The 55771-nt window shown below is 71.9% G+C and carries 53 protein-coding genes (1 of these 53 cut by a window edge); 30 read left to right on the forward strand and 23 right to left on the reverse strand.

The features are described from left to right. Positions 1 to 221: 221 nt before the first annotated feature. Both ABZ128_RS23725 and ABZ128_RS23730 read right to left on the reverse strand, forming a co-directional pair. The gene (locus ABZ128_RS23725) at positions 222 to 668 is read right to left on the reverse strand and encodes an SRPBCC domain-containing protein (RefSeq protein ID WP_356850797.1); all 447 of its coding nucleotides are present in this window, start codon (positions 666 to 668) and stop codon (positions 222 to 224) included. 43 nt (positions 669 to 711) lie between these two features. After that, entirely contained in the window at positions 712 to 1158 is a 447-nt protein-coding gene (locus tag ABZ128_RS23730) for a VOC family protein (protein WP_356850798.1), read from the reverse strand. Positions 1159 to 1237: 79 nt separating this feature from the next. On the opposite strand from ABZ128_RS23730, the gene ABZ128_RS23735 reads away from it, so the two are divergent. Continuing rightward, the gene (locus tag ABZ128_RS23735) at positions 1238 to 1681 is read left to right on the forward strand and encodes a MarR family transcriptional regulator (RefSeq protein WP_356850799.1); all 444 of its coding nucleotides are present in this window, start codon (positions 1238 to 1240) and stop codon (positions 1679 to 1681) included. A gap of 51 nt (positions 1682 to 1732) precedes the next feature. Here ABZ128_RS23735 and ABZ128_RS23740 read toward each other — a convergent pair whose 3' ends face one another. Further along, on the reverse strand, positions 1733 to 2143 hold the full coding sequence (locus ABZ128_RS23740) for a hypothetical protein (RefSeq protein ID WP_356850800.1): 411 nt from the start codon (positions 2141 to 2143) through the stop codon (positions 1733 to 1735). A 279-nt stretch (positions 2144 to 2422) separates the two neighbouring features. On the opposite strand from ABZ128_RS23740, the gene ABZ128_RS23745 reads away from it, so the two are divergent. Then, positions 2423 to 4087 carry a lytic transglycosylase domain-containing protein gene (locus ABZ128_RS23745; RefSeq protein ID WP_356850801.1) on the forward strand — a complete coding sequence of 555 codons (1665 nt, stop codon included), beginning with the start codon at positions 2423 to 2425 and terminating at the stop codon, positions 4085 to 4087. A 208-nt stretch (positions 4088 to 4295) separates the two neighbouring features. Here ABZ128_RS23745 and ABZ128_RS23750 read toward each other — a convergent pair whose 3' ends face one another. Further along, complete coding sequence (locus ABZ128_RS23750; protein ID WP_030012116.1) at positions 4296 to 4499, reverse strand: cold-shock protein; 204 nt, start codon at positions 4497 to 4499, stop codon at positions 4296 to 4298. Between the two features lie 237 nt (positions 4500 to 4736). Between ABZ128_RS23750 and ABZ128_RS23755 the strand changes: the two genes are divergently transcribed. The 6 genes from ABZ128_RS23755 (at position 4737) to ABZ128_RS23780 (ending at position 11155) form a co-directional block, all read left to right on the forward strand. Further along, positions 4737 to 5606, forward strand: a complete 870-nt coding sequence (locus ABZ128_RS23755) for a menaquinone biosynthesis protein (protein ID WP_356850802.1) — start codon at positions 4737 to 4739, stop codon at positions 5604 to 5606. Between the two features lie 188 nt (positions 5607 to 5794). Next, entirely contained in the window at positions 5795 to 7489 is a 1695-nt protein-coding gene (locus ABZ128_RS23760) for a serine/threonine-protein kinase (RefSeq protein ID WP_356850803.1), read from the forward strand. Positions 7490 to 7574: 85 nt separating this feature from the next. After that, the gene (gene mqnC / locus ABZ128_RS23765) at positions 7575 to 8774 is read left to right on the forward strand and encodes a cyclic dehypoxanthinyl futalosine synthase (RefSeq protein ID WP_356850804.1); all 1200 of its coding nucleotides are present in this window, start codon (positions 7575 to 7577) and stop codon (positions 8772 to 8774) included. A gap of 7 nt (positions 8775 to 8781) precedes the next feature. Further along, the gene (locus ABZ128_RS23770; protein ID WP_356850805.1) at positions 8782 to 9432 is read left to right on the forward strand and encodes a hypothetical protein; all 651 of its coding nucleotides are present in this window, start codon (positions 8782 to 8784) and stop codon (positions 9430 to 9432) included. A 108-nt stretch (positions 9433 to 9540) separates the two neighbouring features. Next, on the forward strand, positions 9541 to 10230 hold the full coding sequence (locus ABZ128_RS23775; RefSeq protein ID WP_356850806.1) for a demethylmenaquinone methyltransferase: 690 nt from the start codon (positions 9541 to 9543) through the stop codon (positions 10228 to 10230). A 13-nt stretch (positions 10231 to 10243) separates the two neighbouring features. Further along, on the forward strand, positions 10244 to 11155 hold the full coding sequence (locus ABZ128_RS23780; RefSeq protein WP_356850807.1) for a glutaminase: 912 nt from the start codon (positions 10244 to 10246) through the stop codon (positions 11153 to 11155). A 21-nt stretch (positions 11156 to 11176) separates the two neighbouring features. Here ABZ128_RS23780 and ABZ128_RS23785 read toward each other — a convergent pair whose 3' ends face one another. Further along, a complete protein-coding gene (locus tag ABZ128_RS23785) occupies positions 11177 to 11701 on the reverse strand; it encodes a GNAT family N-acetyltransferase (protein WP_356850808.1) in 525 nt (174 codons plus the stop codon). Between the two features lie 99 nt (positions 11702 to 11800). On the opposite strand from ABZ128_RS23785, the gene ABZ128_RS23790 reads away from it, so the two are divergent. Continuing rightward, entirely contained in the window at positions 11801 to 13084 is a 1284-nt protein-coding gene (locus tag ABZ128_RS23790) for a geranylgeranyl reductase family protein (protein WP_356850809.1), read from the forward strand. 14 nt (positions 13085 to 13098) lie between these two features. Here ABZ128_RS23790 and ABZ128_RS23795 read toward each other — a convergent pair whose 3' ends face one another. From ABZ128_RS23795 to ABZ128_RS23815, 5 genes are read right to left on the reverse strand one after another with little or no spacing between them, the layout of a single operon-like run. Further along, positions 13099 to 13473: a hypothetical protein gene (locus ABZ128_RS23795; protein ID WP_356850810.1), complete on the reverse strand. Its 375-nt coding sequence runs from the start codon at positions 13471 to 13473 to the stop codon at positions 13099 to 13101. Between the two features lie 47 nt (positions 13474 to 13520). Beyond that, the gene (locus ABZ128_RS23800) at positions 13521 to 14741 is read right to left on the reverse strand and encodes an ABC transporter permease (protein ID WP_356850811.1); all 1221 of its coding nucleotides are present in this window, start codon (positions 14739 to 14741) and stop codon (positions 13521 to 13523) included. Further along, a complete protein-coding gene (locus ABZ128_RS23805; protein ID WP_356850812.1) occupies positions 14738 to 15478 on the reverse strand; it encodes an ABC transporter ATP-binding protein in 741 nt (246 codons plus the stop codon). The genes ABZ128_RS23800 and ABZ128_RS23805 overlap by 4 nt, the downstream gene beginning before the upstream one ends. After that, positions 15475 to 17070 carry a peptidoglycan-binding protein gene (locus ABZ128_RS23810; RefSeq protein ID WP_356850813.1) on the reverse strand — a complete coding sequence of 532 codons (1596 nt, stop codon included), beginning with the start codon at positions 17068 to 17070 and terminating at the stop codon, positions 15475 to 15477. Before ABZ128_RS23810 ends, ABZ128_RS23805 begins: the two co-directional genes overlap by 4 nt. Beyond that, positions 17067 to 17555, reverse strand: a complete 489-nt coding sequence (locus ABZ128_RS23815; RefSeq protein ID WP_356850814.1) for a hypothetical protein — start codon at positions 17553 to 17555, stop codon at positions 17067 to 17069. Before ABZ128_RS23815 ends, ABZ128_RS23810 begins: the two co-directional genes overlap by 4 nt. Before the next feature lie 240 nt (positions 17556 to 17795). Between ABZ128_RS23815 and ABZ128_RS23820 the strand changes: the two genes are divergently transcribed. Both ABZ128_RS23820 and ABZ128_RS23825 read left to right on the forward strand, forming a co-directional pair. Next, positions 17796 to 18218, forward strand: coding sequence for a peptidase inhibitor family I36 protein (locus tag ABZ128_RS23820; protein ID WP_356850815.1), 423 nt, complete (start codon positions 17796 to 17798; stop codon positions 18216 to 18218). A 29-nt stretch (positions 18219 to 18247) separates the two neighbouring features. Further along, positions 18248 to 19222, forward strand: a complete 975-nt coding sequence (locus tag ABZ128_RS23825; protein WP_356850816.1) for a hypothetical protein — start codon at positions 18248 to 18250, stop codon at positions 19220 to 19222. A gap of 93 nt (positions 19223 to 19315) precedes the next feature. On the opposite strand, the gene ABZ128_RS23830 is transcribed toward ABZ128_RS23825, so the two are convergent. Beyond that, the gene (locus tag ABZ128_RS23830) at positions 19316 to 20143 is read right to left on the reverse strand and encodes a C40 family peptidase (RefSeq protein WP_356850817.1); all 828 of its coding nucleotides are present in this window, start codon (positions 20141 to 20143) and stop codon (positions 19316 to 19318) included. A gap of 767 nt (positions 20144 to 20910) precedes the next feature. Between ABZ128_RS23830 and ABZ128_RS23835 the strand changes: the two genes are divergently transcribed. The 14 genes from ABZ128_RS23835 to nuoN are packed head-to-tail and all read left to right on the forward strand — an operon-like array spanning position 20911 to position 36886. Then, entirely contained in the window at positions 20911 to 21270 is a 360-nt protein-coding gene (locus ABZ128_RS23835; protein ID WP_030028256.1) for an NADH-quinone oxidoreductase subunit A, read from the forward strand. Between the two features lie 15 nt (positions 21271 to 21285). Continuing rightward, on the forward strand, positions 21286 to 21840 hold the full coding sequence (locus tag ABZ128_RS23840) for an NADH-quinone oxidoreductase subunit B family protein (RefSeq protein WP_356850818.1): 555 nt from the start codon (positions 21286 to 21288) through the stop codon (positions 21838 to 21840). Continuing rightward, on the forward strand, positions 21837 to 22574 hold the full coding sequence (locus ABZ128_RS23845) for an NADH-quinone oxidoreductase subunit C (protein WP_356850819.1): 738 nt from the start codon (positions 21837 to 21839) through the stop codon (positions 22572 to 22574). Before ABZ128_RS23840 ends, ABZ128_RS23845 begins: the two co-directional genes overlap by 4 nt. Beyond that, positions 22574 to 23917 (forward strand): NADH-quinone oxidoreductase subunit D, encoded by a 1344-nt coding sequence (locus ABZ128_RS23850; RefSeq protein WP_356850820.1) that lies wholly within the window; start codon positions 22574 to 22576, stop codon positions 23915 to 23917. Before ABZ128_RS23845 ends, ABZ128_RS23850 begins: the two co-directional genes overlap by 1 nt. A gap of 50 nt (positions 23918 to 23967) precedes the next feature. Then, positions 23968 to 24693 carry an NADH-quinone oxidoreductase subunit NuoE gene (gene nuoE, locus ABZ128_RS23855; RefSeq protein WP_356850821.1) on the forward strand — a complete coding sequence of 242 codons (726 nt, stop codon included), beginning with the start codon at positions 23968 to 23970 and terminating at the stop codon, positions 24691 to 24693. After that, entirely contained in the window at positions 24693 to 26039 is a 1347-nt protein-coding gene (gene nuoF / locus ABZ128_RS23860) for an NADH-quinone oxidoreductase subunit NuoF (protein ID WP_356850822.1), read from the forward strand. Before nuoE ends, nuoF begins: the two co-directional genes overlap by 1 nt. Further along, positions 26036 to 28552: an NADH-quinone oxidoreductase subunit G gene (locus tag ABZ128_RS23865; RefSeq protein WP_356850823.1), complete on the forward strand. Its 2517-nt coding sequence runs from the start codon at positions 26036 to 26038 to the stop codon at positions 28550 to 28552. The genes nuoF and ABZ128_RS23865 overlap by 4 nt, the downstream gene beginning before the upstream one ends. Beyond that, positions 28549 to 29934: an NADH-quinone oxidoreductase subunit NuoH gene (gene nuoH, locus ABZ128_RS23870; protein ID WP_356850824.1), complete on the forward strand. Its 1386-nt coding sequence runs from the start codon at positions 28549 to 28551 to the stop codon at positions 29932 to 29934. Before ABZ128_RS23865 ends, nuoH begins: the two co-directional genes overlap by 4 nt. Continuing rightward, positions 29927 to 30577: an NADH-quinone oxidoreductase subunit NuoI gene (gene nuoI / locus ABZ128_RS23875; protein ID WP_356850825.1), complete on the forward strand. Its 651-nt coding sequence runs from the start codon at positions 29927 to 29929 to the stop codon at positions 30575 to 30577. Before nuoH ends, nuoI begins: the two co-directional genes overlap by 8 nt. Continuing rightward, positions 30574 to 31389 carry an NADH-quinone oxidoreductase subunit J gene (locus tag ABZ128_RS23880; protein WP_356850826.1) on the forward strand — a complete coding sequence of 272 codons (816 nt, stop codon included), beginning with the start codon at positions 30574 to 30576 and terminating at the stop codon, positions 31387 to 31389. Before nuoI ends, ABZ128_RS23880 begins: the two co-directional genes overlap by 4 nt. Next, positions 31386 to 31685 (forward strand): NADH-quinone oxidoreductase subunit NuoK, encoded by a 300-nt coding sequence (nuoK, locus tag ABZ128_RS23885; RefSeq protein WP_356850827.1) that lies wholly within the window; start codon positions 31386 to 31388, stop codon positions 31683 to 31685. Before ABZ128_RS23880 ends, nuoK begins: the two co-directional genes overlap by 4 nt. A 14-nt stretch (positions 31686 to 31699) precedes the next feature. After that, complete coding sequence (gene nuoL / locus ABZ128_RS23890; protein ID WP_356850828.1) at positions 31700 to 33640, forward strand: NADH-quinone oxidoreductase subunit L; 1941 nt, start codon at positions 31700 to 31702, stop codon at positions 33638 to 33640. Position 33641: 1 nt separating this feature from the next. Further along, a complete protein-coding gene (locus tag ABZ128_RS23895; protein ID WP_356850829.1) occupies positions 33642 to 35234 on the forward strand; it encodes an NADH-quinone oxidoreductase subunit M in 1593 nt (530 codons plus the stop codon). Between the two features lie 5 nt (positions 35235 to 35239). After that, on the forward strand, positions 35240 to 36886 hold the full coding sequence (gene nuoN, locus ABZ128_RS23900; protein ID WP_356850830.1) for an NADH-quinone oxidoreductase subunit NuoN: 1647 nt from the start codon (positions 35240 to 35242) through the stop codon (positions 36884 to 36886). Positions 36887 to 36952: 66 nt separating this feature from the next. Here nuoN and ABZ128_RS23905 read toward each other — a convergent pair whose 3' ends face one another. From ABZ128_RS23905 to fahA, 8 genes are all read right to left on the reverse strand, one after another. Beyond that, positions 36953 to 37573, reverse strand: a complete 621-nt coding sequence (locus tag ABZ128_RS23905) for a Uma2 family endonuclease (protein ID WP_356850831.1) — start codon at positions 37571 to 37573, stop codon at positions 36953 to 36955. A 108-nt stretch (positions 37574 to 37681) separates the two neighbouring features. Next, positions 37682 to 40405 carry a fumarate reductase/succinate dehydrogenase flavoprotein subunit gene (locus ABZ128_RS23910; RefSeq protein ID WP_356850832.1) on the reverse strand — a complete coding sequence of 908 codons (2724 nt, stop codon included), beginning with the start codon at positions 40403 to 40405 and terminating at the stop codon, positions 37682 to 37684. Between the two features lie 43 nt (positions 40406 to 40448). After that, positions 40449 to 41207, reverse strand: coding sequence for an ABC transporter ATP-binding protein (locus ABZ128_RS23915; protein WP_356850833.1), 759 nt, complete (start codon positions 41205 to 41207; stop codon positions 40449 to 40451). Between the two features lie 94 nt (positions 41208 to 41301). After that, entirely contained in the window at positions 41302 to 42201 is a 900-nt protein-coding gene (locus ABZ128_RS23920; RefSeq protein ID WP_356850834.1) for an ABC transporter permease, read from the reverse strand. Next, entirely contained in the window at positions 42198 to 43553 is a 1356-nt protein-coding gene (locus tag ABZ128_RS23925; RefSeq protein ID WP_356850835.1) for an ABC transporter substrate-binding protein, read from the reverse strand. The genes ABZ128_RS23920 and ABZ128_RS23925 overlap by 4 nt, the downstream gene beginning before the upstream one ends. 14 nt (positions 43554 to 43567) lie before the next feature. Next, positions 43568 to 43795: a ferredoxin family protein gene (locus ABZ128_RS23930; protein ID WP_030298062.1), complete on the reverse strand. Its 228-nt coding sequence runs from the start codon at positions 43793 to 43795 to the stop codon at positions 43568 to 43570. 55 nt (positions 43796 to 43850) lie between these two features. Further along, positions 43851 to 44621, reverse strand: coding sequence for a GntR family transcriptional regulator (locus ABZ128_RS23935; RefSeq protein ID WP_356850836.1), 771 nt, complete (start codon positions 44619 to 44621; stop codon positions 43851 to 43853). 139 nt (positions 44622 to 44760) lie between these two features. Next, on the reverse strand, positions 44761 to 45984 hold the full coding sequence (gene fahA, locus ABZ128_RS23940) for a fumarylacetoacetase (RefSeq protein WP_356850837.1): 1224 nt from the start codon (positions 45982 to 45984) through the stop codon (positions 44761 to 44763). 174 nt (positions 45985 to 46158) lie between these two features. On the opposite strand from fahA, the gene ABZ128_RS23945 reads away from it, so the two are divergent. Then, the gene (locus tag ABZ128_RS23945) at positions 46159 to 46965 is read left to right on the forward strand and encodes an HAD family hydrolase (RefSeq protein WP_356850871.1); all 807 of its coding nucleotides are present in this window, start codon (positions 46159 to 46161) and stop codon (positions 46963 to 46965) included. Between the two features lie 17 nt (positions 46966 to 46982). Here the strand turns inward: ABZ128_RS23945 and ABZ128_RS23950 are convergent, their stop codons facing one another. Beyond that, positions 46983 to 48992, reverse strand: a complete 2010-nt coding sequence (locus tag ABZ128_RS23950) for a CocE/NonD family hydrolase (RefSeq protein WP_356850838.1) — start codon at positions 48990 to 48992, stop codon at positions 46983 to 46985. Between the two features lie 237 nt (positions 48993 to 49229). On the opposite strand from ABZ128_RS23950, the gene ABZ128_RS23955 reads away from it, so the two are divergent. From ABZ128_RS23955 to ABZ128_RS23970, 4 genes are all read left to right on the forward strand, one after another. After that, positions 49230 to 50240, forward strand: a complete 1011-nt coding sequence (locus ABZ128_RS23955) for a polyprenyl synthetase family protein (RefSeq protein ID WP_356850839.1) — start codon at positions 49230 to 49232, stop codon at positions 50238 to 50240. A gap of 240 nt (positions 50241 to 50480) precedes the next feature. After that, positions 50481 to 51686, forward strand: a complete 1206-nt coding sequence (locus ABZ128_RS23960) for a DUF2092 domain-containing protein (protein ID WP_356850840.1) — start codon at positions 50481 to 50483, stop codon at positions 51684 to 51686. A 96-nt stretch (positions 51687 to 51782) separates the two neighbouring features. Further along, positions 51783 to 51995 carry a plasmid partition protein ParG gene (locus ABZ128_RS23965; protein ID WP_356850872.1) on the forward strand — a complete coding sequence of 71 codons (213 nt, stop codon included), beginning with the start codon at positions 51783 to 51785 and terminating at the stop codon, positions 51993 to 51995. After that, positions 51992 to 52408, forward strand: coding sequence for a hypothetical protein (locus ABZ128_RS23970; protein WP_356850841.1), 417 nt, complete (start codon positions 51992 to 51994; stop codon positions 52406 to 52408). The genes ABZ128_RS23965 and ABZ128_RS23970 overlap by 4 nt, the downstream gene beginning before the upstream one ends. A gap of 10 nt (positions 52409 to 52418) precedes the next feature. Here the strand turns inward: ABZ128_RS23970 and ABZ128_RS23975 are convergent, their stop codons facing one another. From ABZ128_RS23975 to ABZ128_RS23985, 3 genes are all read right to left on the reverse strand, one after another. Next, positions 52419 to 53738, reverse strand: a complete 1320-nt coding sequence (locus ABZ128_RS23975; protein WP_356850842.1) for a M28 family metallopeptidase — start codon at positions 53736 to 53738, stop codon at positions 52419 to 52421. Between the two features lie 205 nt (positions 53739 to 53943). Further along, positions 53944 to 54894, reverse strand: a complete 951-nt coding sequence (rarD, locus tag ABZ128_RS23980) for an EamA family transporter RarD (RefSeq protein WP_356850843.1) — start codon at positions 54892 to 54894, stop codon at positions 53944 to 53946. Positions 54895 to 55053: 159 nt separating this feature from the next. Beyond that, positions 55054 to 55771, reverse strand: partial view of an SDR family oxidoreductase gene (locus ABZ128_RS23985; RefSeq protein WP_356850844.1) — the 3' portion only. Its footprint extends 137 nt past the window's final position; only the last 718 of its 855 coding nucleotides appear in the window; its start codon lies beyond the right edge, outside the window — the gene reads right to left on this strand; its stop codon occupies positions 55054 to 55056.

The raw sequence follows: 55771 nt of genomic DNA on the forward strand, positions 1-55771 counted from the left end.
CCGGCAGTCTGTTGTCTTTCCGGGGCGGGCCGGGCGGTCAAGGGTGGCCGAAGGCCATCGCGAAGCGACGCGAACGAAGAGAGCGCCCTTGACGGGTCGGCACGGCACGGAAGGACAGTGGACTGACGGGACGCCCCCGGAACTTCTCTGATGGCGGGTGCGGGTATCCCGACCCCCGAAGCCCCCGCCCCGCCTACCGCCCCCGCCCCGCCCCCGCCGTATCAGCTCAGGACGTCGTCCTGGTGGGTCAGGACCTGGTGCCAGGCGGCTTCGTGGCGGTCGCGGGCGGTCTCGTCGTAGAAGCCGGCATGGGTGAGGCGGAGGTGGGTGCCGATGGGGTGCGGGCCGAACTCGACGGTGACCACCGTCTCCGCCCCCGCCGTGCCGTCGCGACCGGTGACCCAGGTGAGTTCCACCAGCCGGCCCGGCTCCAGGCGCAGGAAGCGCCCGTAATGGGGGTGCCGGCCCCCGGGGGACTCCGTCTCGAAGAAGAACGGTGCGTTGACCTCGGGCCTCATGAGGACCGAGTCCGGTGCGGCGAACCAGCGGCCGAATCGCGCGGTCCACGCCGTGTACAACGTCTGCGCGTTCGCGATCATCGTGCGTTCGACGGTCAACCGGTGCGGGCGGTCCGACAGGTCGGGGATGCGGATCGGATCGGTGGTCATGGCGGCTCCCGGCTCGGTGCGTGACGCCAGCGTGGCCGTCACCCTAGTGGCCGGGGAGCTCCTCGGAGTGCCGGGACACCCGCTCCTGCCCGTCCTCGTACGACTGGAGTTCCCACAGGTTGCCCTCGGGGTCGCGGACATGGGCGGTGCGCAGCGTCGGCCCCCACTCGGGGCGGTCGGCCGGCGGGGCCGCGGGGGCGGCGCCGTGGGCCAGGCAGGCGGCGTAGGCCGTGTCCACGTCGGGGACGCGGCTGACCAGCATCGTGCGGTCGTCGGGGCCGGAAGCCGCGTCCGGGGTCGCCGCGGGGGTCATCGCCGTCCGGTCGAGCAGGGCCAGGACGCCCTGGTCGCCCACGTCCCAGGAGGCGTACGGGCCTTCGGCGGCGCCGCGGCTGCGGGTGGCGCCGAGGAGGGCGGGCAGCAGGGCGTCGTAGAAGCGGAAGGTCGCGTCGAAGCGGGCGGTCAGGAGGCGGGGGTGCAGGGCGTCCATGCGGCTCTCCTTCGGAAGGATTGGCAGGCCAAGATTAGTAGGTCTCAACCTAAGATGGGTGTCGACCTACAATAGGTCCATGACCTCCCCCGCCACACCCCGACTGGCCGCGCTCACGCCCTACTTGCTCTCCAGGGTGGGCAGGACGGCCCGCACCCTGGTCGCCGAACGGCTCGCCGCCCGCGGGCTGCGGCTGTGGGACATGGCGGTGCTCGCCGCCCTCGCCGACCACGGGCCGCAGGTGCAGCGCGAGCTCGCCGAGCGGCTCGACGTGCACCCGAGCGACATGGCGAAGGTGCTCGACGGCCTGGCCCGGATCGGCCGCGTCGAGCGCGAGCGCGACCCGGCGGACCGCCGCCGGGTGCGGGTGCGCATCGGCGAGCCCGGGTGTCGCCTCCTGGAGGAGCTGACCACGGAGACGGCGGCCGTACGCGACGAGCTGCTGGCGCCCCTGGACGAGGCCGAACGGGCCACGCTGCACGAGCTCCTGCTCCGCGTGCACCTGCACGGGGCGGGACGCTGACCCCCGGCCCCCGCCCGCCCGGGTCCGCCCGGTCCGCCCGGTCAGCCCCGGTCAGCCCTTGGGCAGGGCGCGCAGGCGGGCCGTTTCGTCCTCGTGCCGGCGCAGGGTCATGGCGATGCTGCCCGAGGCGTACTGGTGGACGCCGCCCGCCGCCAGGGGCACGGAGACCAGCAGCATGCCGAGCAGCTCGGCCCAGTCCCGCGCCCCCGCGCAGCGCTCGCCCTCGGCGTCGGCGTAGGAGACGCGGCCGGTGTCCCCGTCGTCGTAGAAGACGCGGGAGGCGCAGTCGGTGTCGTTGCGGCCGTATTCGATCGTGAACGGGACGAACAACTGGTAGGCGAGCCAGAGCCAGATGCCACTGGCCGCGAGGAGGAGTCCGAAGCCGAGGGTCCGCCGGCGCTCCGCCCGCGCCCGGAAAGCCGTCTCGTACGCCTCTTCCGTCTCGTACGCCTCTGTCGTCATGTCCGCCGAGGCTAGCAGCGTGTCCCACGGGCGGCCTTGGGCATACCGGCCCCCGTGCAGCCCGTGAGAACGGTCAAATCGGGGGAGTTCGGGGTCTTCCCGGCGCGCCGACAGGTCGTTCGTTCGTTCTGTCGTGGGGGACCGGTGAAGCCGAGACGAATGGTGTGCCACAACTGCCGGGGTGGCGGCGAGTCGCGCCCGAATACCTGATAGACAGTGAATATTCACGGCTCGACCCGCCGTATACGTTGCCGGCCGCCTTGGGGGGATCGCCGCACTGTGAAGCCGCTTCACCGTCACCTCGTCAACACCTCGCGCAAGGTCCTGTGCACGGCCGCGCTCGCGGCCAGCCTGACGACCGCCGCCGTGGTGACCAACACGTCCACCGCCGACGCGGGGGAGTCCGAGCCGACGCCGGACAGCCCGCAGGCCGCCGACCGCGGCGACGCCCGGCTCGACCTGCCCGACGCGGTCGCCGATCCGGCCGTGCCGCCCGCGGCCGGGGCAGCCGAGGGGGCCAGCGGCATACCCGGGACCGCCCTCGACGCGTACAAGCGCGCCCAGACCGCGGTGGCCGCCGCGCTGCCCGGCTGCCACCTCCCCTGGGAGCTGGTCGCGGGCATAGGCCGGGTCGAGTCCGTCCACGCCTCCGGCTACGGGCTGAAGGCCGACGGCTCCACCGAGAAGCCGATCCGCGGCCCGCGTCTGGACGGCAACGGCTTCGCCAAGATCATGGACACCGACAAGGGCGAGTGGGACGCGGACTCCGTCTACGACCGGGCCGTCGGCCCGATGCAGTTCATCCCCTCCACCTGGCTCACCTGGGGTGCCGACGGCAACGGCGACGGCAAGCGCGACCCGAACAACATCTACGACGCGGCGCTGGGCACCGGGCTCTACCTGTGTGCGGGCGACCGCGACCTCTCGGATCCGGCCAAGCTCGACAAGGCGATCCTCAGCTACAACGACTCGCGCGAGTACGTGAACACCGTGCTCGGCTACATGCGCCAGTACCAGAACGGCGCGGTGCAGGTGCCGAACCCGCCCGTCGGCAGCTACCCGACCCCGTCGACCCCGGTGCTTCCGACCCCGAGGCCGAACCCGCCGGCGCAGACGAAGCCCAGCTCGCCGAAGCCGACGCCCACGCCGACCCCGACGCCCACGCCGTCGAAGCCGGCCGAGCCGCAGAAGCCGAACCCGCCGGCCCCGCACCTGGAGAAGCTGGAGCTGCTCGGCGGCTCCGAGCTCACGGCGGAGTCCGGGGCCGCGGTCAGCGTCCCGCGGGTCAAGGCGGTGCTCAGCGACGGCAAGCCGGCCGCCAAGCTGAGCCTGCTGTTCGAGATCAAGGACGACACCACCGGCGGCACCGGCTTCGGGGCCGAGGGCAAGGACCACCTGGTGGTGGAGACCGACGGCGAGGGCGTCGCGGCGGTGGACGGCCTCAAGGCCGGCGCCAAGGCGGGCACCTTCACCCTGCGGATCGCGGGCTACGACACCACGGCCAAGGCCACGGCGAACCTCACCGGCACGGTCACGGCGAAGCCGCTCCCGGTCGCGGACAAGCTGACCCGGACCGACGCGGACGCGGCGAAGCCGCTGGAGCTCGCCGCCGGTGCCACCCTGACGGGCGTGCAGCTGACGGCCACGGCCCAGGGCAAGCCGGTGGAGGGGACGCGGGCCACCGCGGCCTTCGTCGTGCCGAATGCGACCGGCGACGGCTGGGTGCCGGTGGACCCGGCGAAGTCGAAGGGCCCGTACTTCAAGGGCAAGGACGGCGAGAAGCTGTTCACCCTGGACCTGGCCCCGACGGGAGCCGACGGCACCGTCGCACTGCCGGAGCTGTTCACCGCGGACGTCGCGCCGGGCACGTACCACCTGCGCGTGGTCACCAAGGAGAAGGTCGTCCTGATCCTGGACCTGAAGATCACCGCGCCCCCGGCGTAGCCGGCCCACGGGAAGGCGACGGCCCCCGCTGCGTGTTCCGAGAGGAACACGCAGCGGGGGCCGTCCCGTGAGCGCGCCGCGGCGCCGTCCGTCGCGAAAGCTGCGCACGGCGGACACAAGGCAGGAGCCCCGCAACCTCCGCTCGCACGGAGGAGGCAGGGCTCCTTGGGTACTGCTATCCAACCCGCGATGAGGTTGGCCCAGGCGACTAGGCCGGGGTGACGTTCTCCGCCTGCGGGCCCTTCGGACCCTGCGTGACGTCGAAGTTCACCGTCTGGTTCTCCTCCAGGGAGCGGAAGCCAGAGGCGTTGATCGCGGAGTAGTGGACGAAGACATCCGGGCCGCCGCCGTCCTGGGCGATGAAGCCGAAGCCCTTTTCAGCGTTGAACCACTTCACGGTTCCGGTAGCCATGAGCCCTCCTATGGGCCAAAGGGTCGCCCTGCTCCAGAACCTGCTAAGAAGTCTGAAAACTACAAAAGCCTGCGGGTCACATTCTCCGCAGGCCTCGTACTGCAAGGGAAACCAAACTGCAACTTGCGTCGAGCCTAGCACGCAGAGTGCGGCCGAGACCAGAGGGAAAGATCACGTCACTCGGACGTTTGAGGCCCGCCTGAAGGCTGACGGAGGCCCGGCGGCTAGTCTCGCGATGTGGATGTCTATCGCAGTCGCCCCCGCGTGGGTCACATTCAGTTCCTGAACTGCCTTCCCCTCTACTGGGGGCTGGCCAGAACCGGCACGCTGCTGGACCTGGAGCTGACCAAGGACACCCCCGAGAAGCTGAGCGAACGCCTCGTCGACGGGGAGCTGGACATCGCCCCCATCACCCTCGTGGAGTTCCTCCGCAACGCCGACCGGCTCGTCGCCTTCCCCGATCTCGCGGTCGGCTGCGACGGCCCCGTCATGTCCTGCGTGATCGTGTCGCAGGTGCCGCTGAGCCGGTTGGACGGCGCGCGGGTCGCGCTCGGCTCCACCTCGCGCACCTCCGTGCGCCTCGCCCAGCTGCTGCTTTCGGAGCAGTACGGGGTCCGGCCCGACTACTACACCTGCCCGCCCGACCTGGGCGTGATGATGCAGGAGGCGGACGCGGCCGTGCTGATCGGCGACGCCGCGCTGCGCGCCTCGCTCCACGACGCACCCCGGCTCGGCCTCGACGTGCACGACCTGGGGCTGATGTGGAAGGAGTGGACCGGACTGCCGTTCGTCTTCGCCGTCTGGGCCGCCCGCAAGGACTACCTCGACCGCGAGCCCGTCGTCGTGCACAAGGTCCACGAGGCCTTCCTCGCCTCCCGGGACCTGTCCCTGGAGGAGGTCGCCAAGGTCGCCGAGCAGGCGGCGCGCTGGGAGGCCTTCGACGCCGACCTGCTGCAGCGGTACTTCACCACGCTCGACTTCCGCTTCGGACCCGATCAGCTGGCCGGCGTACGGGAATTCGCGCGCCGCACGGGAGCGACGACGGGCTATCCCGCGGATGTCACCGTGGAGCTGCTGAAGGCCGCCGCGGAGCATCCGCTGCGCTGATATGACGTTTCCCGGGAATTGCCGATCTTTTCGCATTCCCGTCACCGGGGGAGAATCCCCGGGATCTTGACTCCGGGTGTTCCCGGAGGGTGCCGTCAGACCGGCGTGGGCAGGAGCCCGCCCCCGAACGGCACCCCACCCCCTAAGGTGCTGCTTGGCGTTCGCACAACCACGGGGGAGGCAACGCGATGCAGCCGCTCGAAGCGGACGAGCCGCGGACCATCGGCGCGTACCGGCTGCTCGGCCGGCTCGGCGCGGGCGGCATGGGGCGGGTCTACCTGGGCCGCAACGCGGGCGGGCGGACCGTCGCCGTCAAGATCGTGCACCCGCATTTCGCCGCCGACGAGGAGTTCCGGGCCCGCTTCCGCCGGGAGGTGGAGGCCGCGCGGCGGGTCGGCGGGGAGTGGACGGCGCCCGTACTGGACGCCGACCCTGAGGCGGCGGTGCCGTGGGTGGCCACCGGGTACGTCGCCGGGCCGTCCCTGGCCCGGGCCGTCGCGGCGCACGGCCCGCTGCCGCAGGCCTCCGTACGGGCCGTCGGCGAGGGGCTGGCCCGCGCCCTGGTGGCGGTGCACGGGCTGGGCCTGGTCCACCGGGACGTGAAGCCGTCGAACGTGATGCTCACCCTGGACGGGCCCCGGCTGATCGACTTCGGGATCGCCCGGGCCACCGACGGGACCGCCTCGCTGACCTCCACCGGGGTGTCGGTGGGCTCGCCCGGGTACATGTCGCCCGAGCAGATCCTCGGCAAGGGCGTCACCGGCGCGGCCGACGTGTTCTCGCTGGGCGCGGTCCTTGCCTTCGCTGCGACCGGGCAGCCGCCCTTCACCGGGGACAACTCGGCGACCCTGCTCTACAAGGTGGTCCACGAGCCGCCGGACCTCGACGAGGTCCCGGCGGGCGAGCTGCGCGAGCTGATCGCGGCCTGCCTCGCCAAGGCGCCCGCCGACCGGCCCGCGCCGCAGGACCTCGCGGCGGCGCTGGACGGGGCCCTGGCCGCCCCCGGCCGGCTCCCCGCCCCGCTGGTGGAGGAGGCCAGCCGCGCGGCGGTGGCCCTGCTCGACCTGGAGGCCGCCCCCGCCGGGGCGGCGCACGCCGCGTCCGGCCCGGTCCCCTTCCCGGCCTCCGGGAGCTTCGGGGCGCCGGACCCCTCGTACGGGCCCTCGTACGGCAGCGCGGGCACGGGCGCCCCGTACGCGCAGTACGGGCCCTACGGGCCGCCCACCGAGACCGCCGGAGCCGCGGTGCCGCAGCCGCGGACCGCCCCCGACCCGGGTCGCCAGGTCACCGTCCGCGCCGCCGGGCGCCGCCTCAGCTGCACGGTGGTCCTGGCCGCGGCGGCCGTGCTGGCCGTCCTGTCCGGCGGGATCTACGGGCTGGACCTGCTGCCCGGCACGGGCGGCGGCCGCGACCAGCACGCCTCGGACGGCGCCGCCCGGCCGCCCTCCGGATCCGGCTCGGCCGCGGCCACCGAACCGGCCCCGAGCGGCGGCACCGGCTCGGCCCCGCCCCGGGGCACCCGCCCCGACGTCCCGAAGGAACTGACCGGCACCTGGAAGGGCACGGTGACCACCGCCCGCGCGGGAGTGCCCAGCGAGTTCCAGATCACCATCAAAGGCGGCAAGGTGGGCGAGGTCGTCGCCCGGGACAAGTCGGTCCTCCCCCTCCTGGGCACCGACTGCAGCGGCGACTGGAAGCTCGCCTCCGCCACCGACCGCTCTCTCGTCCTGGACACGTCGGGCGGCCCCAACCCGGCGCCCGGCATCTGCTCCAACGGCTCCGCCGACGAGCGGTTCACCCTCAACACGAACGGGACACTCCACTACAAGTCAGGTGACGTGCCCGCCGGAAACCCCGAGGGCGACCTGACCCGCGTCCCGTGAGAGCCCCTTGGAATCCGGTGAGCGGGGCTGGCGTAGGCTGGATCGGTCCGGACCTCTTGACACACCGCCGAAAGGTGACGCACCGGTGACCGACCAGGCCGCTCTCCAGTCTGTCCTCGACCGCGCCGCCGCAGGGGGCCGCATCACCAAGGAAGAGGCGCTCGACCTCTACCGCCACGCCCCGTTGCACGCGCTCGGCCAGGCCGCCGACGCGGTGCGCCGCCGCCGCTACGCCGGCACCGAGCACATCGCGACGTACATCATCGAGCGCAACATCAACTACACCAACGTGTGTGTCACGGCGTGCAAGTTCTGCGCCTTCTACGCGGCCCCCAAGGACACGAAGAAGGGCTGGTCCCGCGACCTCGACGACATCCTGCGCCGCTGCGCGGAGACCGTGGAGCTCGGCGGCACGCAGATCATGTTCCAGGGCGGCCACCACCCGGACTACGGCGTGGAGTACTACGAGGAGCACTTCTCCGCCATCAAGAAGGCGTTCCCGCAGCTGGTCATCCACTCCCTCGGCGCTTCCGAGGTCGACCACATGGCGCGGATCTCGGGTGTGAGCGCCGAGGAGGCCATCCGCCGCATCCACGCCGCCGGTCTGGACTCCTTCGCCGGCGCCGGCGCCGAACTGCTGCCGGAGCGGCCGCGCAAGGCGATCGCGCCGCTCAAGGAGTCCGGCGAGCGCTGGCTGGAGATCATGGAGATCGCCCACAAGCTGGGCGTGGAATCCACCTCCACCATGCTGATGGGCACCGGCGAGACCAACGCCGAGCGCATCGAGCACATCGCGATGATCCGTGACACCCAGGACCGCACGGGCGGCTTCCGCGCCTTCATCCCGTACACGTACCAGCCCGAGAACAACCACCTCAAGGGCCGTACCCAGGCGACGGTCTTCGAGTACCTGCGGATGATCGCCATCGCGCGGCTGTTCCTCGACAACATCGCCCACATCCAGGGCTCCTGGCTGACCGTCGGCAAGGAGGCCGGCCAGCTGTCCCTGCACTACGGCGCGGACGACCTCGGCTCGATCATGCTGGAGGAGAACGTCGTCTCCTCCGCCGGAGCCAGGCACCGCTCGAACCGCCAGGAGATCATCGACCTGATCCGCAAGGCGGGCCGGGTCCCGGCGCAGCGCGCGACCACGTACGAGCACCTCCTCGTGCACGACGACCCGGCGAACGACCCGGTCGACGACCGCGTGGTCTCGCACATCTCCTCCACGGCCATCGAGGGCGGCACCGCGCACCCCGAGCTGAAGCTCATCTCCTCGAACTGACGCCCCCGTGCTGACGCTTCACACCGCCGACCTCCTCGTTCCCGGGCCGGGCCGGGCACCGCAGCCCGGCGGGGCGGTCCTCGTCGAGGGCGACCGGATCACCCTGGTGGGCCCGTACGAGGAGCTCGGCGCGGCCTGGCCGTACGCGCGGGTCCGCCGCTGGCCCGGGGTGCTGACCCCCGGGCTGCTGGTGCACGGGGCGGACGCGCTGCTGGAGCGGACGTACTACCCCGACGACCCGTACGAGGTCACCGAGCTCGGCAGCGAACCGATCAGCGGGGCCGAGGCGCTGGCCGGCCTGAAGATGACCGAGGCGCGCTGGGGCCACAGCGCCCGCCGGGCCACGCAGAAGCTGCTGGCGCGCGGGGTGGTGGCGGTGACCGGCCGGCTCACCGGCCCGGCGGTGCGGACGGCGGTGGTCCGCTCGGGCTTGGCCGTGCTGCCGCCGGCGTCCGGGTACCGGGGCGACGACGCTTCGCTGGACCCGTTCGCCGGGCGGGACGCGGCCGAGCAGGCCTTCCACGGGGTCCTGGAGCCGGCTGCCCCGGCCCGCTTCGCGGTGTTCGCGGTGGCGGACCCGGCGGAGCTGCTCGCCCAGGGCGCGACGACGTGCGTGGCCACCGTCATCGGGGGACGGCTGCTGCACCGCCGGCGCTGAAGGGGCCGGCCGGAGTGACGGGAGTGCCCCCGGCGCCCCGGGGCGGGGGCGCCTGCGAGAATGGCCCGGTATCAGCCCACCCGTACCGCACCTGAGGGGCCCACGCCAGTGACCCGCGCTTCCCTGGACAAGCAGCCGCACGAAGTCGCCTCCATGTTCGACGGTGTGGCGGCGAAGTACGACCTCACCAACGACGTCCTCTCCCTGGGTCAGGCCCGCCTGTGGCGCAAGGAGGTCGCCAAGGCGGTCGGCGCCCGCCCCGGCCACACGGTGCTGGACCTGGCCGCCGGGACCGCGACCTCCTCGCTGCCGTTCGCCGCGACCGGCGCGTACGTCGTCCCCTGCGATTTCTCCCTCGGCATGCTGCGGGAGGGCAAGAAGCGCCACGCGTGGCTGCCGCTGACCGCCGGTGACGCGACGAAGCTGCCGTTCCGCGACGAGGTCTTCGACACGGTGACGATCTCCTTCGGCCTGCGCAACGTGCAGGACACCGACGCCGCGCTGCGCGAGCTGTACCGGGTGACCAAGCCGGGCGGCCAGGTCGTCATCTGCGAGTTCTCGCAGCCCACCTGGGGCCCGCTGCGGACCGTGTACATGGAGTACCTGATGCGTGCGCTGCCGCCGGTGGCCCGCGCCGTGTCCTCCAACCCCGACGCGTACGTGTACCTCGCCGAGTCGATCCGCGCCTGGCCGGACCAGCCCGCACTGGCCGAGCTGCTGCAGAAGGCCGGCTGGTCGAAGGTGGCCTGGCGCAACCTCAGCGGCGGCATCGTCGCGCTGCACCGCGGCACCAAGTAAGCGCAGCCGTCGGGTGGACTACCAAGGGCTGCTGGAGCAGATCGCGGCGGACATCGCCCCGCTGGTGGGCAGCGGCGCGCCCGCCGCGTACATCCCGGCACTCGCCTCCGTGGACCCCGCGCAGTTCGGGATGGCCGTCGCCGACCTCGACGGCAACGTCCACGGGGTGGGCGACTGGCAGGTCCCCTTCTCCGTGCAGTCCATCACGAAGGTGTTCGCCCTGGCCCTCGCGCTGGCGGAGGGCGGCGACAGCCTGTGGGAGCGGGTGGGCCGGGAGCCCTCGGGCAATCCGTTCAACTCGCTCGTGCAGCTGGAGTACGAGAACGGCATCCCGCGCAATCCGTTCATCAACGCGGGCGCCCTCGTCGTCACCGACCGGCTGCAGACCCTGACGGGGGACGCGAGCAGTGAACTGCTGGAGTTCCTGCGGCTGGAGAGCGGCAACCCGGACATCGGCTTCGACGCGGAGGTCGCGGCGTCCGAGCACGAGCACGGGGACCGCAACGCGGCCCTCGCCCACTTCATGGCCTCGTACGGGAACATGGACAACCCGGTGCCGGCCCTGCTGGACCACTACTTCTGGCAGTGCTCCATCGAGATGAGCTGCGCCGACCTGGCGCGCGCCGCCCGCTTCCTGGCCCGGCACGGGCTGCGGGCGGACGGTTCGCGGCTGCTGACGCGCAGCGAGGCGAAGCAGGTCAACGCGGTGATGCTGACCTGCGGGACGTACGACGCGGCAGGCGAGTTCGCCTACCGCGTCGGGCTGCCCGGCAAGAGCGGGGTGGGCGGCGGCATCGTCGCGGTCGTCCCGGGCCGCTGCACGCTGGCCGCGTGGAGCCCGGGCCTCGACGTCCACGGCAACTCGGTGGCGGCCGTGGCGGCCCTGGACCGCTTCACCACCCTGACGGGCCTGTCCGTCTTCTGAGGCGCCGCCCGCCCGCCGGGGCTACTCGGGGCGCAGCTGCAGGCTGTAGCGGCGGCCCGGGTTGCCGCCCGGAGACAGGAACTCCTCCGCCAGCCGCATGCCGAGCCGTTCCGCCACCGCCACCGAACGCGCGTTCCCGGCGTGGATCATCGCCACCACCTCCGGCACGCCCGCCTCCCGTATCCGCTCGACCGTGGCCAGTGCGGCGGCGTACGCGTACCCCTTGCCCCAGTGCTCCCGGCCCAGCCGCCACCCGATCTCGATCCGGCCGACCGGCCCCCACTCCTGCTGGGGCCAGGGCTGCGCCCCGGTGAAGCCGATGACGGCGCCCTCACCGTCCAGCAGCGTCCACAGGCAGTAGCCGAGCTGTGCGTCGTGCATCCGCTGGCGCGCCGTGAACTCCTCGTACGCGGACAGCTCGGTGGGGCCGCCGAGGAACTCCATGACGTCGGGGTCGTCGAAGAGGGCGTGCCAGGCGTGCGCGTCCTCGTCGGTGGGCACGCGGAGCTGGACGGCGGGGAGCGGCCGGGTCGGCGAGGTGGTCACAGTGGGCAGCCCTTCGGATTCGCGATCTCTCTCGCTGCATAGACTGCACATGTCCTGTGCCGTTGGGCACCCTTTATCGAGCCTTCGGGAGACCCCGCAGTGACCGAGCCCCTCTCCGAACACTCCGCGGATGTGATCGTCGTCGGGGCCGGACCCGCCGGCTCCACCACCGCCTACTACCTCGCCAAGGCCGGACTGGACGTCCTGCTGCTGGAGAAGACGGCGTTCCCCCGCGAGAAGGTCTGCGGTGACGGGCTGACCCCGCGCGCCACCAAGCAGCTGGTGGCGATGGGCATCGACATCTCCGAAGAGGCCGGCTGGCTGCGCAACAAGGGCCTGCGGATCATCGGCGGCGGCCAGCGGCTCCAGCTGGACTGGCCGGAGCTCGCCTCGTTCCCGGACTACGGACTGGTCCGCAAGCGCGACGACTTCGACGAGACGCTGGCCCGGCAGGCGCAGAAGGCGGGCGCCCGGCTGTACGAGCGCTGCAACGTCGGCGAGCCCGTCCGCGATCCGCGCACCGGCCACATCACCGGCGTGCAGGCGAAGCTGGGCGAGGAGAAGACCCCGGTCACCTTCAGCGCCCCGCTGGTCGTCGCGGCCGACGGCAACTCCTCGCGGCTGTCGCTGGCGATGGGGCTGCACCGGCGCGAGGACCGCCCCATGGGTGTCGCGGTGCGTACGTACTTCACCTCGCCCCGGCACGACGACGACTACCTGGAGTCCTGGCTGGAGCTGTGGGACCGGCGCGGCCCGCAGGACCGGCTGCTGCCCGGGTACGGCTGGATCTTCGGCATGGGCGACGGCACGTCGAACGTCGGCCTCGGCATCCTCAACTCCTCCTCCGCCTTCCGGGAGCTGGACTGGCGCGAGGTCCTCAAGGCGTGGTGCGCGTCCATGCCGGAGGACTGGGGCTACACCCCCGAGAACATGACGCAGCCGATCCGCGGGGCGGCCCTGCCGATGGCCTTCAACCGGCAGCCGCACTACACCAAGGGCCTGCTGCTGGTCGGCGACGCGGGCGGGCTCGTCAACCCGTTCAACGGCGAGGGCATCGCGTACGCCATGGAGTCGGGGCAGATCGCGGCCGACGTCATCGTCCAGGCGCACGCCCGGGCGACGCCCGCCCAGCGCGAGCTGGCGCTGCACAGCTACCCGAAGGTGCTGAAGGAGACGTACGGCGGCTACTACTCGCTGGGCCGCGCCTTCGTGAAGCTGATCGGCAACCCGAAGGTCATGAAGGTCGCCACCCAGCGGGGCCTGACGCACCCGGTGCTGATGCGCTTCACGCTGAAGATGCTGGCCAACCTGACCGACCCGGCGGGCGGCGACGCGATGGACCGCATCATCAACGGCCTCTCGAAGGTGGCCCCGAAGGCCTGACGGGGGGCGGCGGATCAGGAGGCGGGCCGGTCCGGGCCGCCTGCGGGGCGGGCTCCTGGTGCGCCTCCGGGGCGGGCTCCCGGGCGGGCTGCGGGTCCGCCTCCCGGGCCGGCTCCGGAGCCGATTCCGGGTCCGGCCGCGTGGACGGAGCGTACGCAGCGGGTCAGCAGGACCGTCCCGTACAGCAGCATCGTGAGGCCGGCGGCCCACCCCAGGCCCAGGACGAGCGGATGACCCGGCTTGTGCCAGGGGCGGGTGGTGTTGAGGAGCCAGCCGCCGACGGCGAGCAGGAAGAGCCCGGCGGCGGCCGGCACGGCGGTGGGGTCACCGCTGCCGCCCGCGGTGACCGGGGCGTCTTCGCGGTGTTCGAGGTGTTCCTCACTCCCCACGGGCCACCACCTCCTCAGGTGAAAACGGGTCGGGCGCTGCGCCTCCGCTATCTTCGCAGGGCCTCGGCCGGTTCCACACGGGCAGCCCGCCAGGCGGGATGGACCCCGGCCAGCAGCCCGGTCACGAGCCCCACGAGCGGGGCCGCGGCCACCGTCAGCGGGTGGATCACCGGCGTCCAGTCCCGTACGAGGGACACCCCGACCACCGTCAGCTCGCCGAGGGACGTCCCGACCAGCCCGCCGAGCGCCCCCAGCGCGGCGGACTCGGCGAGGAACTGCGCCGACACGTGCCGCCCCCGGGCCCCCAGCGCACGCCGCAGCCCGATCTCCCCGGTCCGTTCGAGGACGGCGACGAGCGTCGTGTTGGCGATCCCGACCGCGCCGATCACCAGGCAGATCCCGGCCAGCAGCAGGAACAGGGCACTGAGGTCGGAGGTCACCCCCGAGCGCAGCAGCCGGGGGTCGGGCGGCGGCACCGCCTTCAGGTATTCGGGGTGGTCGGGCCGCAGCGCGAGCGGGGCGAGCTCGGCGACCTGCCGGGCGGCGCCGAGCTCGGTGGCGATCAGCATGCCGGCGCTGCCGGGCGAGGGCGGCCCCCACAGCTCTTCGGCGGTGGCCCGGGGCACGAGCACGGACAGCAGGTGCTCCGGCTTGCGTTCCACGTCGGAGACGATCCCCGCCACGGTGAAGGGCTCCTGCCCGATGTAGAGCGCGGGCCGGGTGGCCAGCGTGGTGATGCCGAGGCGGTCGGCGAGTCCGCCGCCGATGACCACGACGCGCTGTCGGCTCCGCTCGGAGAACTCGTCGTAGAGGCGGCCCTCCCGCAGGGTGGGCACCAGGGCGGCGACGGCCCCGGGCGAGGCGGCGACGACGGACGCACCGGTGGTGGCCCCCCCGCCGCCGGACGGCAGGGAGCCGAGGGAGGTCCGCGGGTCCAGCCGTACCGGCCACAACACCCCGGCGTGCTCGATGCCCGCGACGGCGTGCAGCCGCTGCTCGGCGTCGGCGGGGAAGCCGGGCCCGGCGAACTCGCTCTGCTGGGCGGCGACGTCCTCGACGGTCACCTCGGTGGCGGTGAGGACGTTGAACCGGCCGTCGATCTGCGAGGAGATGGTCGCGGTGAGGCCGAGCACGGCGACGAAGCTGCCGACGCCGAGGACGGTGCCGAGCGCCGTGAGCACGGCCCTGCCGGGGCGGCGCAGCATCCCGGCGACCGCCTCGGAGACGGTGTCGCGCGGGGACAGCCGGGTGGGGCGTACGGCGCTCACCCGGAGAGCCGCCCGTCGCGGATGGTGACGGTCCGCCGGCCCCGGGCGGCGACCCCGGGGTCGTGGGTGATCAGGAGAACGGTCATGCCGGAGCCGTGCAGTTCGTCGAGCAGGGCGAGGACGGAGGCGGCGTTGGCCGAGTCCAGGTTGCCGGTGGGCTCGTCGCAGAGCAGCAGCGACGGCCGCCCGACGAGCGCACGGGCGATGGCGACGCGCTGGCGCTCCCCACCGGAGAGCCGCCCGGGCACGGCGTCCGCCCGGTGCCCGAGCCCGACCTGCTCCAGGGCCTCGCGGGCCCGTACGAGGCGCTGCGCGCGCGGGACTTCGGTGTAGAGCATGGCGAGGGTGACGTTCTCCAGGGCGGACCGGTGGGGCAGCAGGTGGAAGGACTGGAAGACGAACCCGATCCGGCGCCCGCGCAGCGCGGTGCGCTCACGGTCGGGCAGCGCGGCGGTGTCGATCCCGTCGAGGAGGTAGCGCCCGCGGGTCGGGGAGTCGAGCAGCCCGGCGACGTTGAGGAAGGTGGACTTCCCCGAGCCGGACGGCCCGACGACGGTGATGAACTCCCCGCGGTCCACGACCAGGTCGAAGGGGTGCAGCGCCGCGACGGGAGGCGGACCGGGGTAGGTGAGCCCGACACCGCGGAACTCGATGACCGGGCCGCCGGGCTCCGGTTCCGGGCCCTCACGGAGGCGGCGCGGGTCCTCGCGATGGCGGCGCGTGCGCGGGAACCTCATGTGCGCTTCCTCTGGCCCGGTCCGGAGTCCGCCGCCTTGGGGGCCGCGCCGATGACGACCACGGCGCCGGCGGCGAGATCGTCGGCCTGCAGGGGGGTCACGGCCACGTAGCCGTCGCCGCTGGTGCCGGTGCGGACCGCGATGCGCCGCTGCGTTCCGTCGGTGGAGACGGCCGTGACGAGGGTCTGGCCATCCGGGCTCGCGGAGACGGCGGTGACCGGGACCACGAGCGCATCGCCGTCGGTGGAAGCCGACTCGATGGTCAGCCGGACGTCCTGCCCGGCGAAACCGGCGGGCAGCGCCTGGTCGGCGCGTACCACCATCCGGTAGCCGAGATCGGCACCGCCACCGCCACCGGCACCGCCACCGGCACCGCCGCCCTTGCCCTGGGCACCGCCCTGGCCGTTCTGGTCGGGCTGCTGTCCGGTCGGCCGGCCGGTGGACCGCTCGGTGGCGACCAGCGCCACCTTGCCCCGCACGTCGGTTCCGGCGGCCTCGGAGGAGACCACCACCGCCATGCCGGCGCGCAGCAGCTGCTTCTTGTCCTCCTTGACGTAGGACTCGACGACGAGCTCACCCGCGGACAGCGTGAGCACCGACCCGGACACCGGGCCGCCGATCCGGCCGGCGACGGCACTGACCCGGGCCGGGAAGGACCCGAGGAACACCGTCTCGGAGGCGGGGAGCATCGGCCCGTCGGCGGTCTCCGCCTCCGCCAGCTTGGCCCGTGCGTCGGCGAGCGCCTGGCGGGCACGCACGAGTCTCCGGTCCGAGTCGCCGGTTCCGCCGGCGGTGGCCTTCTTTCCCTCCGCCGTGCCCGTCGTGCCCGTCGTACCGGGGGAGGCGGAAGGGCCGGGGGCGGTCGCCTTGCCCCCGCGGCCGGCCTCTGCGTCCTCCACGGCCCACTCGGCCGACCGCACGGCGTCCCGCGCGGCCTTCAGTACGGCGGGGCCGTCCGCGACGGCGGGCAGCGGGTCGTACCCGATGGTCCGGTACCGCGCGGCGAGAGCGGCCTTCGTACCCGCCCCGAACACGCCCTTCGCGTCCGCGCCGGTGCCGTGCCCGAGCTCCCGCAGCGCCTGCTGCAACTGCGCCACGTCGTCGCCGGTGGCGCCCGGCTTGAGGTCCCGGTAGACGGGGAGGGTTCCCTTGAGGGCGAACACGGGGCGCCCGGACACCTCTGCCACCAGCTGCCCGGCCGCGACCGGGTCCCCGGTCGTGAGCGGCAGCTTGGTGACGACGGGGGAGCCGGTGCCGTCACCGGAGCGGGGCTGCGGGGCCACCTCGACGCTCTGGTCCGCGACCACGGTCCCGCGCATCACCACCTTCTGCGCGAGCACCCGCCGCTCGACCTTCGCGGTCAGCACGCCCTGCGCGGGCGGGCCCGTCTCGGCGGCCACCTGCGCGGGGGACTTCACGAGAGTGGTGGCCAGCAGCCCGCCGACGGCCATGAGTGCGGCCCCGGTGACGAGGCCGATCACCACGCGCCGTCCCCGTGCGAGCCCGCCGGAGCCCCGGGCGCCGTTGTCGTCGTCGGTCCCGTCCCGCTCGCCGCCGGTCACATCCACCACGACGTCCTGCAGTTCGCTCATCCGCCGAGGACGGCCTTGCGGCCGGGGTTCCGCTCGCTCCTGCACTTCTTGAGGGCGTCCGCGTGCTTCGTCTTGAGCTCGGCCACCTGCTCCGGGGTCATGGCCCGGTCGCTGATGTCCCCGGTCACCGGATCGGGATCCGGATACCAGGTCACGCCCTGCTCGCGCAGGCACTCGGATTCCGCGCGGGCGGCAGCCAGCACTTCGGGGGCGGCAGGCTCGGGAGAGTGCGGCGGCGGAACCTTGTCCTTGCACGCTTCCTGAGCCGCGGGGAGTTTCTTCGCGGACGGATCGTCCTTGTCCACGCGGGGTGCACCGTAGTCGGTGTGGGTGATTTTCACCCCCTGGCCCTTGAGGCAATCGAAGTAGGCGATTTCCTCCTTGGTGGGCGCAGGGCTGTCGCTCGCCGAAGGCTCGCCCCCGCCGGAGCACGCGGTCAGCGCGAGCGATACGGCAAGGAATATGAAGGGCACATGCTTACGCATAAGAGGGCGCTTCCCTCGGTGTAGGGATGGATGAGAGCGCCGCATAACGAGATGGCGTGCGAACGCGAGTCGTGATCCTAGAGAGTGTTCCCTCGGAACAGCAACCCCCGTCTCACGTCGCTTTTTTGACTGTCCGTAGGCTGAGATCACTTCTTGTGCACGGCTGTCGATTGGGTTTGAATCTCGCCTGCCCTGAGACAGCCGGCGAAGACCGTGCTGTCTTTTTCTACGGTTTCCACGGTGGGGAATGTGCGAATGAACAAGAACCTGCGCGGACTGCGTTTCGCGGCCGCTCCTGCGGCCCTTGCGGCCGCCCTGCTGGTCGCGACGGCGGCCCCCGCTTCGGCGTGGGTGCACGACGGCTACATAGAGCAGTTCGAGTTCGGCCTGTACTACGAATACGGCCCCAGTGGCTGTGTTTTCGACAGCAACAAGGACGACCCGACGCTCACGGACGACTACTTCAACGGCCCTTCGGGCTGTGGCGGTCGCAGCCAGAACGTGAACGACAACACCCGGGCCTACAAGAACCTCGACGTCTATGGCTGGTACGTCTACACGGACGTCAACTACAAGGGAATCCAGGGCTCGATCCCGGCCGGTTACACCGGAAATGCCTCGGCCAACTTCAAGGACAGCATCAGTTCCATCTACTGGTACTAGGCCGTCCGCATCCCGAAGAGGACCATCTGATGTCTCCCACTCCGCGCCGCCCGGCCCTCACGGCCTCCCTGTTGGCGGCGGCAGTCGTCCTGCTGGCAGGCTGCACGGACGGCGGCGGGGGGAAGGGGGAGGATCGCGGAGAGCCCGACCTCGGCTCCGTCGCGGTGAACCCCGCCACCTCGTCGATCTCCTTTCCCATGGACGCCTACACGGACTCGGACGCCGAGCTGCGGCGGATGGACGCGGTGCAGGCCCGGCTGACCGAGCAGTGCATGGCCCGGTACGGGTTCACCTACGAGGCGCCGCAGAAGCCGGCCCCCGCCGTGGACGGAGCGAACGGTGACCGGCACCGCGACCTGTTCGGAGCGGCGGACGCCGAGCACGCGGCCGCACACGGCTACGACAGCACCTCCGGGGTGCCGCGTCCGGAGAAACCGGCTCCGCCCCAGCTCAGCGGGAGCGCCTCCGCCGTGCTGTTCGGTACCCGGCCGGGTGAGACCGTTCCGGCCGGACCCGATCCGATGAATCAGGAAGAGGCCGACAAAACAGACAGCGGCGTCGAGGTCGGCGGTCAGAAGGTGCCGGCCGGCGGCTGCATGCGGGAGGGGTACCGCAAGCTGTACGCGCCCACGAAGGACAGCGTCGACCTGCTCTACTCCTTCGGGCTGGCCGCCCAGGCACACAGCCGCGCACAGGAGGACTCCCGGGTGGTCGCCGCCCTGAAGGGCTGGTCCGACTGCATGGGCAAGGGCGGCTACGGGGGACTGGGCACCCCGTACGAGGTGATCGAGAAGCTGGGCCTGCAGAACGACAAGGGCGGCCCGAAGGCGATCGCCGTCGCGACCAAGGACGTGGCGTGCAAGCGCGAGGTGAACCTCGTCGGCATCTGGGCGGCCGTCGAGAAGGCCTACCAGCAGCGGCTCGTCGAGGAGAACGCCGAGACGCTCGCGCTCTACAAGAAGCAGCGCGACGCCCGTTTCAAGCTCGCCGCCTCGCTCGGCTGAGGCCGCATACGGGCACGGCCAAGGGCCGGTACTCCACCCCCGAGCGGGGGAGTACCGGCCCTTGGCCGTGTACGGCGTGCCGCCGGGCGGCGGTCAGAGGACGCGGACGGCGCCCGTCGGGCGGTCGTAGCTCAGGGAGCGCTCGACGATGCCCGTGCTGGGGTTCTGCGCGCCGACGAACTTGCCGCCGCCGACGTAGATGGCGACGTGGTAGGCGTTGCCGCGGGAGCCCCAGTACAGGATGTCGCCCGGCTGCAGGGCGCTGAGGGAGACCGAGGTGCCCTCGGAGGACTGGTCCTGCGACATGCGGGGCAGGGAGATGCCGGCCTGGCGGTACGCGGCCTGGACGAGCCCGGAGCAGTCGAAGGAGGACGGGCCGGTGCCGCCCATCACGTAGGCCTTGCCGACCTGCGCGCGGGCGAAGTTCACGATGGCGGCCGCGGATCCGGTGGCCGGGGCGGTCACGGTGCCGGAGCCCAGGGCGCCGGAGGCGGAGGTGCTCTGCAGCGAGGTGCGGGAGGAGCTGCGGGTGGCGCGCTCGGCCGCGGCCTTGCGGTCCGCCTCCTCCTTCGCCTTCTTCTCGGCGTCGGCCTTCTCGGCGTCTTCCTTGGCCTTCTTCGCCTCGGCGGCGGCGCCCGTGCGGGCTTCCTCCTCCTGGGCGTGCAGCTCGCCGGTGACGGCGGCGGCGGCCGTGTTCTCTGCGGCCGTGGTGACGGCGGAGGAGACCTCGGCGGCCAGATCCAGGTTCAGGACCGGCATTTCGAGCGTCGTCTCGGCCACGGGCTCGGACGGGGACGCGCTCGCCGTGCCGGCCATGGCCAGGGTGCTGAGGACGCCACCGGCAACTCCGGCGCGGACCGCGAGCTTCGAGGCGCTGCGCCGGGGCTTCCGGTGGCTGGGTATGTGAGCGGTGTGGGACATGGGTACAACCGCTATCAGGGGGGCGCGGTTCCCTTCAAGAAACGTGGTGTGCGCCACAGTTGTGCGCGATTCGGGCGCAACCGGGCGCGCCATGCGACGTATTGACGCCGTAACGGACGAATCGGACAGCCCTTCACAAGCCTGTGATCATGGGGTTTCAGTAATTAGTCCGAATTGAGCCGCGGCCTACCATCCCCGCGCACAGATGGCCAAGCCCTCTTTCGGAGGCGCGGATTCGACGTGGCGCAGGTCACAGGAATGTCTCGCCGTGGGGAGTCTGTGGCCCGTCCGTGATCTCGCTGTGAACCGGCCGGGTACAACCCGCCGGGTTCGTGAACGGATGCACACGTCCACTCCGGTACGCGCGGCCTCCCCCGACCGGGCGACGCGGATCCCCATATCACCGAGGGGCCGGTCGGGGCGAATTTGCCTGCACTGACCATCGTTTGATAGGCACGGCCACCTTCTACCTGCGGTAACGCAGTTAATGTCACCTTTCGTAGCCGTGTGAATCCTTCGCGTACAAAGATCGCCACCTAGAAGCCTTCATGATCGTTCGTCGGGTGGTGGAGATCACAAACTCGGTGTTGTAACCCGTGTCGCAGATCACAGACGAGCGGGCATAGGATGCGCATCAGTCCGGCTTGTGAACTGCCTCACATGTACACGATCTTCGCGAGGCAGGACTCCCCCAGTTCGCGCTGGGAGGGGCCCCCGCGCCGGCGCAGCGGTCCAACGGTCAAGGACGACTGGAAGGAGCGAGGAGCGTGAATGCGTACGCGCCCATCCTCGTGCTCGGCGCCCTCGGCGCAGGGTTTGCGATCTTCTCCGTGGTCATGGCCACGCTGATCGGCCCCAAACGGTACAACCGGGCGAAGCTCGAAGCGTACGAGTGCGGCATCGAGCCCACGCCCACGCCGGCCGGTGGCGGTCGCTTCCCCATCAAGTACTACCTGACGGCGATGCTCTTCATCGTCTTCGACATCGAGGTTGTCTTCCTCTACCCCTGGGCCGTCACCTTCGACTCCCTGGGGATCTTCGGGCTCGTCGAGATGCTGCTCTTCGTGCTCACCGTCTTCGTCGCCTACGCCTACGTCTGGCGCCGCGGCGGCCTGGAATGGGACTGAGGGGCTGAATTTCCCATGGGACTGGAAGAGAAGCTGCCGAGCGGCTTCCTGCTGACCACCGTCGAACAGGCCGCGGGATGGGTGCGCAAGTCATCCGTCTTCCCCGCGACCTTCGGCCTCGCCTGCTGTGCCATCGAGATGATGACCACCGGAGCCGGCCGCTACGACCTCGCCCGCTTCGGCATGGAGGTCTTCCGCGGCTCCCCACGCCAGGCCGACCTGATGATCGTGGCCGGGCGGGTCAGCCAGAAGATGGCGCCGGTGCTCCGGCAGGTGTACGACCAGATGCCCGCTCCCAAGTGGGTCATCTCCATGGGGGTCTGCGCCTCCTCGGGCGGCATGTTCAACAACTACGCCATCGTCCAGGGCGTCGACCACATCGTCCCGGTGGACATCTACCTGCCCGGCTGCCCGCCCCGCCCCGAGATGCTCATGGACGCGATCCTCAAGCTCCACCAGAAGATCCAGGGCTCCAAGCTCGGCGTGAACCGGGAAGAAGCGGCCCGCGAGGCGGAGGCGGCGGCCCTCAAGGCCCTCCCGACCATCGAGATGAAGGGGCTGCTCCGGTGAGCGACACCAGCGAGACCCCCCCGGACAACGGCGGCAACGGGAACAACGTTCCTGCCCCCCGGGGCTCCACCGGACCCGAGGTGATCGGCGTCCGCAAGGGCATGTTCGGCGCCAACAACGGCGGCGACACCAGCGGCTACGGCCGCCTCGTACGCACCGTGGCGCTGCCCGGCGCCAGCCACCGCCCCTACGGTTCGTACTTCGACGAGGTCGCCGACGAGCTCGAAGGCGCCCTGGAGGAGCAGGACCTCGTCCCCGGGAACGCCATCGAGAAGACGGTGGTCGACCGGGGCGAGCTCACCTTCCACATCGCCCGCGAGCACCTCGTACGCGTCGCCCGCACCCTGCGCGACGACCCGGCGCTGCGCTTCGAGCTCTGCACCGGCGTCAGCGGCGTCCACTTCCCCGGGGACAAGGGCCGCGAGCTGCACGCCGTCTACCACCTGCGCTCGATCACGCACGGCAGGGTCCTGCGGCTGGAGGTGTCCGTCCCGGACGCCGACCCGCACCTGCCGTCGCTCGTCACGGTCTACCCGACCAACGACTGGCACGAGCGCGAGGCGTACGACTTCTTCGGCCTGGTCTTCGACGGGCACCCCGCCCTCACCCGGATCATGATGCCGGACGACTGGCAGGGCTTCCCGCAGCGCAAGGACTACCCGCTCGGCGGCATCCCCGTCGAGTACAAGGGCGCCCAGATCCCGGCTCCCGACCAGCGGAGGTCGTACAGCTGATGTCCACGTCCCACCACGCCTCCTCCGCCGACCACGCCTCGGCGCGCGAGACGACCGAAGGCACCGTCTACACCGTCACCGGCGGCGACTGGGACGAGATCGTCCAGTCGGCCGCCAAGGCGGACGACGAGCGGATCGTCGTCAACATGGGTCCCCAGCACCCGTCCACCCACGGAGTGCTCCGCCTGATCCTGGAGATCGACGGCGAGACGGTCACCGAGGCCCGCTGCGGCATCGGCTACCTGCACACCGGCATCGAGAAGAACCTCGAATTCCGCAACTGGACGCAGGGCACCACCTTCGTCACGCGCATGGATTACCTGACGCCGTTCTTCAACGAGACGGCGTACTGCCTCGGCGTCGAGAAGCTCCTCGGCATCACCGACCAGGTCCCCGACCGCGCCACCGTGATCCGCGTGCTGCTGATGGAGCTCAACCGGCTCTCCTCCCACCTGGTGTGCATCGCCACCGGCGGCATGGAACTGGGCGCGACCACGATCATGATCTACGGCTTCCGGGACCGCGAGCTGATCCTCGACATCTTCGAGCTGATCACCGGCCTGCGCATGAACCACGCGTTCATCCGGCCCGGCGGCCTCGCACAGGACCTGCCTCCGGGCGCCGTGGACCAGCTGCGCGACTTCCTGAAGACCATGAAGAAGAACCTGCCGGAGTACGACAAGCTCGCCACCGGCAACCCGATCTTCAAGGCCCGCATGCAGGACGTCGGCTACCTCGACCTCACCGGCTGCATGGCGCTCGGCGCCACCGGGCCGATCCTGCGCTCCGCCGGCCTGCCGCACGACCTGCGCAAGGCGGACCCGTACTGCGGCTACGAGACCTACGAGTTCGACGTGCCGACCACCGAGACCTGCGACTCCTACGGGCGGTTCCTGATCCGCCTGGAGGAGATGCGCCAGTCGCTGCGGATCATCGAGCAGTGCCTGGAGCGGCTGGAGCCGGGCCCGGTGATGGTCGCCGACAAGAAGATCGCCTGGCCGGCGCAGCTCGCGATGGGCCCCGACGGCCTCGGCAACTCGCTCGACCACATCAAGAACATCATGGGCACCTCCATGGAGGCACTCATCCACCACTTCAAGCTGGTGACCGAGGGCTTCCGGGTCCCGGCCGGGCAGGCGTACGCGGCCGTCGAGTCCCCCAAGGGCGAGCTCGGCGTGCACGTCGTCTCCGACGGCGGCACCCGCCCCTACCGGGTCCACTTCCGCGACCCGTCCTTCACCAACCTGCAGGCCATGGCAGCGATGTGCGAGGGCGGCCAGGTCGCCGACGTCATCGTCGCCGTCGCCTCCATCGACCCCGTGATGGGAGGCGTCGACCGATGACAGCCGTGTCTTCCGCGGGGGGCACCCCCCAGAGCCCCCTCAGCCTGGGCATGCCCCAGCTGCCGGCCCCCGACTTCCCGGCCGACGTACGCGCCCGGCTCGACGCGGACGCGAAGGAGATCGTCGCCCGCTACCCCGACAGCCGCTCCGCGCTGCTGCCGCTGCTGCACCTGACGCAGTCCGAGGAGGGCTACGTCTCGCGCACCGGCATCCGGTTCTGCGCCGAGACGCTGGGCCTGACCACCGCCGAGGTCACCGCCGTGGCCACCTTCTACACGATGTACCGGCGGCGGCCCTCGGGCGACTACCAGGTCGGGGTCTGTACCAACACCCTGTGCGCGGTCATGGGCGGCGACGCCATCTTCGAGGAGCTCAAGGAGCACCTCGGGGTCGGCAACAACGAGACCACCCCCGACGGCAAGGTCACCCTCGAACACATCGAGTGCAACGCGGCCTGCGACTACGCCCCCGTGGTGATGGTCAACTGGGAGTTCTTCGACAACCAGACCCCCGAGTCCGCCAAGGCCATGGTGGACGACCTCATCGCCGGCCGCACGGTCACCCCCACCCGGGGCGCGCCGCTGTGCACCTACAAGGAGACCGCCCGGATCCTGGCGGGCTTCCCCGACGAGCGCGAGGGCGCCGTCGAGGCGGGCGGCGGCGCCGGCCCCGCCTCGCTGACCGGACTGCGCATCGCCCGGGGCGAAACCCCGCACCAGGGCAAGGTCGTGCACCCGCGTGGCGAGGCACCGGCTGCCACCGAGGAGGGGGAGTGATGACGGTGACCGCCGACATGCACACGAACGGCGCCCCGGACAAGCTGCTGGCACCCGTACTGTCGGCGTTCTGGGACGAACCGCAGTCCTGGACGCTGGAGACCTACCGGCGCCACGAGGGCTACGAGGGCCTGCGCAAGGCGCTCGCGATGACCCCGGACGACCTCATCGCGTACGTGAAGGACTCCGGTCTGCGCGGCCGCGGCGGGGCGGGCTTCCCCACCGGGATGAAGTGGCAGTTCATCCCGCAGGGCGACGGCAAGCCGCACTACCTCGTCGTGAACGCGGACGAGTCGGAACCGGGAACCTGCAAGGACATCCCCCTTCTCTTCGCCAACCCGCACTCCCTCATCGAGGGAATGATCATTGCCTGTTACGCGATCCGGTCGGAGCACGCCTTCATCTACCTGCGCGGCGAGGTCGTGCCGGTCCTGCGGCGCCTGCACGAGGCGGTGCGTGAGGCGTACGAGGCCGGATACCTCGGGGAAGACATCCTCGGGAGCGGGCTGAAGCTCGACATCACGGTGCACGCGGGAGCGGGCGCGTACATCTGCGGCGAGGAGACGGCCCTCCTCGACTCCCTCGAAGGCCGGCGCGGTCAGCCCCGGCTGCGTCCCCCCTTCCCTGCCGTCGAGGGGCTCTACGCGTGCCCCACTGTCGTGAACAACGTCGAGTCCATCGCGTCGGTTCCCGCGATCCTCAACAACGGCAAGGACTGGTTCAAGGCGATGGGGACCGAGAAGTCCCCCGGCTTCACCCTGTACTCGCTCTCCGGGCACGTCGCCGCTCCCGGCCAGTACGAGGCCCCGCTCGGCATCACCCTGCGCCAGCTCCTCGACATGAGCGGCGGGATGCGCCCCGGCCACCGGCTGAAGTTCTGGACCCCGGGCGGCTCCTCCACGCCGATGTTCACCGACGAGCACCTGGACGTCCCGCTCGACTACGAGGGCGTCGGCGCCGCCGGATCCATGCTCGGCACCAAGGCGCTGCAGTGCTTCGACGAGACGACCTGCGTGGTGCGGGCCGTCACCCGGTGGACCGAGTTCTACGCCCACGAGTCCTGCGGCAAGTGCACGCCGTGCCGCGAGGGCACCTACTGGCTGGTCCAGTTGCTGCGCGACATCGAGGCCGGCAAGGGCGTCATGTCCGACCTCGACAAGCTGAACGACATCGCCGACAACATCAACGGCAAGTCGTTCTGCGCGCTCGGCGACGGCGCCGCGAGCCCCATCTTCTCCTCGCTGAAGTACTTCCGCGCGGAGTACGAGCAGCACATCACGGGCAAGGGCTGCCCCTTCGACCCCAGGAAGTCGACCCTCTGGGCTGACACGGAGGTGAACGCATGACCGTCACCACCAACGCTCCCGCCGGTGGCGGGGAGGCGGCGGGGCGGCCGAAGGCCGCCGAAGACACGGTCTCCCTGACCATCGACGGCATCGAGCTGTCGGTGCCCAAGGGCACGCTCGTCATCCGGGCCGCCGAGCAGATCGGCATCGAGGTCCCCCGGTTCTGCGACCACCCCCTCCTCGACCCGGTCGGCGCCTGCCGCCAGTGCATCGTCGAGGTCGAGGGCCAGCGCAAGCCGATGGCCTCCTGCACGATCACCTGCACCGACGGCATGGTCGTCAAGACGCAGCTGACCTCCGAGGTCGCCGAGAAGTCCCAGCGCGGGGTGATGGAGCTGCTGCTCATCAACCACCCGCTGGACTGCCCGGTCTGCGACAAGGGCGGCGAGTGCCCGCTGCAGAACCAGGCGATGTCCCACGGAAACGCCGAATCGCGTTTCGAGGGCAGGAAGCGCACCTACGAGAAGCCGGTCCCGATCTCCACCCAGGTGCTGCTGGACCGCGAGCGGTGCGTGCTGTGCGCGCGCTGCACCCGCTTCTCCACGCAGGTGGCGGGCGACCCGATGATCGAGCTGCTGGAGCGCGGCGCGCTCCAGCAGGTCGGCACCGGCGAGGGCGACCCCTTCGTGTCGTACTTCTCCGGCAACACCATCCAGATCTGCCCGGTCGGCGCCCTGACCTCGGCCGCGTACCGCTTCCGCTCCCGCCCCTTCGACCTGGTCTCCTCCCCGAGCGTGTGCGAGCACTGCGCGGGCGGCTGCGCGACCCGGACCGACCACCGGCGCGGCAAGGTGCTGCGCCGGCTCGCCGCCGAGGACCCCGAGGTCAACGAGGAGTGGGTGTGCGACAAGGGGCGCTTCGCGTTCCGCTACGCGCAGCGCCCCGACCGGCTGACCACCCCGCTGGTGCGCGGCGCCGACGGGGTGCTCGCCCCGGCCAGCTGGCCCGAGGCACTGGAGGCCGCGGCCGCCGGACTGGCCGCCGCGCGGGGCCGGGCCGGGGTGCTGACCGGAGGCCGGCTCACCGTCGAGGACGCCTACGCGTACGCCAAGTTCGCCCGGGTCGTCCTGGACACCAACGACATCGACTTCCGGGCCCGGATCCACAGCGCGGAGGAGGCCGAGTTCCTGGCCGCCACCGTCGCGGGCACCGGCAAGGACCTCGACGGCACGGGGGTCACGTACTCCTCGCTGGAGGCGGCGCCCGCGGTGCTGCTCGCCGGCATCGAGGCCGAGGAGGAGGCCCCCGGGGTCTTCCTGCGGCTGCGAAAGGCCCACCGCAAGCACAAGCAGCGGACCTTCGCCCTCGCCCCCTACGCCACCCGCGGTCTGGAGAAGGCGGGCGGCACCCTGCTGGCCGCCGCCCCCGGCACCGAACCGGAATGGTTCGACGCGCTGGCCTCGCGGACCCGTCTGGAGCGCGGCGGCGAGGCCGCGGCCGACGCGCTGCGCGAGCCGGGCGCGGTCATCGTCGTCGGCGAGCGCCTCGCGGGCGTGCCGGGCGCGCTGACCGCGGCCGTACGGGCCGCCACCGCCACCGGGGCCACGCTGGTGTGGATCCCGCGCCGGGCCGGGGAGCGGGCCGCCGTCGAGGCGGGCGCGCTGCCGTCGCTGCTGCCCGGCGGCCGCCCGGCCACCGACCCGCGGGCGCGTGACGAGGTCGCCACCGCCTGGGGGCTGGACGAACTCCCGCACCGCTACGGCCGCGACACCGGTCAGATCGTCGAGGCCGCGGCCGGCGGCGAGCTGACCGCCCTGCTGGTCGCGGGCGTCGAGGTGCGGGACCTGCCGGACCCGGCCCGCGCCCGGGTCGCCCTGCGGGAGGCCTTCGTGGTCTCCCTGGAACTGCGGCCCGGCGAGGTCACCGACCACGCGGACGTGGTGTTCCCGGTCGCGGCCGTCGCGGAGAAGGCGGGGGCGTTCATCAACTGGGAGGGCAGGGTCCGGCCGTTCGAGGCCGCGCTCAAGCCCGACCAGATGACCCGCCGGCTCGCCCCGGCCGACGCCCGCGTGCTGCACATGCTCGCCGACGCCGCGGACCGGCCGATCGCCCTGCCCGACGTGCACGCCGTACGCCGTGAGCTGGACGGGCTCGGCCCGTGGAGCGGGGAGCGCGCCACCGCGCAGTCCGCGGACACCGCGCCGCTGCCCCGGCCGGGCGCCGGCGAGGCGGTCCTCGCGGGCCACCGGCTGCTGCTCGACCTGGGCCTGCTCCAGGAGGGTGACGAGGCCCTGGCCGGCACCCGGCACGAGGCCCCCGCCCGGCTGTCGGCGGCCACCGCCGCGGAGAGCGGCGTCAAGGACGGCGACGTCCTCGCGGTGACCGGCCCGGCCGGCTCGGTGGAACTGCCGCTGCGGATCACCGAGATGCCCGACCGGGTGGTCTGGCTCCCGCTGAACTCCGCCGGCTCCGGCGTCCTCGCCGACACCGGCGCCCTCCCGGGTGCCCTCGTACGGATCGGTCCGGCGACCCCGGCCGGCGCAGCCGACACCACCGCGGAGGTGGACGCGTGAACGCGGCACACGGTGACCTCGTACAACTCGCCGCAGAGGACCTGTCCCTGTTCGGCCGGGACCCCTGGTGGCTCATCGTCGTCAAGGCGGTGTTCTGCTTCGCCTTCCTGATGGTGACCGTGCTGTTCTCCATCGTGTGGGAGCGCAAGGTCGTCGCCTGGATGCAGCTGCGCATCGGCCCGAACCGGCACGGCCCCTGGGGCATGCTCCAGTCCCTCGCCGACGGCGTGAAGCTGATGCTCAAGGAAGACATCATCGTCAAGCGGGCCGACAAGGTGGTGTACGTCCTGGCCCCGGTCATCGCGGCGCTCCCGGCCTTCATGGCGATCGCGGTGATCCCCTTCGGCCCCTCGGGCAACGAGGTGTCGATCTTCGGGCAGCGCACCACGATGCAGCTGACCGACCTGCCGATCGCAATGCTCTACGTCCTGGCCGTGGCCTCGGTGGGCATCTACGGGATCGTCCTCGCGGGCTGGTCCTCGGGCTCGACGTACCCGCTGCTCGGCGGACTGCGCTCGTGCGCGCAGATGATCTCCTACGAGATCGCGATGGGCGCGGCCTTCGCCTCGGTCTTCCTCTACTCCGGGTCGATGTCGACCTCGGCGATCGTCGAGGCGCAGGCCGACCGCTGGTACATCGTCCTGCTGCCGGTCTCCTTCATCATCTACGTCGTCACGATGGTCGGCGAGACGAACCGCGCCCCCTTCGACATGCCGGAGTCCGAGGGCGACCTGGTCGGCGGCTTCAACACCGAGTACTCCTCCATCAAGTTCGCGCTGTTCATGCTGGCCGAGTACGTCAACATGGTCACCGTCTCGGCGGTCTCGGTCACCCTCTTCCTGGGCGGCTGGCGGGCCCCGGCGCCGATCTCCACGTACTGGGAGGGCGCGAACCACGGCTGGTGGCCGCTGCTCTGGTTCGTCATCAAGGTCCAGCTGCTGCTGTTCTTCTTCATCTGGCTGCGCGGCACGCTCCCGCGCGTGCGCTACGACCAGCTGATGAAGCTCGGCTGGAAGGTGCTGATCCCGGTCTCCGTGGTCTGGCTGATGCTCGTCGCGACCGTCCGGGCGCTGCGCAACGAAAGGTACGACTTCTCGGAGATCGTGCTCTACGTCGGCGGCGCGGTCGTCGCCGTCCTGCTGCTGTCCCTCGTCGCGGACCTGCTGCGCGACCGCAAGGAGAAGGCCGCCGGAGCGGGCGCCGGCAAGGGCGCCGAGGCCGAGTCCTTCGACCCGCTGGCCGGCGGGTTCCCCGTACCGCCCAAGCCGGGCCAGCAGCTCGCACCCGTACCGCGCAGGCGGCCCCGCAACGAGCGGGAGCTGATTGTCAGTGGCGGGACGAATACTGACAGTGACCGAGAGGAGGGTGCTGAGAATGTCTGACGCGGACCCGAACGAGAAGTGGCAGAACCCGGTGGCCGGCTTCGGCGTGACCTTCAAGGCCATGTTCAAGAAGCGCCTCACCGAGCAGTACCCGGAGCAGCAGAAGACCACCGCCCCGCGCTTCCACGGACGGCACCAGCTGAACCGGCACCCGGACGGTCTGGAGAAGTGCATCGGGTGCGAGCTGTGCGCCTGGGCCTGTCCCGCCGACGCCATCTACGTGGAGGGCGCGGACAACACGGAAGAGGAGCGCTACTCGCCCGGCGAGCGGTATGGCGCGGTCTACCAGATCAACTACGCCCGCTGCATCCTGTGCGGGCTGTGCATCGAGGCCTGCCCCACGCGGGCGCTGACGATGACGAACGAGTTCGAACTGGCCGACGCCAGCCGCGAATCGCTCATCTACACCAAGGAGCAGCTGCTCGCCGGGCTGACCGAGGGCATGGTCGAGGCACCGCACGCCATGTACCCGGGCACGGACGAGCAGGACTACTACCGCGGGCTGGTGACGGGCGCGGCTCCGGGTACGGAGCGCCAGGCCGCACGGTCCAAGGGCGAGGCGGCCGCGGCCGCCGAGGCCGACACGGCCGACACGGCCGGGGCGGCCGGGGCGGCCGCGCGCGGCGAGGGGGTGGGGGCATGAGCGCGATCGCCGCCGCCGCCGGCACGATGACCTCCACGGGCGAGGCGGTGCAGTTCTGGATCCTCGGCACGGTCGCCGTGATCGGCGCCCTGTCCACGATCCTGATGAAGAAGGCCGTCCACAGCGCCCTGAGCCTGGCCGGGACGATGATCGTCCTGGCGGTCTTCTACCTCGCCAACGGGGCGTACTTCCTGGGCGTGGTCCAGGTGATCGTCTACACCGGCGCGATCATGATGCTGTTCCTCTTCGTGGTCATGCTGGTCGGCGTCACCGCAGCCGACTCGCTGAAGGAGACCCTCAAGGGGCAGCGCTGGCTGGCCGTCCTGTGCGGGCTCGGCTTCGGCGTCCTGCTCATCGCCGGGATCGGCAACGCCTCGCTGAAGCACTTCAACGGGCTCGGCCGGATCAACTCCACGGGACACGTGGAGGGTCTGGCCACGCTGATCTTCACCAAGTACGTGTTCGCCTTCGAGATCACCGGCGCGCTGCTGATCACCGCGGCCGTCGGCGCGATGGTGCTGACCCACCGCGAGCGCACGGAGCGGGCCGCCACGCAGCGCGAGCTCGCCGAGCGGCGCGTACGCGAAGGGGTCCAGCTCCCGCCGCTGCCCGCGCCCGGCGTCTACGCCCGGCACAACGCGGTCGACGTCGCCGGTCTGCTGCCGGACGGCACCCCGTCCGAGCTGACCGTCAGCAAGACGCTGCGGGCCCGCGGCCAGATCCGGGACGTCTCCAGCGAGGCGCTGGAGGACCTGAAGGCACTGGAGCAGCGGGCCGCCGAGCGGCTCGGCCGTGAGGAGGCCTCGAAGTGAACCCGGTCAACTACCTGTACCTGTCGGCACTGCTGTTCACGATCGGCGCCGCAGGCGTGCTGATCCGGCGGAACGCGATCGTCCTGTTCATGTGCGTGGAGCTGATGCTCAACGCCTGCAACCTGGCCTTCGTGACCTTCTCCCGGATGCACGGCAACCTCGACGGCCAGATCATCGCCTTCTTCACGATGGTCGTCGCCGCCGCGGAGGTCGTGGTGGGCCTCGCGATCATCGTGTCGCTGTTCCGTACCCGCCACTCGGCCTCGGTCGACGACGCCAGCCTGATGAAGCTGTAAGGGGCGTTCACACAGTGGAGAATCTGATTGCGCTGCTGGTCGCGGCGCCCCTGCTCGGGGCGGCGGTGCTGCTGTGCGGCGGCCGGCGGCTCGACAAGGCCGGCCACTGGCTCGGCACCCTGCTCGCCGCCGTCTCCTTCGGCATCGGCGCGGCCCTGTTCGCGGACATGCTGGGGCGCGGCGCCGAGGACCGGGCCATGCACCAGAAACTGTTCAGCTGGATTCCCGTCGAGGGCTTCCAGGCGGACGTCGCCTTCCAGCTCGACCAGCTGTCGATGACCTTCGTCCTGCTGATCACCGGTGTCGGCACGCTCATCCACGTGTACTCGATCGGGTACATGGAGCACGACGACCGCCGCCGCCGCTTCTTCGGCTACCTGAACCTGTTCCTCGCGGCGATGCTCCTCCTCGTCCTCGCCGACAACTACCTGCTGCTGTACGTCGGGTGGGAGGGCGTCGGCCTCGCCTCGTACCTGCTCATCGGCTTCTGGCAGCACAAGCCCAGCGCGGCCACCGCCGCGAAGAAGGCCTTCCTGGTCAACCGGGTCGGCGACATGGGCCTGTCGATCGCGATCATGCTGCTGTTCACCACCTTCGGGACCTTCGCCTTCGGGCCGGTGTTCGCCTCCGTGGGGAACGCCACCGAGGGCAAGCTGACGGCGATCGCCCTGATGCTGCTGCTGGCCGCGTGCGGCAAGTCGGCCCAGGTGCCGCTGCAGTCCTGGCTCGGTGACGCGATGGAGGGCCCGACCCCGGTCTCGGCCCTGATCCACGCGGCCACCATGGTCACCGCCGGCGTGTACCTGATCACCCGGTCCGCGGCGGTCTTCAACGCCGCCCCGGACGCGCAGACCGCCGTGGTCGTGGTCGGCGCGGTCACGCTCCTCTTCGGTGCGATCGTCGGTTGCGCGAAGGACGACATCAAGAAGGCCCTGGCCGGTTCGACGATGTCGCAGATCGGCTACATGATCCTCGCCGCGGGCCTCGGCCCGATCGGGTACGCCTTCGCGATCATGCACCTGGTCACCCACGGCTTCTTCAAGGCCGGCCTCTTCCTCGGCGCGGGTTCCGTGATGCACGGGATGAACGACGAGGTCGACATGCGCAAGTACGGCGCCCTGCGGAAGTACATGCCGGTCACCTTCGTGACCTTCGGCCTCGGCTACCTCGCCATCATCGGCTTCCCGGGCCTGTCCGGCTTCTGGTCCAAGGACAAGATCATCGAGGCGGCCTTCGCCAAGGGCGGCACCGAGGGCTGGATCCTCGGGGCGGTCACCCTGCTCGGCGCGGGCATCACCGCCTACTACATGACCCGCGTCATGGTGCTCACGTTCTTCGGCGAGAAGCGCTGGCAGCCGGCGCCCGACCCGGCCACCGCGCCCAGCGTCGAGCCCGGGGTCGAAGCCCGCCCCGGAGAGATGCCCCACCCGCACGAGTCCCCGAAGTCCATGACCATCCCGATGATCGTGCTGGCCTTCGGCTCGGTCTTCGCGGGCGGCCTGTTCAGCCTGAACGAGGCCTTCGTGAAGTGGCTGGAGCCCGTCACCTCCTTCGAGCACGGCCACCCGCCCATCGGCGCCGGCGCCGTCACCGCCGCCACCGTCGTGGTGCTGCTCCTCGGCGTGGGCCTCGCGTACGCGCAGTACGGCCGCAGGCCCGTCCCGGTCGTCGCCCCGCGCGGCAGCTGGCTCACCCGGGCGGCCCGGCGGGACCTGCTCCAGGACGACTTCAACCACGTCGTACTGGTCCGCGGCGGGGAGCACCTGACCCGCTCGCTCGTCTACGTCGACCACAGCCTCGTCGACGGGGTGGTCAACGGGACGGCCGCCTCGGTCGGCGGGACCTCGGGTCGGCTGCGCAAGCTCCAGAACGGCTATGCCCGCAGCTACGCGGTCTCGATGTTCGGGGGCACGGCGATCCTCATCGCCGCGACCCTGCTGATGAGGGCGGTGTGAAATGAGTTTCCCGCTTCTGACGGTGACGGCCGCGGTGCCCGCGGTCGGCGCGGTCCTCACGGCGGCCGTCCCGGCCGCCCGACGGACCGCCGCCAAGTGGCTCGCGCTGCTCGTCTCGCTGGCGACCCTGGCCCTGGCCGTGCTCGTCGCGGTCCGCTTCGAGCCCGGGGGCGCGCGCTACCAGCTCACCGAATCGCACGCCTGGATCGCCGACTTCGGCGTCCGCTACGAACTGGGCGTCGACGGGATCGGGGTGGCGCTGATCGGGCTCACCGCCCTGCTCATCCCCTTCGTGATCGCGGCCGGCTGGCACGACGCCGACCCGCTGGAGACGTCCTCCTCGCGCTGGCGGCCCACGCAGGGCTTCTTCGCCCTGATCCTGCTGGTCGAGGCGATGGTCGTGATCTCCTTCGAGGCCACCGACGTCTTCCTCTTCTACATCTTCTTCGAAGCCATGCTCATCCCGATGTACTTCCTCATCGGTGGCTTCGCGGACCGGGCTCACTCCGGGTCCGACGAGAACGCGGCCGCGCAGCGCTCGTACGCGGCGGTCAAGTTCCTCCTCTACAACCTGGTCGGCGGCCTGATCATGCTGGCCGCGGTCATCGGGCTCTACGTGGTCGCAGGGAACTTCTCGCTCCAGGAGATCACCGCCGCCCGGGCCGCCGGAACGCTCGACATGGCGACCAACACCGAGCGGCTGCTCTTCCTCGGGTTCTTCTTCGCGTTCGCGGTGAAGGCCCCGCTGTGGCCGCTGCACACCTGGCTGCCCAACGCCATGGGCGAGGCCACCGCCCCGGTAGCCGTGCTGATCACCGCGGTCGTCGACAAGGTCGGCACCTTCGCGATGCTCCGCTTCTGCCTCGGGCTCTTCCCCGAGGCCAGCAAGTGGGCCACGCCGGTGATCCTGGTGCTGGCCCTGGTCAGCATCGTCTACGGCGCCCTGCTCGCCGTCGGGCAGCGCGACATCAAGCGGTTGGTCGCCTACGCCTCCATCTCGCACTTCGGCTTCATCATCCTGGGCATCTTCGCGATGACCTCCCAGGGGCAGTCGGGCGCGACGCTCTACATGGTCAACCACGGGCTCTCGACGGCGGCCCTGATGCTGGTGGCCGGCTTCCTGATCTCGCGGCGCGGCTCCCGGCTCATCGCCGACTACGGCGGCGTGCAGAAGGTGGCCCCGGTCCTCGCCGGCACCTTCCTGATCGGCGGCCTCGCCACCCTGTCGCTGCCGGGCCTCGCCCCCTTCGTCAGTGAGTTCCTGGTCCTGGTCGGCACCTTCGCCCGGTACCCGGTCGTCGGGATCATCGCCACCCTCGGCATCGTGCTCGCCGCGCTCTACACGCTGGTGCTCTACCAGCGCACCATGACCGGCCCCGTCAAGGAGGAGGTCCGGACCATGCCGGACCTGCGCCTGCGGGAGCTGCTGGTGGTCGCCCCGCTGATCGCCTTGCTGATCGGGCTGGGCGTCTACCCGAAGCCGCTGACCGAGATCGTCAACCCGGCGGTCAAGCACACCCTGTCCGACGTACACCAGAAGGACCCGAAGCCCGAAGTGGCTGTCGAGGCCAAGAACCGGGAGGCGGCGAAGTGAGCACGATGGCTGCTGCCCAAGGGCTGCTGACGCTGGCGGCCGCGGACCCGATCGAGAAGATCCCCGCCCCGCACATCGAGTACGCGCAGCTCGCGCCCACGCTCATCGTGGTGGGCGCGGCGGTCCTCGGAGTCCTCGTCGAGGCCTTCGTACCGCGCAGGTCCCGCTACTACGTCCAGGCCTTCCTCGCCGTCGCCGCACTGGCCTCGGCCTTCGCGGCGGTCGTCGGCCTGGCGGCCGGCGGGTACGGCAGCTCGAAGGCGCACATCGCGGCGATGGGCGCCGTGGCCGTGGACGGCCCGGCGCTGTTCCTGCAGGGCACGATCCTGCTGGCGTCGATCGTCGCGGTCTTCACCTTCGCCGAACGGCGCCTCGACCCGGCCGCACACGGCAACCGGGTGGACTCCTTCGCCGCGCAGGCGGCGTCCGTCCCGGGCAGCGACAGCGAGAAGGCCGCGGTCAAGGCGGGCTTCACCACCACCGAGGTCTTCCCGCTGGTGCTGTTCGCGATCTCCGGCATGCTGATCTTCCCGGCCGCCAACGACTTGCTGACGCTGTTCGTGGCCCTGGAGGTCTTCTCCCTCCCGCTGTACCTGCTGTGCGCCGTCGCCCGCCGCCAGCGGCTGATGTCGCAGGAGGCGGCGGTCAAGTACTTCCTGCTCGGCGCCTTCTCCTCCGCCTTCTTCCTCTTCGGCATCGCGCTGCTCTACGGGTACGCGGGCTCGGTCTCGTACGCGGTGATCGCGGACGTGGTGGACGGCAAGGTCAGCCAGCTGGACCCGGCGCTCGCCGACACCATGGGCAATGACGCGCTGCTGCTGATCGGCGGCGCGCTGATCCTGATGGGCCTGCTGTTCAAGGTGGGCGCGGTGCCCTTCCACATGTGGACGCCGGACGTCTACCAGGGCGCCCCGACCCCGGTGACGGGCTTCATGGCGGCGGCCACGAAGGTGGCAGCGTTCGGCGCGCTGCTGCGCCTGCTGTACGTGGTCCTGCCGGGCCTGCGGTGGGACTGGCGGCCGGTGATGTGGGGCGTGGCGATCGTGACCATGCTGGCCGGCGCGGTGATCGCGGTGACCCAGACCGACGTCAAGCGCCTGCTGGCGTACTCCTCGATCGCGCACGCGGGCTTCATCCTGGCCGGTGTGATCGCGACGTCGGCGGAGGGCGTCAAGTCCGTCCTCTTCTACCTGGGCGCCTACTCGTTCGTGACGATCGGCGCGTTCGCGGTGGTCACCCTGGTACGGGACGCGGGAGGCGAGGCGACGCACCTGTCCAAGTGGGCCGGCCTGGGCCGCCGTTCGCCGCTGACCGCGGCGGTGTTCGCGGTGTTCCTGCTGGCCTTCGCCGGCATCCCGCTCACCTCGGGCTTCGCCGGCAAGTTCGCCGTGTTCAAGGCGGCGGCGGAGGGCGGCGCGGGAGCGCTGGTCGTGATCGGTGTGATCTCGTCGGCCGTCGCCGCGTTCTTCTACATCCGCGTGATCGTGCTGATGTTCTTCAGCGAGCCGAAGGCGGACGGCCCCACGGTGGCCGTGCCGTCGCCGCTGACGATGACGACGATCGCGGTCGGCGTGGCCGTCACCCTGGTCCTGGGCGTGGCCCCGCAGTACTTCCTGGACCTGGCGGGCCAGGCGAGCACGTTCGTGCGGTAGCCTCCGGCGGTTCCGCGTCAGGGCCCGGCTCCCCCTCGGGGGGCCGGGCCCTGACGCGTGGCGGCGCTATTCGGCGGTACGGCGCTTCGGGGTGATGGCGGTGAGATCCAGGTCCATCGGGAACGGCACCGAGACCTTGAGGCGGTCGTGGAAGATGCCGGTGGCGACGTACGCCTTGGTGACCGGGTCGTATTCGTACACGTAGACGACGGCCCGGCCGTCCTTGTTCTCGACCCGCCAGAAGTGGGGGATCCTGGCGCGGGCGTACTTCAGCGGTTTGGCCTCGCGGTCACGAGCGACCGAGTCGGGCGACTCGACTTCGATGGCGAGCCGGACCATCTCCACGGGCAGGCGGGTCTGATACGGGTCTTCGTCGCCCTCCTCCACGACAAGCACGTCCGGCTCGGGCCTGTTGCGCTGGTCGATGTCGATCGTGAACTCGCGCAGGACCTCCAGCCCGTCCGGCACCAAGGACTCAAGCTGCCTTTCGAAGAATCGCAAGGCGTGCATGTGAAAACGAGTCTGCGGACTCACGAAGACCAAGCTCCCGTCGATCAGCTCCGTATGCGGAGGCAGGTGGGGAAGCCGGTCAAGGTCGTCGGCCGTCCAGCCGCCTGCCGGCGGGACGGGCCAGCGGTACGTCGGCTCGGTCTGCTGCGGCTGATGCGGCTGGGGGTCGACGCTCATCGGTAGTGCTCCCATGGGACGGAGTCTCGCGAGTCCGTTCAGCGTATCGCCGGGAAATCGGCTCCGGACCGTCCGCACGTGTGAACGTTGCCCGTCGCATTGACAGAGTCAGTGGCGGCTGGCATATGCGCGGACGTCCGCGTCCGGGTCCGAGGTGGCCGTGGCCAGGGCCGTGCGGGCCTCCGGGGTGGTGCGGTGGGCGCGCAGGGAGAGGACGGCGGCCTTGCGGACGTCCGCGTTCGGGTCCTTCAGGGCTTCGGCCAGGGCAGTCGCGGCCTCTTCCGGGGCGGCGGCGCGCAGGGCGGTGGCCGCGCCCGCCCGGACCTGCCAGGCCGGGTCGGCGAGGGCTGCGACGGCCCGGGCCGTGTACCCGTCCGGGCAGCCCGTGGCCGCGAGGGCCGCCAGCGCCGCGCCCCGGACCAGCGGGTCGGCGTCCGAGAGCAGGGGGTCCAGCGGGGCAGGGGAGGGGGAGTGGACGGCGGCCAGGCCCCTGGCCACCGTCACCCGGACCTCCCGGGCCGGGTCGGCGGCGGCCGCCGCCAGGGCCTCGACGGCGTCCACCGAGACCAGCGCCCGTACCGCGTGGATACGGACCTCCGGATCGGGGTCCGCGAGGGACCCGGCGTACAGGCCGGCCTCCCCCAGGCGCAGCGCGCGCAGGGCCTCCAGGGCGGCGGCGCGCACCACGGGGTCGGGCACCGGCAGCGCGGCCCGCAGGGCGGCCCCCAGTGCCGCGTCACCCGGCAGGACCTCCAGCAGCTCCCGCAGCGCGGCCGCGGCAGCCGCCCGTACCGCAGGGTCCGCATCGCCGAGGCGGGCCGCCAGCTCCGGCCCCGCCCCCGCCGGAACGGTTTCGCCGATCGCGGTCACGGCGGCGGCCCGTACCGCCGGATCGGGGTCGGCGAGGTACGGGCGCAGGGCCGCCAGGTCCGGGGACTCCTCGGCCAGGGCCAGGAGTTCGAGGATCCGGGGGGACGGCCCGGCCGGTGCCGCCGGGGCCGCGCCCCCGGTTGCCGCGGCTGCCGCCCCGGCCGTTGCCGCGCGCGCCGCCGGGACCGCCTCGCGCCGGCCCGCCGTCGCCACCGGGAGCAGTTCCACCCCGCCCAGGTGGCGTGCAGGGCCGCCCGCCGGGGCGAAGCCCTCCACCGGCACGAGGTAGGGCTCCACCGGCCGGGCCGTGAACTCCATCCGCCCCGCAGCCGACTTGCGCAGATCCAGGTGGTACAGCCAGTCCGCGTCGTCCCGCTCCGGGTGGTCCAGGCGCTCGTGGTAGAGGCCCCAGCGGGACTCCGTCCGCGCCAGCGAGGACCGGCCCGCCATCTCCGCGCAGTCCCGGATGAAGGACACCTCCGCGCACCGCATCAGCTCGTGCGGGGTCTGCGCCCCCATCTGCGCGATCTCCGCCTCCATCCGGGTGAACGCCTCGACCGCCAGCGACAGTTTCGCGCCCGTCTTCGGCGGGGCCACGTAGTCGTTCACGAAGCGGCGGAGCTTGTACTCGACCTGCGGCTGCGGCGGCCCGTCCGGGTTGCGCAGCGGCCGGTAGACCAGCTCGTGGGCGGCCGCCAGCTGGTCGGCCGGCAGGGGGCCCTCGTACGCCGTGTACTGCGCCGCGTCCGCGCCCGCCAGGTCGCCGAAGACGAACGCCCCGATCATGTAGTTGTGCGGTACGGAGGCCAGGTCGCCGGCCGCGTACAGCCGCGGGACGGTGGTGCGGGCGTGGTCGTCGACCCGGACGCCCGAGGCCGAGTGACCGCCGCACAGGCCGATCTCCGAGATGTGCATCTCGACGTCGTGGGTGCGGTAGTCGTGGCCCCGGCCCGCGTGGAAGGTGCCGCGCGTGGGCCGCTCGGTGGTGTGCAGGATCGTTTCGAGCGCGGAGAGGGACTCCTCCGGGAGGTGGCTGAGCTTCAGGTACACCGGCCCCCGGTCGGAGGCCAGTTCGGCCGCGAATTCCGCCATCATCTGCCCCGACCAGTAGTCGGAGTCGACGAACCGTTCGCCGTGCCGGTTGACCTGGTAGCCGCCGAAGGGGTTGGCGACGTAGGCGCACGCCGGACCGTTGTAGTCCTTGATGAGCGGGTTGATCTGGAAGCACTCGATCCCGGTCAGCGCCGCGCCCGCGTGGTAGGCCATGGCATAGCCGTCGCCCGCGTTCGTCGGGTTCTCGTACGTCCCGTAGAGGTAGCCGGAAGCCGGCAGGCCCAGGCGTCCGCAGGGGCCGGTCGCCAGGACCACCGCCCCGGCGCGCACGGTGACGAAGGCGCCGGTGCGGGTGTGGAAGGCCGCCGCGCCGATCGCGCGGCCGTCCTCGGGGGAGGTCAGGACCCGTACCGGCATCACCCGGTTCTCGATCCGGATCCGCTCGCGCATCTCGCGCCGGCGCAGCTGCCGGTAGAGGACCTTCTTGACGTCCTTGCCCTCCGGCATGGGCAGCACGTACGAGCCGGAGCGGTGCACCTGGCGCACCGCGTACTCGCCGTGCTCGTCCTTCTCGAACTTCACCCCGTACGACTCCAGGCGCTGGACCATCGCGAAGCCGCGGGTGGCGGTCTGGCGGACGGTGGACTGGTCGACGATGCCGTCGTTGGCGCGGGTGATCTCCGCGACGTAGTCGTCGGGTTCGGCGCGGCCGGGCACGACGGCGTTGTTGACCCCGTCCATGCCCATGGCGAGGGCGCCGGAGTGCCGGACGTGCGCCTTCTCCAGCAGCAGTACCCGGGCCCCGCGCTCCGCGGCGGTCAGCGCCGCCATCGTGCCGGCGGTGCCGCCGCCGATGACGAGGACGTCGCAGGTGAGTTCCTCGGCGTCGGCGATCGCGGGGATGTCCATGGTGCGGCCCTTCGGGTACGGGTACGGGGCGGATGGGGGTGGTTCAGAGGGAGCTGAGGATCTGCTGCCGGAGCCGGGAGCGGTCGGTGTCGCGCCGCCGCGGGTGCGGTACGTCGAGCACCTCGCCGCCGTCGGCGCCGAGGAGGACGACGCGGTCGCCGAGGAACAGCGCCTCGTCCACGTCGTGGGTCACGAAGACGACGGTCGCCCCGGTCCCGGCGAGGACGTCGACGAGGAGGTCCTGCATCTCCGAGCGGGTCTGCGCGTCCAGCGCCCCGAACGGCTCGTCCATGAGGACGGCGCGGGGGCGCGCGACGAGGGCGCGGGCCAGCTGTACGCGCTGGCGCTGGCCGCCGGAGAGCTGGTGCGGGAGCTTGTGCGCGTGATCGGCGAGGCCGACGCGGGCCAGCCACTCCGCGGCGGCGGCACGGCGTTCCGCGCGGGGCGTTTTGCGGATGGCGAGGGGGAGCTCGACGTTGGCGCCGGCCGTCCGCCAGGGCAGCAGGGCGTCGTCCTGGAAGACGAGGGCCCGCCCGGCGTCCGGCCCGGTGATGGCCCGGCCGTCCTGCTCGGCCCTCCCGCGGAGCGGCGGCAGCAGCCCGGCGAGGGTGCGCAGCAGGGTCGACTTCCCGCAGCCGGAGGGTCCCACGACGGCCAGTACCTCGCCGGGCCGGACGTCGAGGTCGAGCCGGTCGAGGACGGCGGCGCCGGGGCGGCCCAGCCGGACGCCGTCGAGGCGGAGGGCGGCGCCGGCCGGGACGGCCGCGAGGGCGGGTGCGGGTGGGGTGGTGGGTGCGGGCATGGGCCGCCTCTTCCTCCGAGTGCGTGGTGCGGACGGGCAGGACAGGGCTGCGCCGGGGCCGTTCGGGCGGGGTCGGGGCACGAGGGCTTCCCGGTCAGGGCGTGCGGGCCGGCGTTCGGGGGCGGTGGCCCGGACCGGGCTGCCCGGGCCGCAGGCGCGGGGTGTCCTCCAGGCCGGGGCGTGGGCCGCGGAGCCGGGGGACCGGCCGCGGCGCGGGCCCCGCCGGGCCCTGCGCAGGCAGCCAGTGCGTGAGGCGGCGGCCCGCCCGTTCCACCACCGTCGAGGTCAGCCAGCCCAGCACGCCGATGGTGACCATCCCGACGAACACCGCCGGGTAGTCCACCACCGTGTAGTCCTGCCAGGTCCGGTACCCGACCCCGTACTCCCCGGAGATCATCTCGGCGGAGATCACACAGATCCACGCCACGCCCATCCCCACCGACAGCCCGCCGAAGATCCCCGGCAGGGCGCCCGGGAGGACCACCGAGAACAGGACCCGCCCCCGCCCCCCGCCCATCGTGAGGACCGCCTCCTCCCACACCGGCGACAGCGCCGCCACCGCGTGCCGGGTCGAGACCAGCACCGGGAAGAAGGCGGCCGAGCAGGTGATGAAGACGATCCCCTGCTCGTTCGAGGGGAACAGCAGGATCGCCACCGGCACCAGCGCGATCGCCGGGATCGGCCGCAGCACCTCCACCAGCGGCCCCAGCAGGTCCGCCGCCGTCCGGGAGCGGGCGATGGCCGTGCCCGCCGCCACGCCCAGCACCGCGGCCAGCACGAAGCCCGTCACGATCCGGCTCAGGCTGGAGCCGAGGTCCTCCCAGTAGGGACCGGTCGAGGCCCGTTCCACGAGCCGTGACGCCACCTCGCCCACCGTCGGGAACTGCTCGAACCGCAGCAGCCCCAGGTCGACGTCCCACGCGGTCAGCCCCTGCCATGCCACCAGGGCCGCCCCGAGCGAAGCCGCGCGCAGCAGTCGGCGCCCCGGGGTCATGAGGCCAGGGCTCCGGCCTCGGCGAAGCCCACGATCCGCGCCCCGGATTCCCGGTGCCGGTCGACGTACGCCGTGGCGCCCGCCCGGGTCACGAAGGCCCGCAGGTCGGAGCCCTCGGCCACCCAGACCGCCCGGTCGGCGAACCAGAGGGTTCCGGTCACCGCGTCCGGCACGTACGCCGCCCGGACGTCGGCGCCCTTCGCCGCCTTGAGGAGTTCGCGCGGGGAGTCGAAGGACTCGGTGCGGGCCTGGCCGCGCCTCCAGAGCTCGGCGCGGGCGGGCGCGGCCACCGGGTAGTCCTGGCCCGTGGCGACCCGCTGCAGCGGGGCCGGGTCCACGAAGGCGTCCACGTCCACGTCCGCCACCAGCTTCGCGTCCTTGAGCACCGGCACGTCCGCCTTCAGCGCCGCCACCAACTCCGGGCGCAGGGCCGGGTCGAAGGTCGCGATGCCGCTCGCACCGTTGTAGAGGTAGACGACCTCGGCCGGCAGCCCCGTCTCCTTCGCCACCGACTCGGCCGCGGCGACCGGATTCGTCCGCAGGTAGTCGGTCGCCTTGCGCTGCGCCCGCAGGAAGTCGTCCAGGACCCCCGCCCGCTGCGCGGCGAACTTCTCGCGCACCGTGACCCCGTGGAAGGTCGGCACGTTCAGCTCCGCGCCGTCGTACAGGGCCTTCGCCTTCCCCTCGTAGGCCAGCTGCCCCGGCCAGGCCACGAACTGCGACAGCGCGTCCGCGCTGCCCGCCTGGAGGGCGGAAGCGCCCACGCTGGGCTGCTGGTTGAGCTTCTGGATGCCGCTCGCCGGGTCGATCCCGGCGCGCTGCAGGGCCCGTACGAGGGTGCCGTCGGCGGCCGAGCCGACGGAGGTGGACACCTTCTTGCCGCGCAGGTCGCTGAGCGACTCCAGTGGCGAATCGGGGGCGGCGACCACCGTGTTGAGGCCGCCGCGCAGGTTGTAGCCGGTGACGGAGACCAGCCGGGTGGGCTGTTTCAGCTCCCGCCCGCGCGCCGCGTTGATGAGCAGCGGGAAGTCGCCCATCGAACCGATGTCGATCTTCCCGGCGGTCATCTGCGCGGTGATCGGTGCACCGGTGGCGTAGTCCTGCCAGTCGACCTTGTACGTGACGCCGTCCTTCTTGCCGCGGGCCGCGAGCTCCTGCTCGAAGTAGCCGAGGGAGCGCAGCAGGGTGCCCGCGGTGACGGTGTTGATGGTCTTGGACTGGTAGCCGACGGTCACGGTGACGGTCTTGGAGCCGTCCGCCCCGGACGCGCTGCCGCACCCGGTGGCCAGGGGGCCGAGGAGGGCGGCGAGGGCGAGGGGGAGGACGCGGGCGGGGGTTCTGGTGCTGCGCATGGGGAGAGGGCCTTTCACCGGAGCAGGTAGGGCATGTTGACGGTCACCGCGCCCGTGGGGCAGCGGGCGGCGCAGGGGCCGCAGTACCAGCACTCGTCCACGTGCATGTAGGCCTTGCCGCTGTCCTGGTGGATCGCGAGCGAGTCGAGCGGACACATGTCGACGCAGAGGGTGCAGCCGTCGATGCACAGGGACTCGTCGATGGTCACGGGCACGTCGCCGCGCTGGGGGACCAGAGGCATGGCTGTCTCCAGGGAAGGGGGGTCGTGGCAAACAGGGGCGTGGCGGGGGAGGGGTTCACAGGGAGCGGTGGAGCAGCCCGCCCATGGTGATCCGGTCGCCGCGGAAGCGGATGAACTCCAGGTCCACGGGCCGCCCGTCGCGCAGATGGGTGAGCCGCTCCAGCAACAGGACGGCTGCTCCGCGCGGGGCGCTGAGGACGGCGGCGGAGTGCGCGTCGGCGTTGACGGCTTCCAGGGTGATCTCGGCGTGGCCGAGCGGCTGCCCGGTCAGGGTTTCCAGCAGCCGGAAGACGTCGGTGTTCTCCAGGTCGCAGCCGATCAGTCCGGCGCCGACGTCCAGGGGTACGTAGGTCAGGTCGAGGGAGAGCGGCAGCCCGTTCAGGCGCCGCAGCCGCTCGATGTAGAGCACCTCGCTGTGCTCGGGCAGGCCCAGCCGGCCGGCGACGGGTGCGGGGGCGCGCACCGGGCCGACCGTGCGGACCTCGTTGGTGACCCGGCCGTGCTCGTGCAGGGTTTCGGCCAGGCCCTGGAGGCGGTCGAGGCCGTGCGGGTACTTCTCGCAGACGACGACGGTCCCGACCCCGGGCCGGCGTTCGACGAGCCGTTCCCCGCGCAGCAGGTCGAGGGCCTGGCGGACGGTGTTGCGCCCGGCGCCGTACTCGGCGGCGAGGGCGCCCTCCAGGGGGAGGACCCCGCCGGGATAGCCGCCGGCCAGGATCTGGTGGCGCAGCAGGTCGGCGAGCTGCCGCGCCTGGTCCGCGCGCAGCCGCCGCCGGCGCGCGGCGGCGACCGGGACGGTGTGCGCGGAAGTGCGTTCGGCTGGCATGGCAGGGAACGTACCGGCGGTCCGGCGGCAGTGGTGTTGCAGCAGTATTGCGCCACCGCAGACTCTGAGGGCGGCGCTGTGACCTGCGGTTTCGGCGGGGTGGCGGAAAGATCCGCCACCCCGCCGTTCACCCTTCGGACTAGCGGGATCCCACGATGCGGCCGGTGACCTCGCCCAGGCCCACCCGGGTGCCGTCGGGGCCGGGGGCCCAGGCGGTGAGGGTGACGGTGTCCCCGTCCTCCAGGAAGGTGCGCTTGCCGTCGGCGAGCTCGATGGCGTCGCGGCCGTTCCACGTCAGCTCCAGCAGGGAGCCGCGCTGGCCGACCTCGGGGCCGCTGACCGTGCCGGAGCCGTACACGTCGCCCGTCCGCAGGGAGGCGCCGTTGACCGTCATGTGGGCGAGCTGCTGCGCCGCGGTCCAGTACATCGAGGCGAAGGGCGGCTGCGCGACCTCCTGCCCGTTGATGGAGACGGTGATGTGCAGGTCGAAGCCGCCGGGCGTCTCGGCCCCGGCGTCGTCGAGGTAGGGCAGCAGCGGGAAGTCCCGGGCGGGCGGGGTGACCCGGGCGGCCTCCAGGGCGTCCAGCGGGGTCACCCAGGCGGAGACGGAGGTGGCGAAGGACTTGCCGAGGAAGGGGCCCAGCGGCACGTACTCCCAGGCCTGGATGTCGCGCGCGGACCAGTCGTTGAGCAGGAACAGCCCGAAGACGTGGTCCTCGAACTCGCCGAGCGCCACCGGACGGCCCAGCTCGGAGGGGGTGCCGACGACGAAGCCGACCTCGGCCTCGATGTCGAGCTTGACGGACGGGCCGAAGACGGGTGCCGGGTCGGCGGGTGCCTTGCGCTGGCCGCTGGGGCGGACGACCTCGGTGCCGGAGACGACGATGGTGCCGGAGCGGCCGTGGTAACCGATCGGCAGGTGCTTCCAGTTGGGCGTCAGCGCGTCGCCGTCCGGACGGAAGATCCTGCCGACGTTGGTGGCGTGGTGCTCGCTCGCGTAGAAGTCGACGTAGTCGGCGACCTCGTACGGGAGGTGCAGGGTGACGGTGTCCAGCGGCGTCAGGTGCGGCTCGACCGTCGCGCGGTGGCCGGGGTCGGTCACCCAGGCGGTCAGCGCACGCCGCACGTCGCGCCAGACCGGGCGGCCGGCGGCCAGCAGCGGGTTGAGGGAGGGCTGCCCGAGCAGTGCGGCGTACGGGGAGCCGAGCGCGGCCGCGACCGCCCCCGCGTCGAGCACGTGTCCGCCGATGCGCACGCCGATGCGGTGGCGCGGCTCCTCGGGCGTCGAGAAGACGCCGTAGGGGAGGTTGTGCGGCCCGAACGGGTCGCCCTCGGGGACATCGAGGGGGCTCTGCTGGGGCATGGGGTGCTGCCTCGCTTTCGATGTGGTCCGGGGGTGTCCCGGGGGCTTGTTGACACGTTACGTGGCTGGTGGGGCCTGCGGGAGGCCGGATTCGGGCGCTATTTGTAGGACTTGTCCAATGGGGTCCGTATCCTTGCGCCCGTGACTTCCGCCGTGACTTCCGTGCATTCCGCCGTGCATTCCGCCCTCCCCTATGCACTCGTGGCCACCGATCTGGACGGGACCCTGCTGCGCGCCGGAGACACCGTCTCGGCCCGCTCGTACGCGGCGCTCGCGCGGGCGCGCGCCGCGGGCGCCCAGCACATCATCGTCACCGGGCGCCCCGTCCCGCAGGTCCGGCACGTCCTGGACGGCCTCGGCTACACGGGGCTCGCGGTGTGCGGGCAGGGCGCGCAGGTGTACGACGTGGCGGGCGCGCGCCTGTTGCACTCCGTTCCGCTGGACCGGGACCTGGCGGACGTGGCGCTGGGGAAGATCGAGGCGGAGATCGGGGAGGTCTACGCGGCGGTCAACCAGGAGGGGGTGGACGCGGAGATGCTGATAGGGCCGGGCTACCGGATGTGGCACCCGCACCTGCCGACGGTGCGGGTGGGGCGCCGGTCCGACCTGTGGGCCTCGCCGATCAACAAGGTGCTGCTCCAGCACCCCGAACTCGACGACGACGAACTGACGCGGGTGGCGCGGTCGGTGGTCGGGGACCTGGTCAACGTGACGATGGCGGGGGAGCACACCGTGGAACTCCAGCCGCCGGGCGTGGACAAGGCGAGCGGTCTGGCGCGCGCCGCGGAGGTCCTGGGCGTGGCGGCGGACTCCACGATCGCCTTCGGTGACATGCCGAACGACATTCCGATGTTCGCGTGGGCGGCGCGCGGGGTGGCCATGGCCAATGCGCACCGGGAGCTGGTGGCCGTGGCCGACGAGGTCACGCTGTCCAACGAGGACGACGGCATCGCGGTGGTCCTGGAGCGGCTGTTCGGCTGAGGGGCCGACGGCGCGCCTCAGGTCGCCGCGCGGGGGAGGCGGCGCTGCCACGTGCGGTGGAAGACCACCTCCTCGCCCTCCCGGCACACCACCTCGTTCGCCACGAGGAAGCCGCCCTCGTCGCAGGTGGTCTCCGCGTGCGTCTCGACCTGCGCGTCCCACGCCGGCTCGGGCCGGTGCATGCGGATCCGCCGGTCCGAACGGGCCCGCGCCGACAGCGGATCCGCCTCCTGGATCTCGTACACGTCCTGTGCGTCCTCGGTGACCTCCAGCCCGTCCGGGTACACCCGCGTGCCCCCGTCCCGGGGGTCCACCTCCAGGCGCCACGTCCCGCGCGCGACGTCCCGTACGACGAGCCGCTGCGGCGCGGGCTCGTCCAGCGTGGCCGGAACGGCCACCGCCAGCGGCGGCGCCTGCTCCGGGGCCTCGAAGGCGATCCCGGAGTCCGCCCCGGCGGCGGCCGCGGACCGCACCGGCAGGGTCAGCGCGCTGCCCGCCGGTTCCAGCGTCCAGCCCGCCTGCGAACCGGCCCGCGGCCAGACCCAGGGCCAGTACGCCGAGGAGAGCGCGAGCCGGATCCGGTGGCCGGGCGGGAAGGCGTGCCCGGTGGCGCTCAGCTCGAAGGACACGTCCTCGTAGGCGCCCAGCGGCCACGGCACCGCCTTCTCCCGGCCCTGGCGCGCCGAGAGGTTCAGCGCGCCCCGCGTGACCAGCGTGGAAGCGCCGTCCGGGGCCACGTCGCACAGCCGCGCCACGACCTGCCCGTACGGGACGTCCAGCCGCAGCCGGAGGGTGACCTGCGGCCGGCCGAGGACCTCCACCGGGCCCGCGTCCGGCACCGGGAACTCGAAGCACGCCGACTTCGCGTCCTCCTCCCGCTGGTCGGGCGGCAGGTCGGCCTCGTCGCCGGAGGGGACGAACCGCCCGGCGTCCACGCCCGTGTGCTGCGGCGAGGCCACGATCACCGGTGCGCCCTGGAGCCCGTAGGTCACGGGGGTGACGGAGGGGGAGGGCCAGGCCGGGTCGCCGGCCCAGCGGCCCTCCAGGTACTCGTACGCCGTCGCCGGGGGGTGCGAGCGCGCGATCCAGGAGCGCAGCAGGGGCTCGTCCATCACGCCGTTGCCGGCGCCCTTGAGCCAGTGGTCCCACCACCGCAGCGTCTCCTGCAGGAAGCCGACGGCCGGGCCGGGTGACAGCCCGTGGTCGGGGTACTGGTGCGCCCACGGGCCGATCAGGCCCCGGACCCGGTCGGCGGGCAGGGCGGCCAGCAGCCGCAGCACCGTGTCCCGGAAGGGGTCGTGCCAGCCGCCCACCGCCAGCACCGCCGCGCCGATCGCCCCGAGGTCCTCGCCGGCGCCGGCGAGGTGCCAGTACGCGTCCCGGGTCTGGTGCGCCAGCCAGGTGTGGACCGGTGGCTCGACCGCTTCCAGCCGGGCGAGCCACTGCTCGCGCCAGCCGTCGCCGGTGAACAGCGGATCCGGCGGACACGCGGCGAGGGCCGTCAGGGCCGCAGCCCGGGCGTGCATGCCCGCGGCCGTCGCCGAGCCGCCCCAGTAGGAGACGCCGTTGTCGTAGGGGTCGTCCGTCGAACAGACCGCGACCACCGCCTTCAGGGCCGGCGGCGCCAGTGCGGCGATCCGCAGGCCGGCGGTGGCGCCCCGGCCGATCCCGAACGCCCCCACCGAGCCGGTGCACCACGGCTGCCGGGCGAGCCACTCCACCACCGCGGCCCCGTCGGCCGCCTCCCGGTCACCGTACGGGTCGCCGGGGCTCCCCCCGCTGCAGCCGTGGCCCCGTGCGTCCACCCGGACCGACGCGTAGCCGTGGCCCGCGTACCAGGGGTGGCGCTGGGCGTCGCGCGGCGCGGTACGGTCCGTCAGCCGGTCGGGCAGGTACTCCAGCAGCGCCGGAACCGCCTCGTCCGCCCGCGGGCGCCAGATCCGGGCGTACAGTTCGACGCCGTCCTGCAGGGGGATCCGGACGTCCGCGCGGGCGGTGTCGTAGGGGAAGTCGGTGCGGATGATCATCGGATTCGACTCCCCGGTCCGCCAGGTCGGTCGCGGTTCTGGATGAAAGGAATGCTCCGGTCGTTCCGCCCCATCATGAAACATACCGGCGCGTATCGGGCGGTGCGCGGGCGGCGACATGATGGGCGCTCTCGGTGATCGAAAACAGACCGGATACGCTGGCTTGAGTGATGGCAGCGACACATCGACAATCCAGGTGATCGTCAGCGTGATCGTCAGCAGACAGGAGTACCCCTCGTGACCGTCGTCGGGCCGTTCGGACTGAGCGTGCGGGACCAGGCTCTTGAGACCGATGTCCAGGCCGGACTGGCCGCCGTCGAGGCGGGTCTGCTGGAGGCCACCAAGAGCGAAGTCCCCTTCATCACCGAGGCCGCACAACACCTGGTGCGGGCCGGGGGCAAGCGGTTCCGCCCGCTGCTGGTGATGCTGGCCGCCCGTTTCGGCGATCCGTACGCGCCCGGAGTGGTGCCCTCCGCCGTGGTCGTGGAGCTCACCCATCTGGCGACGCTCTACCACGACGACGTCATGGACGAGGCGGACGTACGCCGCGGAGTGGCCAGCGCCAACGCCCGCTGGGGCAACTCGGTGGCCGTCCTGACGGGTGACTTCCTCTTCGCCCGCGCCTCGCACATCCTGGCCGACCTCGGGCCGGAGGCCGTACGCATCCAGGCCGAGGCCTTCGAGCGGCTGGTGACGGGCCAGATCCTGGAGACGGCCGGCCCGCGCGACGGCCGCGACCCCGTCGCGCACTACCTCGACGTCATCGCCGGCAAGACCGGCTCGCTGATCGCGGTCTCCGGCCGGTTCGGCGCGCTGATGTCCGGCGCCGACGAGTCGGTCGTCGACATCCTGACCCAGTACGGGGAGCGTCTCGGCACCGCCTTCCAGCTCGCCGACGACGTCCTCGACATCGCCTCCGACTCCCACGAGTCCGGCAAGACCCCGGGCACGGACCTGCGCGAGGGCATCCCCACGCTGCCGGTGCTGCGGCTGCGCGAGATGGCGGCCCAGGGCGGCGCCGCCGAGGACCTGGAGCTCGTACGCCTCCTGGACGGCGACCTCACCGACGACGCACGGCACGCCGAGGTGCTCTCGCGGCTGCGGGTGCACCCGGCGCTGGAACAGGCCCGCCGGGACACCATCCGCTACGCGCAGGACGCCCGGGCCACGCTCGCCCCGCTGCCGGAGTGCTTCGCGAAGTCGGCGCTGGAGGAGCTGTGCGACGCGGTGGTGCACCGCGCCGGCTAGCCGGACCGGACACCGGCCCCCTTGAGCTGCGTATTGAGCTGCGTACCTCCTGAGCCGCGTACGGCCGGAGGAGCGCCCGGGCCCCGTCTCCCCTACGGGTAAGGGGGGACGGGGCCCGGTGCGTGTCATCCCAGGGGTGTACGCGGAGTTGAGTCCGCGGAGTGACGCCCCGACCCCCTCCCCTTTGGTCAGATAGAGGCACAACGCCACCAGATCGGGTGACAAAGGGGTAGGGCAGACATGGCAACGAACGCAAAGACCCGCAAGACCGCACGGTATGCCGTTCCGGTCGCGGTGGCGGGTGTGGCCGCCGCGACCGTGGCGATGGTCCCGGCCTTCGCGAACTCCGGCAGCCCGGACCTGCCGCCGGTGACGGCCCAGCAGCTGATCGAGAAGGTCGCCGCCTCGGACGTGCAGCAGCTGTCCGGCAGTGCGCGCATCACCACCGACCTCGGCCTGCCCACCCTGGCGAGCGGCCTGCTCGGCGGCGCGGCGGGCGGCGCGGGCGGGGGCGGCGGCTCGGCCGATCCGCAGGACCGGATCGCCCAGTTGGCGAACGGGACGCACACGGTGCGGGTCGCGGCCGACGGACCGGACCGCCAGAAGCTCACGTTCGTGGACGGCAAGGACGAGTACAGCGTCATCCACAACGGCGCGGACGTCTGGGGATACGACAGCAAGTCCAACGAGGTCTGGCACGAGAAGAACCAGGACGCCGGGAAGCAGGCCGGCCGGCCGGCCGGATCGCCCCAGCAGCTGGCCCAGGAGATCCTGAAGGCCGCGGGCCCGACCACGGACGTCGGCGTGGGCGACACCGCACAGGTGGCGGGCCGGGACGCCTACCAGCTGGTGCTGAAGCCGAAGCAGAGCGGCTCCACGATCGCCTCGGTCAAGATCGCGGTGGACGCGAAGAACGGCGTCCCGCTGCGCGTCCAGCTGCTGGCGACGGAGGGCGGCAAGCCGATCGTCGACGCGGGCTTCACCAAGGTGGACTTCGCCAAGCCGTCCGCGGACACCTTCGCCTTCACCGCCCCCAAGGGCGCCAAGGTCACCGAGGGCGCCGACCACGCCCCGGGCAAGGCCGGCAAGGACGACAAGGACGGTAAGGAGTGGAAGGGCCTGGAGGCCTTCCCCGGCCTGGAGGGCCTGACCGGCGCAGCGGGCGGCAAGGGCGAGACGAAGGTGCTCGGCGAGGGCTGGGCGACGATCGCCCGCATCGACACGGGCCTCGGCAAGAGCCTCAAGGAGCTGGAGAACGACAAGAACGCCCCCAAGGAGGCCAAGCAGTTCCTGGGCAGCCTCGGGGACAAGGTCAGCGGGAAGTTCGGTGAGGGCCGGCTCTTCAAGACCCGTGTGGTCAACGCCCTGATCACGGACGACGGCAAGGTCTACGTCGGTGCGGTCACCAAGGACGCCCTGGTGAAGGCGGCCGACGCCAACAAGTAACCCGGTGTGAGGAGCGCGCCCGAAGGGTGGGCGGGGACTGTGTCCCTGCCCACCCTTCGGCCGTTCCGGCCCTTCGTACAGCGGCCCCGCTGTACGGTGAAGGACATGTCGAGACACGTCACCATCCGCCTGGACGAAGAGTTCCACGAACGCCTGAAGGCGCGCGCGGCGGCGCTGGGGACGACGGTCACCGCGCTGATCACCGAGGTGACGGAACGCGAACTCGACGAGGACCGGAAGAACTTCCTTTCCGGGATAGAGGAGTTCGCCGACCACTGGGGCTACTTCCAGGAGCGGTTCGGCAATTGAAGATCACCATGGAGTGGGCCTGGACCGCTCTGGCCCACCATCTTCCGTCCGATCCCGCCGTGTGGGATCCCTCCGGGGTGGCCGCCGCGGTCGCCCGGCACCAGAACGACCTCGTCCTGGTGCCCGAACAGCCCGCCCCGGACACCGCGTGGCGGGCCGCCGCGTTCCTGCACACGCTCGCCGTGTGCCCCGCGCTGGAATCGCCGATGAACGAGTTCTACGCGGCCGCCGCCACCCGCTCGTACCTGCGGGTGGCGGGAGCCACTCAACTGCCCTCCCCGGAGGAGCTCGGCGACCTGGTGGAGGCGGCGAAGCTGGGCCGCGCGGACGTGTGCGCGGTGGCCGAGGAGCTGCGCGCCCTGATCCGGGAGCCGCAGGCCGCCGGGCCGTCCTCGCAGGGGGCGTCCTCCTAGGCCGTCCCTCCTAGAAGGTGATCTTCCAGCTGTTGATGTAGCCGACGTCCTGCGCCGCGACGTCCTTGACCTGGAGCTTCCAGACGCCGTTGGCGACCTCGCTGGAGGCGTTGACGGTGTAGGACGCCACCACGTTGTCCGCGGAGTCGGAGCCGGAGGAGTTCTTCAGCCGGTACGCCGTGCCGTCCGGGGCGATCAGGTCGACCACCAGGTCACCGCGGTAGGTGTGGACGATGTTCACGTCGACCTTGGTGGTGGCCGGGGCGTTGCCCGTGACGCCGGAGACCGTGATCGGCGAGGTCACCGCGGCCCCGGGGGAGTCCGGGATGTTCACGTCCGCCGTGTTCTCGAAGGAGGGGCCGGGCGGTACCGGGGTGGCTGCCCCGAGGTTCCAGATCGCGTAGGCGATGGCGTCGGAATTGCGGTCCAGGGCGGTGTCGTTGATATTCGCCGTGGTGTCGCAGGAGGAGTGGTAGCAGCGGTCGAAGGCCTGACCGGAGGTACCGCCCCACTTCTGGGCCTGCGCCGCGGTCTTGGTGTAGTCCGCGCCGGAGAACAGGCCGCCGACCGGGATGCCCGCGCTCTTGAAGGGGGCGTGGTCGGAGCGTCCGTCGCCCTCGGTCTCTATCTCCGTCGGGATGTTCAGGCCCGCGAAGTACGTCTTGAAGGTCTGCTCGATCGTCGGGTCGTCGTCGTAGACGAAGTACCCCGGGTTCGGGGAGCCGATCATGTCGAAGTTCAGGTAGCCGGAGATCTTCGCCTTCTCGGCGCTCGGCAGGTTGTTGACGTAGTACTTGGAGCCGACCAGTCCGAGCTCCTCCGCCCCCCACCAGCCGAACCGCAGGTGCTTGGTGGGCTGGAGCTGTGCGCGCGACACGGCCAGCGCGGTCTCCAGGACGGCCGCCGAGCCGGATCCGTTGTCGTTGATGCCGGGACCCGCGGTCACCGAGTCCAGGTGCGAACCGGCCATCAGCACCGAGTTGGGGTCGCCGCCCGGCCAGTCGGCGATCAGGTTGTAGCCGGTGGCCCCGCTGCTGGTGAAGGTCTGCAGGGAGGTGGTGAAGCCGGCCGCGTCCAGCTTTGCCTTCACGTAGTCGATCGAGGCCTTGTACCCGGCCCTGCCGTGGGCGCGGTTTCCGCCGTTGCCGTTGGCGATGGTCTGGAACTGCGCCAGGTGCGCCTTGACGTTGGCCAGCGGGATGTCGGGCGGAGTGGGGGCCGCGGCCGCGGTCGTGGGGGAGGCCAGTGCGGCGGGGGCGGTGGAGGCGAAGAGGCCGGCGACCGCGAGGGCGGTCACGGCGGCAAGACGCCGGGAGGCGGACAGGCTCATGTGGGGGCTCTCCGGGATTCCGTTGGGGATGGAACGGAACGTGCGGGGGTGGCGCAGGTGAGCGATCGTGCGTCAGTGCGAGCCCGATGTTGAGTGAGATATGACGACGCGTCAAGACCGGGATCCGGTCAGGGTGGTTCGGAAAACGGACGATCCCCGTTGCGGAGGTTCCGCAACGGGGATCGTGGGGGGTATGGGCGCGGAGTTACGCCGGCTCGTGGGCCGGCGCCGTCGGCGATCCGCTGGCGCGCAGCGCCTCAAGCCGGATCCGGGACTGCCGCGCCGTGCGCAGCGCGTCCCAGGTCAGCAGCGCGAGCGCCGCCCAGACCAGGGAGAACCCGGCCCAGCGCTCGGGCGGCATGGCCTCGTGGAAGTACAGGACGCCCAGCCCGAACTGGAAGACCGGGGCCATGTACTGGAGCAGCCCGAGGGTGGAGAGCGGAACCCGGATCGCCGCCGCGCCGAAGAACACCAGCGGGATCGCGGTGACCAGCCCGGTCGCGGCGAGCAGGGCGGAGTGCCCGGGGCCCTCGGCGGCGAAGGTGGACCGGCCCTGCGTGCCCAGCCACAGCAGGTAGCCGAGCGCGGGCAGGAACAGCAGCGCGGTCTCGGCGGCCAGCGACTCCACGCCGCCCATGTCGAGCTTCTTCTTGATCAGCCCGTACGTGGCGAAGGAGAAGGCCAGCACCAGCGAGATCCACGGCGGCCGCCCGTACCCGATGGCGAGGACCAGCACGGCGGCCGCGCCGATGCCGACCGCCGCCCACTGGGCGCGGCGCAGCCGCTCGCCGAGGACGAGCACGCCGATCGCGATGGTGACCAGCGGGTTGATGAAGTAGCCGAGGCTGGCCTCGACCACGGCCCCGTGGTTGACGGCCCAGATGTACAGGCCCCAGTTCACGGAGATCACCGAGGCGGCGAGGGCGGTCAGGCCCAGCTTGCGGGGCTGGCGCAGCAGCTCGCGTATCCAGCCCCAGCGGCGCAGTGCGAGCAGTACCACGCCGACGAAGGCCAGGGACCACACCATGCGGTGGGCGAGGATCTCGACGGCCTCCGAGGGCTTGAGGAGCGGCCAGAAGAGGGGGACGAGCCCCCACATCCCGTATGCGCCGAATCCGTAGAGCAAACCCGTGCGCTGCTCGTTCTCTGCCTTCACGGGGCCTCCCGTACGTGTTTCGGCCAACTTCACGAAGGTAGCGCCGTACGGGGCGGATGTCATGCCCGTTTACACGAGATACTCATGACATCTTCGTGGCCTTGCGGGGCGGCCCCCGGCGGGCTGGGACGGGTTCTGGCACTGGGAGCGCTGTGGCGTTCAGGCCAGGGCCGAGGCGATCGCGTGGGCCACCGGGGTGGTCGGGCGCCCGATGAGCCGGGACAGGTCGCCGCCGGTGTGGGCCAGCCGGCCCCGGGAGATCGCCGCGTCCACGTCGACGAGGATCGCCGCGAAGCCCTCGGGCACCCCGGCTCCGGTCAGGATCGACAGGTGCGCGTCCGCCGGGACCTCGGTGTAGCCCACCTCCTTGCCGGACTGCGCCGCGACCTCGGCCGCGTACTCCGCGAGGCTCCAGGCGGTGTCGCCGGACAGCTCGTAGACCCGGTTCAGGTGGCCCTCGCCGGTCAGGACGGCGGCCGCGGCGGCCGCGTAGTCGGCGCGCGCCGCAGAGGCGATGCGGCCCTCGCCCGCGCTGCCCACGACGGCGCCGTGCTCCAGCACCGTGCCCAGCTGGCCCGTGTAGTTCTCGTGGTACCAGCCGTTGCGCAGGAAGGTGTACGGCAGGCCGGAGTCGAGGATGGCCTGCTCGGTGACCTGGTGCTCGGCGGCGAGGTCGAAGTCGGCCTCGGGGCCGCCCAGGATCCCGGTGTAGGCGAGCTGGGCGACACCGGCGGCCTTCGCGGCCCCGATGACGGCGGTGTGCTGCGGCACCCGGCGCCCGACCTCGTTGCCGGAGATCAGCAGCACCCGGTCGCCGGTGCGGAAGGCGCCGGCCAGGGTCTCGGGGCTGTCGTAGTCCGCGATGCGCACCTCGACG

This window comes from Streptomyces sp. NPDC006326 (assembly GCF_040612915.1).
Taxonomy (GTDB): domain Bacteria; phylum Actinomycetota; class Actinomycetes; order Streptomycetales; family Streptomycetaceae; genus Streptomyces.

Excerpts from the sequence above, each read along its gene's own strand:
- ABZ128_RS23760 (WP_356850803.1), top strand. The coding sequence starts at position 5,795 with ATGCAGCCGCTCGAAGCGGACGAGCCGCGGACCATCGGCGCGTACCGG.
- ABZ128_RS23740 (WP_356850800.1), bottom strand. The coding sequence starts at position 2,143 with ATGACGACAGAGGCGTACGAGACGGAAGAGGCGTACGAGACGGCTTTC.
- ABZ128_RS23915 (WP_356850833.1), bottom strand. The coding sequence starts at position 41,207 with ATGCCCGCACCCACCACCCCACCCGCACCCGCCCTCGCGGCCGTCCCG.
- ABZ128_RS23735 (WP_356850799.1), top strand. The coding sequence starts at position 1,238 with ATGACCTCCCCCGCCACACCCCGACTGGCCGCGCTCACGCCCTACTTG.
- nuoE (WP_356850821.1), top strand. The coding sequence starts at position 23,968 with ATGCCCCAGCTGCCGGCCCCCGACTTCCCGGCCGACGTACGCGCCCGG.
- ABZ128_RS23750 (WP_030012116.1), bottom strand. The coding sequence starts at position 4,499 with ATGGCTACCGGAACCGTGAAGTGGTTCAACGCTGAAAAGGGCTTCGGC.
- ABZ128_RS23930 (WP_030298062.1), bottom strand. The coding sequence starts at position 43,795 with ATGCCTCTGGTCCCCCAGCGCGGCGACGTGCCCGTGACCATCGACGAG.
- ABZ128_RS23895 (WP_356850829.1), top strand. The coding sequence starts at position 33,642 with ATGAGTTTCCCGCTTCTGACGGTGACGGCCGCGGTGCCCGCGGTCGGC.
- ABZ128_RS23815 (WP_356850814.1), bottom strand. The coding sequence starts at position 17,555 with ATGCGTAAGCATGTGCCCTTCATATTCCTTGCCGTATCGCTCGCGCTG.
- ABZ128_RS23805 (WP_356850812.1), bottom strand. The coding sequence starts at position 15,478 with ATGAGGTTCCCGCGCACGCGCCGCCATCGCGAGGACCCGCGCCGCCTC.
- ABZ128_RS23925 (WP_356850835.1), bottom strand. The coding sequence starts at position 43,553 with ATGCGCAGCACCAGAACCCCCGCCCGCGTCCTCCCCCTCGCCCTCGCC.
- ABZ128_RS23935 (WP_356850836.1), bottom strand. The coding sequence starts at position 44,621 with ATGCCAGCCGAACGCACTTCCGCGCACACCGTCCCGGTCGCCGCCGCG.
- ABZ128_RS23960 (WP_356850840.1), top strand. The coding sequence starts at position 50,481 with ATGGCAACGAACGCAAAGACCCGCAAGACCGCACGGTATGCCGTTCCG.
- ABZ128_RS23840 (WP_356850818.1), top strand. The coding sequence starts at position 21,286 with ATGGGACTGGAAGAGAAGCTGCCGAGCGGCTTCCTGCTGACCACCGTC.
- ABZ128_RS23905 (WP_356850831.1), bottom strand. The coding sequence starts at position 37,573 with ATGAGCGTCGACCCCCAGCCGCATCAGCCGCAGCAGACCGAGCCGACG.
- ABZ128_RS23910 (WP_356850832.1), bottom strand. The coding sequence starts at position 40,405 with ATGGACATCCCCGCGATCGCCGACGCCGAGGAACTCACCTGCGACGTC.
- ABZ128_RS23865 (WP_356850823.1), top strand. The coding sequence starts at position 26,036 with ATGACCGTCACCACCAACGCTCCCGCCGGTGGCGGGGAGGCGGCGGGG.
- ABZ128_RS23880 (WP_356850826.1), top strand. The coding sequence starts at position 30,574 with ATGAGCGCGATCGCCGCCGCCGCCGGCACGATGACCTCCACGGGCGAG.
- ABZ128_RS23810 (WP_356850813.1), bottom strand. The coding sequence starts at position 17,070 with ATGAGCGAACTGCAGGACGTCGTGGTGGATGTGACCGGCGGCGAGCGG.
- ABZ128_RS23975 (WP_356850842.1), bottom strand. The coding sequence starts at position 53,738 with ATGAGCCTGTCCGCCTCCCGGCGTCTTGCCGCCGTGACCGCCCTCGCG.
- ABZ128_RS23825 (WP_356850816.1), top strand. The coding sequence starts at position 18,248 with ATGTCTCCCACTCCGCGCCGCCCGGCCCTCACGGCCTCCCTGTTGGCG.
- nuoF (WP_356850822.1), top strand. The coding sequence starts at position 24,693 with ATGACGGTGACCGCCGACATGCACACGAACGGCGCCCCGGACAAGCTG.
- nuoN (WP_356850830.1), top strand. The coding sequence starts at position 35,240 with ATGGCTGCTGCCCAAGGGCTGCTGACGCTGGCGGCCGCGGACCCGATC.
- ABZ128_RS23830 (WP_356850817.1), bottom strand. The coding sequence starts at position 20,143 with ATGTCCCACACCGCTCACATACCCAGCCACCGGAAGCCCCGGCGCAGC.
- ABZ128_RS23920 (WP_356850834.1), bottom strand. The coding sequence starts at position 42,201 with ATGACCCCGGGGCGCCGACTGCTGCGCGCGGCTTCGCTCGGGGCGGCC.
- ABZ128_RS23730 (WP_356850798.1), bottom strand. The coding sequence starts at position 1,158 with ATGGACGCCCTGCACCCCCGCCTCCTGACCGCCCGCTTCGACGCGACC.
- ABZ128_RS23950 (WP_356850838.1), bottom strand. The coding sequence starts at position 48,992 with ATGATCATCCGCACCGACTTCCCCTACGACACCGCCCGCGCGGACGTC.
- ABZ128_RS23725 (WP_356850797.1), bottom strand. The coding sequence starts at position 668 with ATGACCACCGATCCGATCCGCATCCCCGACCTGTCGGACCGCCCGCAC.
- nuoI (WP_356850825.1), top strand. The coding sequence starts at position 29,927 with ATGTCTGACGCGGACCCGAACGAGAAGTGGCAGAACCCGGTGGCCGGC.
- ABZ128_RS23850 (WP_356850820.1), top strand. The coding sequence starts at position 22,574 with ATGTCCACGTCCCACCACGCCTCCTCCGCCGACCACGCCTCGGCGCGC.
- fahA (WP_356850837.1), bottom strand. The coding sequence starts at position 45,984 with ATGCCCCAGCAGAGCCCCCTCGATGTCCCCGAGGGCGACCCGTTCGGG.